At 43.7% G+C, this 57,671-nt stretch carries 40 protein-coding genes (2 of these 40 cut by a window edge); 16 read left to right on the top strand and 24 right to left on the bottom strand.

The features are described from left to right. The 3 genes in view from VK179_06945 to VK179_06955 are tightly spaced (at most 11 nt apart) and all read right to left on the bottom strand, a layout consistent with a single transcriptional unit that may run on beyond the window. Window positions 1–181: the 5' end (the start) of a multidrug efflux RND transporter permease subunit gene (locus VK179_06945; protein ID HLO58460.1), read on the bottom strand. It extends 3,005 nt beyond the left edge of the window; only the first 181 of its 3,186 coding nucleotides appear in the window; its start codon is at window positions 179–181; its stop codon lies beyond the left edge, outside the window. Between the two features lie 11 nt (window positions 182–192). Further along, a complete protein-coding gene (locus VK179_06950) occupies window positions 193–1,317 on the bottom strand; it encodes an efflux RND transporter periplasmic adaptor subunit (GenBank protein ID HLO58461.1) in 1,125 nt (374 codons plus the stop codon). Window positions 1,318–1,321: 4 nt separating this feature from the next. Then, entirely contained in the window at window positions 1,322–2,692 is a 1,371-nt protein-coding gene (locus VK179_06955) for a TolC family protein (protein HLO58462.1), read from the bottom strand. Between the two features lie 133 nt (window positions 2,693–2,825). On the opposite strand from VK179_06955, the gene VK179_06960 reads away from it, so the two are divergent. The 5 genes from VK179_06960 (at window position 2,826) to VK179_06980 (ending at window position 13,199) form a co-directional block, all read left to right on the top strand. Further along, the gene (locus VK179_06960) at window positions 2,826–3,728 is read left to right on the top strand and encodes an SRPBCC family protein (protein ID HLO58463.1); all 903 of its coding nucleotides are present in this window, start codon (window positions 2,826–2,828) and stop codon (window positions 3,726–3,728) included. A gap of 3 nt (window positions 3,729–3,731) precedes the next feature. Continuing rightward, the gene (locus VK179_06965; protein HLO58464.1) at window positions 3,732–4,169 is read left to right on the top strand and encodes a VOC family protein; all 438 of its coding nucleotides are present in this window, start codon (window positions 3,732–3,734) and stop codon (window positions 4,167–4,169) included. Between the two features lie 171 nt (window positions 4,170–4,340). After that, window positions 4,341–7,292, top strand: coding sequence for a T9SS type A sorting domain-containing protein (locus tag VK179_06970; protein ID HLO58465.1), 2,952 nt, complete (start codon window positions 4,341–4,343; stop codon window positions 7,290–7,292). Window positions 7,293–7,377: 85 nt separating this feature from the next. Then, the gene (locus VK179_06975; protein HLO58466.1) at window positions 7,378–10,626 is read left to right on the top strand and encodes a T9SS type A sorting domain-containing protein; all 3,249 of its coding nucleotides are present in this window, start codon (window positions 7,378–7,380) and stop codon (window positions 10,624–10,626) included. 146 nt (window positions 10,627–10,772) lie between these two features. Continuing rightward, a complete protein-coding gene (locus tag VK179_06980) occupies window positions 10,773–13,199 on the top strand; it encodes a glycoside hydrolase family 2 TIM barrel-domain containing protein (GenBank protein ID HLO58467.1) in 2,427 nt (808 codons plus the stop codon). A 52-nt stretch (window positions 13,200–13,251) separates the two neighbouring features. Here the strand turns inward: VK179_06980 and VK179_06985 are convergent, their stop codons facing one another. Both VK179_06985 and VK179_06990 read right to left on the bottom strand, forming a co-directional pair. Continuing rightward, the gene (locus VK179_06985) at window positions 13,252–14,166 is read right to left on the bottom strand and encodes a TIM barrel protein (GenBank protein ID HLO58468.1); all 915 of its coding nucleotides are present in this window, start codon (window positions 14,164–14,166) and stop codon (window positions 13,252–13,254) included. Between the two features lie 325 nt (window positions 14,167–14,491). Beyond that, window positions 14,492–15,691 (bottom strand): hypothetical protein, encoded by a 1,200-nt coding sequence (locus VK179_06990; GenBank protein HLO58469.1) that lies wholly within the window; start codon window positions 15,689–15,691, stop codon window positions 14,492–14,494. A 120-nt stretch (window positions 15,692–15,811) separates the two neighbouring features. Here VK179_06990 and VK179_06995 point away from each other — a divergent pair, with 120 nt between their 5' ends. Next, window positions 15,812–17,140, top strand: a complete 1,329-nt coding sequence (locus VK179_06995) for an MFS transporter (GenBank protein ID HLO58470.1) — start codon at window positions 15,812–15,814, stop codon at window positions 17,138–17,140. A gap of 129 nt (window positions 17,141–17,269) precedes the next feature. Here VK179_06995 and VK179_07000 read toward each other — a convergent pair whose 3' ends face one another. After that, window positions 17,270–18,367 (bottom strand): glycoside hydrolase family 130 protein, encoded by a 1,098-nt coding sequence (locus VK179_07000; protein ID HLO58471.1) that lies wholly within the window; start codon window positions 18,365–18,367, stop codon window positions 17,270–17,272. Window positions 18,368–18,441: 74 nt separating this feature from the next. Here VK179_07000 and VK179_07005 point away from each other — a divergent pair, with 74 nt between their 5' ends. Beyond that, entirely contained in the window at window positions 18,442–19,620 is a 1,179-nt protein-coding gene (locus tag VK179_07005; protein ID HLO58472.1) for a helix-turn-helix domain-containing protein, read from the top strand. Here the strand turns inward: VK179_07005 and VK179_07010 are convergent. Beyond that, the gene (locus VK179_07010) at window positions 19,609–19,920 is read right to left on the bottom strand and encodes a hypothetical protein (GenBank protein ID HLO58473.1); all 312 of its coding nucleotides are present in this window, start codon (window positions 19,918–19,920) and stop codon (window positions 19,609–19,611) included. The two genes, VK179_07005 and VK179_07010, sit on opposite strands and share 12 nt — an antisense overlap. A gap of 197 nt (window positions 19,921–20,117) precedes the next feature. Between VK179_07010 and VK179_07015 the strand changes: the two genes are divergently transcribed. The 7 genes from VK179_07015 to VK179_07045 all read left to right on the top strand — a co-directional run bounded on the left by VK179_07015 (window position 20,118) and on the right by VK179_07045 (window position 28,962). Further along, window positions 20,118–20,933: a hypothetical protein gene (locus VK179_07015; GenBank protein ID HLO58474.1), complete on the top strand. Its 816-nt coding sequence runs from the start codon at window positions 20,118–20,120 to the stop codon at window positions 20,931–20,933. A 2-nt stretch (window positions 20,934–20,935) separates the two neighbouring features. Beyond that, a complete protein-coding gene (locus VK179_07020; GenBank protein HLO58475.1) occupies window positions 20,936–21,955 on the top strand; it encodes a S41 family peptidase in 1,020 nt (339 codons plus the stop codon). Between the two features lie 3 nt (window positions 21,956–21,958). Continuing rightward, window positions 21,959–22,495: a hypothetical protein gene (locus VK179_07025; protein HLO58476.1), complete on the top strand. Its 537-nt coding sequence runs from the start codon at window positions 21,959–21,961 to the stop codon at window positions 22,493–22,495. Between the two features lie 17 nt (window positions 22,496–22,512). Then, entirely contained in the window at window positions 22,513–23,943 is a 1,431-nt protein-coding gene (locus VK179_07030; protein ID HLO58477.1) for a S41 family peptidase, read from the top strand. Between the two features lie 78 nt (window positions 23,944–24,021). Next, a complete protein-coding gene (locus tag VK179_07035; protein HLO58478.1) occupies window positions 24,022–25,677 on the top strand; it encodes a putative transporter in 1,656 nt (551 codons plus the stop codon). Window positions 25,678–25,701: 24 nt separating this feature from the next. After that, window positions 25,702–27,912, top strand: a complete 2,211-nt coding sequence (locus VK179_07040) for a DUF4954 family protein (GenBank protein HLO58479.1) — start codon at window positions 25,702–25,704, stop codon at window positions 27,910–27,912. A gap of 30 nt (window positions 27,913–27,942) precedes the next feature. Next, window positions 27,943–28,962, top strand: a complete 1,020-nt coding sequence (locus VK179_07045; GenBank protein ID HLO58480.1) for a hypothetical protein — start codon at window positions 27,943–27,945, stop codon at window positions 28,960–28,962. A 400-nt stretch (window positions 28,963–29,362) separates the two neighbouring features. On the opposite strand, the gene VK179_07050 is transcribed toward VK179_07045, so the two are convergent. The 4 genes from VK179_07050 to VK179_07065 form a co-directional block, all read right to left on the bottom strand. Beyond that, window positions 29,363–29,929 carry a transposase gene (locus VK179_07050; GenBank protein ID HLO58481.1) on the bottom strand — a complete coding sequence of 189 codons (567 nt, stop codon included), beginning with the start codon at window positions 29,927–29,929 and terminating at the stop codon, window positions 29,363–29,365. A 481-nt stretch (window positions 29,930–30,410) separates the two neighbouring features. Next, on the bottom strand, window positions 30,411–32,750 hold the full coding sequence (locus VK179_07055; protein HLO58482.1) for an ABC transporter permease: 2,340 nt from the start codon (window positions 32,748–32,750) through the stop codon (window positions 30,411–30,413). A gap of 151 nt (window positions 32,751–32,901) precedes the next feature. Next, entirely contained in the window at window positions 32,902–34,149 is a 1,248-nt protein-coding gene (locus tag VK179_07060; protein HLO58483.1) for a hypothetical protein, read from the bottom strand. Window positions 34,150–34,227: 78 nt separating this feature from the next. After that, a complete protein-coding gene (locus tag VK179_07065; GenBank protein ID HLO58484.1) occupies window positions 34,228–35,388 on the bottom strand; it encodes a glycoside hydrolase family 172 protein in 1,161 nt (386 codons plus the stop codon). A 90-nt stretch (window positions 35,389–35,478) separates the two neighbouring features. Here VK179_07065 and VK179_07070 point away from each other — a divergent pair, with 90 nt between their 5' ends. Further along, a complete protein-coding gene (locus VK179_07070; GenBank protein HLO58485.1) occupies window positions 35,479–38,052 on the top strand; it encodes a GH116 family glycosyl hydrolase in 2,574 nt (857 codons plus the stop codon). Between the two features lie 95 nt (window positions 38,053–38,147). On the opposite strand, the gene VK179_07075 is transcribed toward VK179_07070, so the two are convergent. The 4 genes from VK179_07075 to VK179_07090 are packed head-to-tail and all read right to left on the bottom strand — an operon-like array spanning window position 38,148 to window position 44,063. Next, window positions 38,148–41,186, bottom strand: a complete 3,039-nt coding sequence (locus VK179_07075) for an efflux RND transporter permease subunit (GenBank protein HLO58486.1) — start codon at window positions 41,184–41,186, stop codon at window positions 38,148–38,150. Window positions 41,187–41,192: 6 nt separating this feature from the next. Next, complete coding sequence (locus tag VK179_07080; GenBank protein HLO58487.1) at window positions 41,193–42,221, bottom strand: efflux RND transporter periplasmic adaptor subunit; 1,029 nt, start codon at window positions 42,219–42,221, stop codon at window positions 41,193–41,195. A 1-nt stretch (window position 42,222) separates the two neighbouring features. After that, window positions 42,223–43,581: a TolC family protein gene (locus VK179_07085; GenBank protein ID HLO58488.1), complete on the bottom strand. Its 1,359-nt coding sequence runs from the start codon at window positions 43,579–43,581 to the stop codon at window positions 42,223–42,225. Window positions 43,582–43,610: 29 nt separating this feature from the next. After that, window positions 43,611–44,063, bottom strand: a complete 453-nt coding sequence (locus VK179_07090) for a MarR family transcriptional regulator (GenBank protein HLO58489.1) — start codon at window positions 44,061–44,063, stop codon at window positions 43,611–43,613. A 136-nt stretch (window positions 44,064–44,199) separates the two neighbouring features. Between VK179_07090 and VK179_07095 the strand changes: the two genes are divergently transcribed. Next, window positions 44,200–45,546 (top strand): AGE family epimerase/isomerase, encoded by a 1,347-nt coding sequence (locus VK179_07095; protein ID HLO58490.1) that lies wholly within the window; start codon window positions 44,200–44,202, stop codon window positions 45,544–45,546. Window positions 45,547–45,757: 211 nt separating this feature from the next. On the opposite strand, the gene VK179_07100 is transcribed toward VK179_07095, so the two are convergent. The 9 genes from VK179_07100 to VK179_07140 all read right to left on the bottom strand — a co-directional run. After that, window positions 45,758–47,092 carry a saccharopine dehydrogenase family protein gene (locus VK179_07100; GenBank protein HLO58491.1) on the bottom strand — a complete coding sequence of 445 codons (1,335 nt, stop codon included), beginning with the start codon at window positions 47,090–47,092 and terminating at the stop codon, window positions 45,758–45,760. A 10-nt stretch (window positions 47,093–47,102) separates the two neighbouring features. Continuing rightward, on the bottom strand, window positions 47,103–48,311 hold the full coding sequence (locus VK179_07105) for an NAD(P)-dependent oxidoreductase (GenBank protein HLO58492.1): 1,209 nt from the start codon (window positions 48,309–48,311) through the stop codon (window positions 47,103–47,105). Between the two features lie 20 nt (window positions 48,312–48,331). Further along, window positions 48,332–49,870 carry an aldehyde dehydrogenase family protein gene (locus VK179_07110; GenBank protein HLO58493.1) on the bottom strand — a complete coding sequence of 513 codons (1,539 nt, stop codon included), beginning with the start codon at window positions 49,868–49,870 and terminating at the stop codon, window positions 48,332–48,334. 21 nt (window positions 49,871–49,891) lie between these two features. Further along, complete coding sequence (locus VK179_07115) at window positions 49,892–51,694, bottom strand: aconitase/3-isopropylmalate dehydratase large subunit family protein (GenBank protein HLO58494.1); 1,803 nt, start codon at window positions 51,692–51,694, stop codon at window positions 49,892–49,894. Between the two features lie 12 nt (window positions 51,695–51,706). After that, entirely contained in the window at window positions 51,707–53,521 is a 1,815-nt protein-coding gene (locus tag VK179_07120; GenBank protein ID HLO58495.1) for an aconitase/3-isopropylmalate dehydratase large subunit family protein, read from the bottom strand. Continuing rightward, entirely contained in the window at window positions 53,518–54,063 is a 546-nt protein-coding gene (locus VK179_07125; protein ID HLO58496.1) for an HDIG domain-containing protein, read from the bottom strand. The genes VK179_07120 and VK179_07125 overlap by 4 nt, the downstream gene beginning before the upstream one ends. Window positions 54,064–54,279: 216 nt before the next feature. Then, window positions 54,280–55,482, bottom strand: coding sequence for an isocitrate/isopropylmalate family dehydrogenase (locus tag VK179_07130; GenBank protein HLO58497.1), 1,203 nt, complete (start codon window positions 55,480–55,482; stop codon window positions 54,280–54,282). A gap of 123 nt (window positions 55,483–55,605) precedes the next feature. Further along, entirely contained in the window at window positions 55,606–57,162 is a 1,557-nt protein-coding gene (gene citF / locus VK179_07135; GenBank protein HLO58498.1) for a citrate lyase subunit alpha, read from the bottom strand. Then, on the bottom strand, window positions 57,155–57,671 hold the 3' end of the coding sequence (locus VK179_07140) for an aldolase/citrate lyase family protein (protein ID HLO58499.1). The gene runs 686 nt beyond the window's last position; 517 of the gene's 1,203 nt are visible here — the last part of the coding sequence; its start codon lies beyond the right edge, outside the window; the stop codon is at window positions 57,155–57,157. The genes citF and VK179_07140 overlap by 8 nt, the downstream gene beginning before the upstream one ends.

A 57,671-nucleotide genomic window follows, 5' to 3' on the forward strand; every position in this document is an offset into this window, starting at 1 on the left:
TTTGCTCAACAGTTCCCGCATCGGCGCCGATATAGATACCTGATACCTGCACAACGGGTGGCGTAATGCGCGGATATTGACTGACAGGAAGGTTAATTAAAGATATAAGTCCTACAAGTGTGATGACTATTGCTATAACAATGGCTGTAACCGGTCGTCTTATAAATGTATTGGCTATCATCAATCTATTTCTTAATCGGTAATTGTCTTATCGCTGATAACAATGGCTGAACCATTCTGCAACTTTTGCAGGCCATCGGTGACAATCTGCTCTCCCTCCTGCAAACCGTCCTTTATTACAGCCTTACCGGCCAGAAAGGTGCCCAGCGTAACTTTTGTTTGTCTAACCTTCTGGCTGTCGACAACAAATACAAAATATTCAGACATCTGTTCCATAAGGGATTTGGAAGGTATGACAAGTTGTTCGTCATAGCTGTTGTTCAGCACATTGACACGGCAGCTCATTCCCGCTGTAAGATTCCGGTTGGCATTCGGGAATTCAAGCCTTACTTTGATCGTACCGGTTTGCGGATCCACTGCCCTGTCGATTGTCTGAATTTGTCCGTTGGCCGGGTAAAAAATATTATCCGCCAGCATAATGCGGAAAATAGAATCCCCGGCACCCGGTTTAAGTGCAGCCAGTTTACGGAAGCGGTTAAGTTCTTTTTCATTAATAACAATTTCCACAGCCATCGGGTTATCGGATGATATGGTATTCAGCAGGGTCTGGCCGGGCGTGATCAATGCTCCCATTTTTACCTGCGAAATGCCTATGATTCCATCAAAAGGCGCCGTAATAACGGAGTAATTCAGTTCGGTTTGTGCTTTTGTCAGTTCGGCTTTAGCGGAAACAAGCTGAAGGTTAGCATTTTGTAAATCCGTTTGAGCATCATCATATCGTTGGCGTGCTATGGCTTCCTGCTGAAGAAGGTTCGAATATCTTTCCACATACCGTTTAGCCCTTTCAACATTTGCCATGGCAATATCGGTATTTGCTTTTGCCTGTTCATAAGAAGCCTGGTATCGGCTTCTGTCAATTTCGTATAGTTTTTTGCCTTTCTTTACAAAATCTCCCTCCTTGAAAAATATACCTGTGATAAACCCCGATACCTCACTGCGGAGTTGAACTTCATTGAGAGGTACAACAATACCGGGATAAATGTCATAAAACATCACCCTTTCTTTTTCAACCGTGGTAACATTCACAGGCACGGGAGGAGTTGAACCGGAATCCGTACTTTTTTTACAGCCTGTAATTAATACAAACAGCATTAAAACCAGAATTGCTGAAGTATGGAGTTTTGTTGACTTAATCATGATTTTAATAATTGGTTGAAATATTTCCAACTGCTGCATCCACATCAATCCGGCTTGTGATAAGCCTGTAAAGGGCGTTTAATTCATTGATCCTGGCCGATCTGAGGTCGGCCTCCGATACAATGACTTCCAAAAAACTTTTTATTCCCTGGTTGTATTGAAGTCTAACCGTATTATAAATTCCGTCAGCCAGTATCACATTCTGCCGGGCTGCCTCCAGCGTTTTCATATTGCTCTTGTAAGAAGCCATGGCGGTTTCAAACTCAGTGCGGATGCGGTTCCCCAGGTTAACACTGTCGAGTTTCATATCTTCAAGATGGAGCTTCGCTGCCTTTATCCGGAACATTCTTTGTCCACCGCTGAACAGGGGCAGACTTAACCGCAAACCGGCGGATGAATTCGGGAAATCACGGTCATACAAGGCATTCAGGTTGTCATTCTGGTAAACAAGATTATAATTCGCATAAGCTGATAACGAAGGAAGGAACTGCATCCTTTGTCTTGTTACTTCAGCCTGTTGAAGCCTGATGGAAGTTTCCTGCAACTGGTATTCAACCCGGTTCCGGTGACTGGTTGTAAGCGACGTATCCAGGAACGTGGTTTGCTGTAATTTTGAACTATCCATGGTAATGGTAAGTGGCATGGAAAGCGGGTATCCCATCAGTTGTTTAAGAACAGTATTTTTAACCCGTATTTCTTCACGGGTTCCTGCAATTTCGGCATCCACATTATTCAACGCAATTTGTGCCCGCTGGAAATCTATTTTATCATTTAAGCCGTTTTCGAACAGGCTTCTTGCATCCTGCAGGCTTTTTTCAAGACGTGTCCTGTCTTCAAGGTAAAAATCAAGCCTCGCCTTTGCCAGTAAGACATCATAGAAAGCCTTGCTTACATTTACAACTAGTTCAATCAGGTTCTGCTTTGTGCTTTGTTTAGCCTGGCGATTATATAAACCGGATGCCCGACCGGCTATTACAAGGTCCGGATCAAAAATGTTCTGGCTTGCATTCAGTTGAATGGCTGAAGTATTTACCACACCGGTAGTGACTTCCCTTTTAGGACCTTCGGGATTGCTGAAATCAGGAAAAATAGATACAGGCTGCAACAGGTAATGCTGGTAATTGGCACTTACATCTACCTGTGGGAGCCATCCTGATAAGGCTGCGCCAGTATTGTTCTTTGCCACCTTTTCACGAATCGCCGACTGGGCTACCACTGGCTGATGCTTCAGTGCATAACCCAGGCATTGGTCAAGGCTGGCATTATCGTTAAAAGTATCACCGGTTTGGCCGGCTGCACCAGCCGCTAAAAGAAATATCCACCACAATAAAAAAAAGAGAAAACGGATGTTCAGGAGGCATTTATATACAACCATGAGGGTCAGGCAAAGGATCCATATATTGAGATTTATGGATATAACAAAGCCGGATGTTTTTGGTTTGTGACCCGTTGATTAAAAACTTTCAGTTTGCCGGATTGTTATGAAAGAAACCTTAAATGTAATGATCATGATAACTGCCGAAAAGACGACTATAACTGTGAAAACCGAGATAAATGCCCCGGTTGAAAAAGTCTGGAGTTACTGGACTGACCCGAAACATATTATGAACTGGAATAATGCCTCGGAGGACTGGTATACCCCAAGGGCTGAAAACGATTTCAGAATTGGCGGAAGATTCAATTACCGCATGGAAGCCAGGGATGGCAGCGACGGATTTGATTTTGCCGGTGAATATACAAGCATCGCGTTGCTTCACCAGATAAAATATACAATGAATGACGGGAGGACTGCACAGGTAAATTTTACATCTGATGGTAATAAAACCGTTGTAACTGAAGTTGTGGAAACCGAACAGCTGAATTCGATTGAATTACAGATGAAGGGATGGCAGGCTATACTTACCAATTTCAGGAAATACATGGAGAAGTCAGCAAAAACGGAAATGCTGCATTTTGAAATCTTCATTGAAGCACCCCCTGAAAAGGTGTATACCACGATGATTGATGAAAAGGGTTATTCCGAATGGACTTCCGAGTTTAATCCCACTTCAAGGTTTAAGGGCTCCTGGGAAAAAGGTTCAAAGATCCTTTTTCTAGGAGAAGCCCAGGACGGAAGTCTTGGAGGGATGGTGAGTATCATTAAGGAAAATATCCGCAACCGCTTTATAAGCATTGAACACATGGGTATTGTTGAAAACGGGCGTGAAATACTCTGTGGTCCCGATGTGGATCGCTGGGCAGGGGCTCTTGAAAATTACACGTTTACAGAAAAAGAAGGAAAGACACTGCTTTCGATCGATGCCGACTCAGATGACAAATACAGGTCCTATTTTATTACTACCTGGCCACGAGCACTCCGGAAGCTTAAATCGATTTGTGAAGAACAGGATGATATTAACCAAAACCTATAAAAAATGGCACGAGTAAGCACCTACCTGAATTTCCCGCGGAACACCGAGGAAGTGTTTAATTTTTACAAATCCATTTTTGGCGGAGAATTTGAAGGCGGAATTTCGCGGTTCGGAGATATTCCGCCATCCGATGAAATACCGCCGCTGGCAGAAGCCGACAAAAATCTTGTGATGCATATTTCGCTCCCTTTACTGGGCGGCCACAGACTGATGGGAACTGATGCACCGGAATCCATGGGTTTTAAGGTGAATTTCGGGAACAATGTTTACATCACACTTGAACCGGACAGCCGTGAGGAAACGAAACGCCTTTTCGACAGGCTGTCCGACGGTGGCCAGGTGGAAATGGAACTCCAGGATATGTTCTGGGGGGATTATTATGGCAGCTGCACAGACAAGTATGGTGTGAGGTGGATGTTTAATTGTGCGGCGAAGCAGTAATAAGCAGTTTAAGCAATAAGGGGTTAAGAAATTTTAGTAATAAGGTTAAATATTACAAGGAGTTAAGGTCTGGGAAATTTCTCAGGCCTTAATTGCTTAATAGCTTAATAGCTTTCATTAGTCAACTCTTTCCGGCTGAAAATCAAAAAAATTGCCCCAATGGTCATGTAAATGGGTATATTTAAGGTCACACCCTTACTGACATGGCAACAAGAATTTTATTCCTTTTGTTGGCTTTATTTCCTTTTACGGCAAGGCCAGACAATCACCCAGGTAGCGGATCTGAACAATACTCCTTACACTTATTGCCCTGAATTTACCCTTATAAATTTTAAGGGTAAATTATATACTTATCATCCACATTTCTATCAAAATAATTTCAGTTTCGATGGCACTAAAAAAGGCCCCGGTTTTGAGTTTCCGATTAATCATTACCTGAATATTAATGACAGTATTCTAATTCTCGAAAAAAGTATATCACATGAACTGTTTCAATACGATGGAATAACCAATAAGAAACTGGTTTCGTGCCCCTCTGATATCGAAAAACTGGTATGGTTCAATAATGGATTATATTATACTTCTTCAACAGGTTTATGGAAAATTGAGGATACCACTGCCATAAATATATCCGGCCTTCCCAATATTCAGCGGTTAATAGTTTGTGAAAAACATTTGCTGATTATAACTGTTGATCAGGTCCTTTGGATATACAACGGTATTGACCCCCCCTATCACGATCCCAAATTATCAAATGCAATTGTAAGTACTTTAAAACCGTTTCATGGCAAACTAGCCTATGCAGCCAATAATGACACATTTGGTGTCGAATTGTGGATATACGACTTTATCAATCCACCGGAACTTATAGCAGATATAAATAAAGGCGCTAGTGGATCTAATCCCCGCTGCTTGCAGGTAATCAACGATCAGCTATTTTTTTATGCAGATACCGCTCTTACTCCAGGCTTACTCTGGGAATATGATGGTACCGGGGTACCTGTTGTTTCACATCTTCTTGACGGTACACCGGTTGAACTTCCGGATGTTGATGATTTTGGAGTATTGATAAACGGGAAATTATATACCAATCCTGATGGCCTGTGGGTTTTTGACGGAGTAAATCCTCCCCGTATCCTGGATTCTGAAGTAGGCAGGTGGTACTCCCGGTTAACTTGGTTCCAGGACAAATTATACTTTTTTATTTATATGAGTCATGTCGGGGGATGCTGGAAAATGACAGACGAAATCAACCCGGCTGAACATGCCTGGTTTGGCGATACATATGGTTCCAATCCTTCTTGTAAAACAGTATTCAAAGATACCTTGTATTTTTTGGCGGACGATGGTGGGGGTATTGACTTATGGGCGTATAATGGAAAAGGTAACCCTTATATTGCCAAAGAAATTAGCCGTCCGTCAAACCCTAATTTTCCGACAAAAATTCTGAAAACTAATGAAGAACTTATCATACAGGGGGACCGCTTTATTATAACGTTTGACGGGAGTAACTCTTATACCTTTTTATCTGACAGCAATGTTTATATAGAATATGTATGGCCTGCTTCAGATGGTTTTTATTATAAACTTCATTTAAGCAGTTCAGAACAGGCAAGTCTGTGGTACATGAATAAGAATCATTATTCTAAACGTATCACCGAAATGGATTACTTTTTTTCGGGTATAGTTTGCGATAACCGGTTCCTCACTACAACACCAGATGAGACATATGGACGGGAGCTGTATTTTGCTGATACTGCAGGGCATTATTCCATTCTGGCAGATCTTGTACCCGGGAGCGGTGATTCAAATCCTCAATTGCCTGTAATGTTAAAAAACAACTATTATTTTACTGCTAAAGATGAAAGCCAGGCAATTTGGCTATGGAAGTACAATTTCAATATGGAATTCCCGGAGAAAGTTATAAACATAGAAGATTCAACGGGTTCTCGATATTTTGGGAGGTTTACTTTTCAGGAACAACTGTTCTTTATGACTGAAAACGGAGTGTATTTTCTCGACATGAATAATTCGGTTAATGAAATAATAAAAGGTGATTTCGAAGAATTTTACATTTCGGGAAACTGTTTATATTTAAGGGATGGATCAACATTTTATGAATATACGGGAAAAGGTACTCCCGTATTGATGGACTTGCCATACAATGCACATAATTTCATCAGCTACAGGGATAAAACTTTTTTTGATGGGTGGGATGGTACGAGTTATTTTTATCAATATGATCATGAAAATAAACCGGTGCCAATTTTTAAACCAGCTGCAGATCTTGTGCTGTATAAGAAAAAAATATATTTTACTGCCCCGGATAAGGACAACCAGAAAGAACTTTTCGTAATGACCTTTCCGGATTCAGTTTTGCACATCACTGCCTGTGATCCGTTCAGGTTAAACAGTCATGTAATACACGAGTCAGGCGTATACTTTGATACAATTTCTGATATCGCCGGACTTGACAGCATAATAGAATTGCATTTATTTATCCTTCCGAAAAGTACTTCATTTCAGGGAATTTCATCCTGTAATTCATTTCTATCACCCAGCGGCCGATATAACTGGACTACCAGCGGTGTTTACACCGATACCATACCGAACTCTGCCGGATGTGACAGTATTATTCAGATTGACCTTGCAATTACCCATGTGGATGTAACAGTCATACAAAACGGCAATGCACTGATATCTGCCAACTATGAAGCCGGCCATCAGTGGATAAATGTGGATAACGGAAACCAGCCCCTGCCTAATGATACATCATACACATTCTTACCGGATCACAGTGGCCGTTATGCAGTGATTATAACACAGGGAACCTGTGTGGATACTTCATCAGTTTATACAGTTAATATTACAGGAAATGAACAGTTCAGTAACGGAAATATTCAATTGTACCCTAATCCCACTGATGGTAAAGTAACTATTGATCTCGGAAAGATTTGTGATGAAGCAACTGTAACCATTATGAATTCAACCGGGATGGTGGTTCAGGAATTGAAAATCAGAAATTCACAAAAGGGAGAAATTAGGTTGAATGAACCGGGGATGTACCTGGTGAAAGTGAGAACCGGGGATGAGGAAACAATACATAGAGTAATTAAGCAGTAAGGAATTTAAGGCCTAAGAGATTTTGCTTAATACCTTATTACTAAACACCTTATTACTAAACACCTTATTACTAAACACCTCTCATATGAACACCAAAAAGCTACTCTCACTCTTTTTACTTGTGATTCTTGCTCTAACGAAACTGATCGCTGATGATGTATTAAAGATATATCACATGCAAAGCAGCACTGAAAGCTCTAACCCTTATAACAGGGTAATCTTTCAAAACAAAATGTTTTTTACAGCATCGGGTAAACTGTGGCAAATTGATAGTACAAACACCCTTAAAATGATTGATGGTTCATTTGAAGACCGCTATTCATTTAGAGACGGCTATTCGTTTTTTGTTCTGAATAATGAATTGTACTATTTCTCCGATGAAAATAATTTATGGCACTATAACGGCCAGGATGCTCCTGCTGTATTATACAATGATGTCCGTACCCCTTATGTGCGTACTTATTATAAAGTAGTAAATAATAAATTATATTACTATAGCACTGCATATAATGACACGACCGGATTGTATGAATTTGATGGGACAAACCATCCGAAAAAAATAGCCAGCGGATTTGGAAGTTATGAGGATATAATAAGCTATAATAACAGCATTTATTTTGCTTTCAACGATTTACAGCATGGAAATGAAGTATGGTGTTATGGCAATAATCAATCCCGGATATTATCTGATCTCAATTCCGGACCTGGTTCTTCTTACCCCGAAAATTTCAGCGTATATCTCGGCAGATTGTTCTTTAACGCAAAAGACAGCAGCAATACTTCATTTTTATGGGAATACAATGGCAATGGAACTCCCGCAAAATTTGCTCAATCCGGTTCAGGAGTGACAATATGTAATAACATTCTTTATTTTACTGCACAGGATAGCATCCATGGAATTTCGTTGTGGTCTTATGACGGTTCAAATCCTCCAATGATTGTAAACGGAACAGAAAATACTTCACCAACGGGTTTATTTGAATTTAATGAGAAACTCTATTTCGCAAAAAATTCAACAATCTTTGAATATGATGGGGTCAACCCCATAAAAGTCTTTTTAGGTCCATTTAAATATCATATATCACAACAGGTTATTAACGGATGCTTATACATTTGGTATCAAACCGAAATCAGCGATAGCAATACACGTTTGGATCTTTATAAATATGACGGGGTGAATCCGGCAGTCAATTTAACTTCGTCTAAAATTGTTGATTTTTATTCCAGCAATATAATCATAAAGCTTAAAAATCAAATTTTTGTTGTTTTGAAGGATCATGTTTTTATTGACGAGGGAGATAGCTTGCGGATAATATCCGATTTTCCCACAAGTTTTACTGAGATGGGAATATTCGGCAACAGGTATTATTTCACGTGCGACAATCCCCTTTATGGTCGAGAATTGTGGTATTTTGACGGAACTAAGGCGCCGGTTCTTGTAAAGGACTTTAACAATAAAATGGTTGTATCAGGTAGTCATTCACTCAAAGTGGCCAATGATAAACTCTTTTTTAAAGATAACGCCAACCAAAATATACAATTTAATGGCCGGCGATTTTCAGTTTTACCAAAGGAATTTAATCCGGTGACAGTATACAACATGCTGGCTTATAAAGATAATTATTATTATAATCGGGAGACAGGCAGATTTTCATCATCTCTTTTTAAATCAGACGGATTGACTGAATATAAAATATCAAATTCATCCACCTGCGATTTGTTAGTTTTTCATGATACCATTTATTATGGTTCACATGATAATTCCGGTAATTCACGCTATATGCTTATGAAGTATGATGGGGTTAGTGCTCCGGTTGATGTGGCCGATATGGGCGATCATAGAATTTGTTATATGAAAATTGTAAATGACAAAATCCGGTTATTTGCTTTTGATCATGATTCACTTTCTGTTGGATCATATGATGGAAATGCTTTAATATGGCAATATAAAAACATGCCGATTCCTTACAATTCAACTTTTATAGGAATTCAGTTTAATGATAAAACCGTGTTTTCATATGATTATGATCTTTGGATATATGATGAAACTCAAAAGCCTGTTAAACTGGGTGATATTAATGCAAAGAATTTTACAATTTATAAAGACCATCTATATTTTTCACAACTGAATGACAGTCAACAACTATGGGTCTATGATGGCACTAACCCTCCTTCTGTGGTTTCCGGTATGGAACCCGGAGTAAAACCAAAATATCCATCCCAACTTACTGTAGCTAACAACAAATTGTTTTTTTCCGCATATGCTGAAAACAATGTAAATGTTTTATGGGTATATGACGGGGTGCAGAAACCAACGATGGTTAAGGATGCAAAAGGGGATACTCTTCCTGGTCCCAATGATCTGACACAATATAGAGACAATTTGTACTTCACGGCAATTACGGAGCAGGAAGGGCGCCAGTTATACACAATATGCCCCAACGCTTCCGTCATTCATGAGACAGGCTGTGATAGTTTAATTATTGACGACATAGTCTATAAAGACAACAAATGGATTTGTGATACCACTGCTGCTGACAGCATAGTATGGTTTGATTTATCGATTGCAAAACCGACATACAGCCATATCAATAATACATCATGTAATGAATATATTTCACCAGGCGGTAAAAATAAATGGATAACCAGCGGGGTATATTCCGATACTATTCCTAATGCAGCGGGGTGTGACAGTATCATTACAGTAAACTTAACTGTAAATCATACTTCAGAAAGCAGTTTCACGGTTCAATCCTGTGATTTTTATATATCACCCGGCGGTAAAAATTGGACCACTACCGGAATTTATAAAGATACGATTCCTTCATCCTGTGGCTGCGACAGCATTATAACCGTCAATCTGCAAATCGATCGTGTGGATACAGCTGTAATTCGCGACGGATCTGTACTGGCTTCAACTGATCTCAACGCTGCGCATCAATGGATTGATGCGGAAAACAATACATTCATCGAAGGTGAAACTTTCTTAACCTATACACCTGATCAAACTGGCATATACGCCGTGATTGTAACCCAGGGAACTTGTGTGGATACTTCTTCGGCTTATACGGTATTTGTAACCGGAAATGAGAATGTTGACTTTGGAGATATTCAGCTGTATCCGAATCCTTCCAATGGAAAGGTAACCATCGAACTAGGAAAGGTTTACGATGAGGCAACAGTAACCATAATGAATTCAACCGGGATGGTGGTTCAGAAATTACAAATAAGGAATTCTCAAAAGGGTGAGATTGTGTTGAATGAACCCGGGATGTATCTGGTGAAAATCAGAACCGGGAATGGGGAAACGATTCAAAGAGTTATTAAGCAGTAAGGGATTAAGGCCTAAGAGATTTTACTTAATACCTTATTACTTAATACCTTATTACTAAAAAGGCTGTTCTGAAGTATGAATTGCCGTAGACTTTAGTCAACGGACAGAGATTCTTTTAGTATCTTTCCTTCCAAATTAACCTTACCATGAAACAACTGCTGAAAGCTTCTTTGTTTTTCATTGCCTGCTTTATTTCCCTGAACTCCTTTTCCAGTGAAGTCATCACCCTGCAGACCGGCTGGAAATTTTCGAAAGGAAACCCGCAAAATGCCGCCCAGGTTAAGTTTGATGACTCAAAATGGCAGGATGTGAGAATTCCTCATGATTGGGCTATATACGGTCCTGTGGAACCCAAAGGCGAAGGAAACACCGGGAAACTTCCCTGGCGGGGTGAGGCCTGGTACCGTAATGCTCTTGACATTAAACCGGAATGGAACGGTAAGACGATTTACCTTGTGTTTGATGGCGTCATGTCGAATCCTGAAATTTTCATCAATGGCAAACTGGCCGGTAAATGGGACTATGGCTATAATTCCTTTTATTTTGATATTACACCCTTCCTGAATTTTAAAGGAAAGAATGAACTGGCTGTTCATGTGGATAACCGATACCACGACAGCCGCTGGTACCCGGGTGCCGGCATCTACCGTAAGGTGCAGATGATTGTTGCCGATCCGGTTCACGTTGCGGTTTGGGGTACACAGGTAACCACACCCGTTGTAAAACCTCAATTCGCTGAAGTCCGGGTTGCCGCCACGGTTAAAAATCAGTCTTCTACCGATGCGCGCATTAAAATTGAAAACACGATAATTAATGCCGAAGGCAAAGAAATTACCAAAAAACAAGCCCTTTCCGAAATAATAAGAGGCAGAGAACAAATGGTCGAAACGACACTCGAATTATCCGATCCTCAGCATTGGGATATCAATAACCCGGTCCTCTACCAGGTGAAAACAGTTGTGAGCAGCGGCGATAAAATATTGGATACCTATCTTACCCCTTTTGGTGTGCGAACCATGCGGTTTACCGCTGATAACGGATTTTACCTGAACGACAAAAGGGTTCAGTTCAATGGTGTTTGCCTGCACCACGACCAGGGTCCGCTCGGGGGAGCATTCTATCCGAGAGCAATGGAACGCCAGCTCGAAATTATGAAATCGATGGGCTGTAATGCCATCCGCACAAGCCATAATGTGCCCGCCCCGGAATTGCTTGAATTATGTGATAAAATGGGCTTACTTGTTTTTGATGAGGCGTTCGACAAATATGACGGAAAAGCGGATATTAATAAGGATACGGATTTTGAAGAATTCGCACAACGAAACATTAAGAATTTTGTGGAACGCGACAGGAACCATCCCTGCATTTTCATATGGAGTGTGGGCAATGAAATGGCCGACGTGCAGACTAATAAAAACAACGGCCTGTACAAGCTGCAAACCATGGTCAATTATGTAAGAAAGTTTGACCCTACCCGACCTGTAACCATGGCCTGTGATATGGCCGGAGAAGCGGTTTACAGGCATTTCGATTATTATGACGTGCACAGCTGGAATTACCAGCACCGGTATGACCTTGCCCGTAAGATGGAGCCGAATAAACCGGTGATTATAAGTGAATCCGCATCCACGGTGAGCACGCGCGGTTATTATGACCTGACCCTGCCTTCAAAAAAAGATACGTTCACCCGCGATATGCAGGTAAGTTCATACGACCTGAATGCACCGTGGTGGGCAGAAATTCCCGATGATGATTTCATGTGGCAGCAGGATGAACCTTATGTGGCAGGCGAATTTGTGTGGACAGGTTTTGATTACCTGGGTGAACCGACACCTTATGTGAGCTTTATGATGGGGGGATTGGGAATGGCGGATGCTTTCGAATCGAGAAGCTCCTATTTTGGCATCGTTGATTTATGCGGAATTCCGAAAGACAGGTATTACCTGTATAAAAGCTACTGGGATCAGAAGTCTAACACGGTCCACATTCTGCCCCACTGGAACTGGCAGGGAAAGGCAACAAATGTTCCTGTGTTTGTATACACGAACGGCGATTGCGCCGAGCTGTTCCTTAATGGTAAATCGCTCGGAATGCAATATAAAAATTATAATTCCCGTAAATCAACGGAACGATTCAGGCTGATGTGGAATAACGTAGCCTATGAACCCGGTGAGCTCAAAGCCGTGGCTTATAAGGAGGGAAAAATTATCGGAGAAGAAGTTTTAAAAACAGCTGGTGAACCTTACCAGGTACGGCTTACGCCCGACAGGAATACAATTCATGCCAATGGGATGGATTTAAGTTATATTCTTGCTGAAGCGGTAGATAAGGATGGGAATGTCTGTCCATTGGCCGGTCAGAATCTCAATATTACCATAACAGGCCCGGCTCACATCGCCGGTGTAGGAAATGGTAACCCGCAATCAGTGGAGGAATTTCAGTCAAACCAGGTAAAGCTTTTAAATGGAAAAGCCATGATTATTATTGGCTCTGACTTTGAGAAAGGCAATGTGATTGTAACGGTTACCGGGGAGGGATTGGAGAAACAGACGGTTGCGATTGTTGTTGAATAACGTAGAGACGCACGGCTGTGCGTCTCTACAAAGTCCTGTTCAGGAAGATTAATTATACGTATCCCCACTTCTTCATCACTGCCAAATCCTCTTTCACACAATCCATCGGCTTTTTGCCCTGGTAGGATTCCTGCTCGATGATATAGACATTGGCACCTCCGATCTTGGTAGCCAGGTCGACAACGTTCCGGCAATCGACAATACCTTCTCCCAAAATACAGCTTACATATTTTTCTTCACCCTCGGTCGCTTTGATTTCATCCTTTACATGGAGGAGTTCAAAACGGCCCGGGAATTTTTTAACCACATCAAGGGCTACGGCGCCGCCATTATATAAATTGCCGATATCAAGCTGGATCACCACCCTTTTCGGGTCAATTTTCTCCATCATGATATCGAAAACCGACTTGTCATTAAATTTCTGACTGAATTCAAAGTCATGGTTATGATAACCGAATTTCATACCACGTTCCATGCATAATTTGCCGTTCTGATTGAAAATATCGAGGTACTTGCTCAGATTATCATAGGAATCCCTCATTTTTTCATCCATCCAGGGACTTACCACATATTGCTGTCTGAGAGTGGCAGCATCATCGAGAGTATTCATCCATTCAGCCGTAAAGCTTTTTTTACTGTCATCCCAATGGTTTAAACCGAATGTCGTATGACCGCTCACCATTTTAAGTCCAAGGTCATCCAGTATCTTCTTGAATTCCTTTGCTTCGTAACCGTAGAATTTGCGGTCAACATAATTTGCGTGCTCCACCCAAACATAGCCCATAGCGGCAAGTTGTTTCAGGGTTTCGAGCGGATCTTTTTCCATCTCGTCCCTCACCGAATACAATTGCAGACCCACGATTCTTTTTGCAGGAGCTGAAGATGCCAGTGCCTTTTCGCGTAGTATTGCCGCCGCAGCCATGGCCATGGCACCGGTCTTAAGAAATGTTCTTCTGGATGATTTCATGTTGAATGACGTTTAGATTTTGTATTACTAAGATAGGAATAAATTATCGGATATTGGATGCTAAAAGCGCGTCATTGCGAGGAGCTTGATTAATTATTAATTATAAAAATTAGTGATGCGACGAAGCAATCTGCCCGAACAGGCAAGACATTACAATAGGAAATACTTTCGCTTAATATTGTCTGTCTTGGTCAAGTCTTTCCTGTGCAGGCAGATTGCTTCACCTTCGCAGAAATCGAAGGCTCGCAATGACGGCTCCTTTCCACCATTATAAAACAAAAGCCGGATAATCATCCGGCTTTTGAAATTCTTATAAACAAAAAGTTTATGACAATACCGCCATGGCAGCGCCAATCAGGTTGGCGTTCTCCATCTGGGCAATCTTAACGGTTACATCCGACATTCCAAGATCCTTAACGAGCTTGTTCACCACCTCGTCAACCATTTCAGCATACGATTTCTTTCCTGTGCGGATCTTGCTCCAGAACAGGCTGCCTTCTGCAAGTACCTGTACTTTCTTAACCTTTGCATCTGCAGTTTTGAGGTTTTTAACCAATCCTGCAATTGAAGCGGCAACCAATCTGGCTGATCTTTCATAGATCTGCCATGCAACCTCAACAAATTCTTTCTTATACTGATCAGGATTGTTGATCATGCGGGAAAGATCCACAGCGCTTAATTCCTGTTTGAATGTTTCATTCGGGAATGCTTCCATGAATACCCGTCCAAGATACATTCCGGAAATTGCTTTTTCAAAACGCTGGAAACCTTTGTTATCCGATTTGGCATCCACCTGGTCATCGAATTTCGTAAGATGCGGCGGGAAAAAGTTACCTGATTCAAGGTTCACCGGTGTTTCACCCGACCAGCCTTTTACATTCTTAAGCTTGGGGATATACTCCGAAGGGAAAAATGTAGCCATATTCGTTCCGGTTCCGACAATAAGACCAATATAGGAATCAAATCCCGGGGTCAACAATCCGGCGAAAAGACTTGTGATGGTATCGTTCACCACTTTAATGTCAGTAAAACGTGATGTACTGTTTTCATTCAAAAATTTCAGCAGGGGTTTTCCTACAGGTTGGCCTTCCATTTGGGGAATTCCTACTCCCTTTGTCCATTTAATAAGTTCTGCATCACCATCGGGAAGTGATTTGGCAGGATACGAAAAACAATAACCAATAGGTGCATCTGCAGGAACATCCACCTGGCTAAGGGTTTTAGCCTGTGCATTGAACAGATCTTCACGGGTAAATCCCTTATTTTTCATTTCAGTTATGTCCCTTTCTGTAGTACCGGTAACTTTTGATTCCTTACCCACTGAAACAGTTGCTACCCTGAAATTGGTTCCACCCAGGTCAAACACGGTGGCATCCCCTTTGATCCCGTCTTTCTTCGGATGAATATATGTCGGGAGACATTTGATCTCCGTTCCGTCTTCCTGCAGACCGGCAACAACCTTCTTTGTAAGGCTGTTTGCAATATCGATCAACTGTTCATTGGTCAATTCAAATTGGTTTTTCATATTATCGAAGGAATTAAATGGATTTTTGAAATTAAAACGTTAAAGTAAATAAAAGCATTTCATTTTTAAAAAGAAAAGTGTTTCCTATTTTTACCGGTAACTTAATTGGCTTAATTCTGTATGAACTTATTCCGGATTTTGCCCAGGGAATTTTCAACGTTAAGTAGCATTTTTGTTTCATTGCGATCACGAAATTACCGCCTTTATTTTTTCGGACAGGGTATCTCCCTCATTGGGACGTGGATGCAGAATATTGCGCTGAGCTGGCTTGTGTACAGGCTTACCGGTTCCGTATTCCTGTTGGGATTAATAGGTTTCACCAGCCAGATACCCACTTTCATCCTCTCTCCGTTTACCGGTGTACTCACTGACCGCTATAACAGGCTGCGGATCATGACAACGGCACAGGTCTTTTTCATGTTGCAATCTCTCACCATGACAATCCTTGTTCTTACTAACGCGGTGGATGTATGGCATATTATCACTCTCAGTGTTGTTTTTGGTATCATCAGTGCGTTCGATGCCCCGGCAAGGCAATCATTGGTAATCGACCTTATTGATGATCCAAAAAATCTTGGTAACGCCATCGCATTGAATTCTGCCCTGTTTAACGGGGCCAGGCTGGTTGGACCGGCCATCGCGGGACTTACTATAGCAGCTGTTGGAGAAGGAATTTGCTTTTTACTGAATACAATCAGCTTTGTGGCTGTCATCGTGGCATTGCTCATGGTTAAGCTTCCGGCTAATGTGCATACACAGGCATCCGGTGATTTCAGGAAAGTATTTGCTGAAGGATTTCATTATACATTCCGCACAGTGCCTATCCGGGTACTCATACTTATCCTGGCTATTCTGAGCCTTTTCGGCTTTCCTTTTATCGTGCTGCTTCCGGCCTATGCCCGGGAAATTATGCACGGAGGGAGTGATACTCTCGGGTTTCTCATGTCGGCTCTCGGTGCAGGAGCATTAACTGGTGCATTGATTATGGCTGGTCGAAAAACAGTGATGGGATTGGGAAAAATCATAACCGTGAATGTGATTATCCTTGGCATGGCCATAATCCTGGCAGGTATCTCCGAAAAAATGTTGTATTCCCTTCTTGTTCTTTATATGGGCGGACTTTCTATGATCCTGTCGCTGGCGGCAGTGAATACGATGATCCAGACAATTGCCGAAGAGGACAAACGTGGCCGGGTAATGAGCTTTTATGCCATGGCCCTTATGGGTACGATGCCAATTGGTAATTTGCTTGCCGGTTCTGTTGCGGCAGGTATCGGTATTCAGCAAACCATGATTATCGGAGGAATCGTTACCGTTCTTTCTGCATTCTGGTTTGAATCAAACCGCCGATCCATGCGCAGCGTGGTTCGGAGCATTTACCGTGATAAGGGGATTATTTCCGCCCTGCCGGATGAGAGTATACCGGTTAGTAATATCGGTAATCAGTAATCAGGGATCAGTGATCAGTATTCGGTTTTCCGTAATCGGTATTCCGTATTCAGGGACCTTAGGGACTATAGAGACATTAGGGACGGACCAGTCACCAGTCACCAGCCACCAGCCACCAGTCACCAGCCACTAATCACTAATTACTTCCTTCGCGCAGCCCACAAACGAATCCGCCGTTCCATAGTACATATACCAGGCGTTTTTAAAAAACACAAGTCCTTCAGAAAATACAGTTCCTGATTTATATTGTCCTGTCATCTCATGTGGCAGCGTTGGCTTGAGCAAACAGGTATCGAGCCTTGAAACAACCGTTGTACGGTCTTTTTTACTGAAGATTACCCGGCCAACCGAGTAGGTTCCTTTTGGTAACGAAGGATCGGCATGATCATCCTCTGCGTTTTTGCCATTATAATATAACACAATGCCTTCTTTTGATACGATGGCAGGCGGGCCGCACTCGGTGAGTCGACTGTCGAATTTGCCTTCACGGGGACTTATCAGTGAAAGTAGGTTTCCTTTATCATCAAGCAACGGATTCCAGTCGGATAGATTCTCCGACCATGCCAGGTTAACAAACTGTTCGCCCCAATACATCCAGTATTTTCCATCCATTTTGGCTGCAACGAGTTTCCCGTCTTTCATTTCGGTAACAATTGATCCTGATTTGGACCAGAAATCGGCAAATTTACCGTCATATGCCCTTAGGAAGGCAGGCCCTTTTTTTTCCCAGTTTATAAGGTCTTTTGAAAAAGCAATGCTCAGCCGGGCCACTTTATAATCCCACGACGTATAAGCCATCACATAGAGACTGTCTTCAGTCTGCACAATCCGGGGATCTTCGCAACCACCTGGCCTGTCGAATTTCATCACGGAATCGTTATCCGGGTATAATACCGGAACCGGGTGACGGGTAAAGTGGATCCCATCCTCGCTCCATGCCAATCCTATGCGTGATGTCCGGCCGCCCAGTATGGCAGCGGGATTATCCTCTGCCCGGTAAAGGAGGAATATTTTGTTATCCTTTACGATGGCTGCCGGGTTGAATACATCGGCCTTCTGCCAATGCACCGAATCTTTTTTTACCGGATCAAAGAATACAAATGTTGAATCCGGACCGAGTACGGGGTTTGTATCGGTCTTTTTGAAAACAAGGTTAGCAGGGTTGTCTAAATTTCCGGCAGTGCAACCGGCTGCCAGGAGGAGAAGGAGGTAAACTACTTTATTCATTGTTGGAGGAGTTATAATAGTATAAATTTAACATTTTATCACTTTAATTGTCTTTTGTAAACGATCTCAACCTGATGAATTTACTTAAGGCCTTCCAGTATTTTGCCATTGCGGGCTTCCTGAATGCCTTGTTATTAAGCGCATTGCTCATTGCCAATAAAAGAAATCATGTGGCGAAAGTTTATATGATCCTGTTGGTCATTCTTACCACTTTTCAAACTTTACTTAACGCATTTGACACTAAAGAATTCTTTTTAGCCTATCCTCACCTGAGTAAAATTTCATGGCTCATCCCCAGTCTTTTTGGTCCGCTTACCTATCTTTTCACATTAAAATTATGCAGCGCGAATCCCCTTTTCAAGAAATCCGACCTGCTTCACTTTATGCCTTTCCTGGTTTACCTTGTCGTTTTATTACCGTGGTATATCCGGCCGGCTTCCTATAAAAGAGAATACCTTGCCGATTTTGAACTGGCGCGTGAAGATGATTTCGGTTTTCTCAACCAGTTCAGTATTCTGATTATTCTCGTTTATCTTGTAATTACCCTTCTTTATCTGAAAAATTTCAGGATCAGGATAAGCAATACGTTTTCCGAAATATCAAAGAAAAGGGTTGAATGGATGAGCGTTTTTTCCTGGGGCGTACTAATAGTGCTCTTTGTCTCTGCACTTGGATTCTACGGTCACAAATGGAGTATTCCCGTCCTTGACGCTATATATCATTACAACTATATTTTGATCGTATTGCTGGTTTACTGGATTGGTTATAAATCCCTTCTTCAACCTGTAATATTTGATGTTACCGCACCTGAGGCAGTAGAGATCATAGAGGGAAACCAGGGGGACCAGGGTGATGATACCCCGGTTAAACGGTACTACAAATCAGGCCTTGGAGATGAACAGGCTGAGGCATTGTATTTACAGCTGATAGCCTATATGAAAAAGAATAAACCTTACCTCGAACCGGAAATCAATATATTCCAACTGGCAAACCGGATGAATATAAAAAAACATCACCTGTCACTTGTTATTAATGAAAAAGCAGGAATGAACTTTTTTGATTTCATCAATTCATTCCGTGTGGAGGAGATTAAACAAAGAATGATCAACGGTTCCGGGAAAAACCTTACCCTGCTTGGCATTGCATTTGAGTCAGGTTTTAATTCGAAAGCAACTTTTAACAATGCCTTTAAAAAGTTCACCGGAACAACGCCCACAGGTTTTCAGAAAAGCCTGAAAACCTCATTTTCTTAATGAATCAAGAAATCCCTGCAAATCCTCAAGACCTGCCTGGAATACTCTTTCTCGTTTTGCCAGGTTAATTGTCATCTGCAGCACCGATATGGCATTTTTCCTGTCGTTAAGCATTGCATAGGCAATTGCCAGGCTGCGGCCGGTAGAAACTAATGTGGCGGATTCACTTCTTGTATGGATAAAAGCTCTTTCTGAATATTCCTTCCCTTCTGATACATTTCGGAATCTGCGATCAGGACACGATACAAGCAATATTCCATGGCGTTCAAGCAAAAAGGGCTCGTTTGGGTGATATCTCAATGATTCTCTTATCAAATGGATGCCTTTATCCCATTTCTTTTCCTCCAGCAACACATTGATCAGGGATCTCTCATTACTCTCAGATTCTGATCTCGATTATAAATTTGAATCTGCAGAATATAGTCTGACTTTAGCGGCTGAGACGACCCGCGTTTTCATGGTCTGTACCTTTGGTCAGAAATTTAAAAACCATACCCATGAGAATAATTTTTAATGTCGTTTTACTGCTGATTATATCCATTACAATATCCGCACAGTCAGAAATCCCGGTTACAAAAAGAATCGGTTTTTCAGCGGGATTTCAGAACCGGATCCTGTTGGATGAACAGAAATCAGCTTTAGTCTACCGATCCGGTGAATACCTTGCCGGCTTAAGCTTTGACCGGTGCAGTGACCGGTCATTTTTTAGTGTCTCACTCGAAGGATCCACAGGGACAATGATGCCAAAATACCTTGGCGAAAGATGGTTATATATCACTTCATATGACATCAACGGGTCTCCCGAAATCGATTCTTTTCCCCTGATGGCACAATTGTACAACGGAATATTTCAATTCACCTATATGAGGGTGCTCAACAATAGTGAAAATCTTTCCTGGCTCGCCGGCTTTTCTGTAAAGGACTACCTTGTTTATCCTGATAATTATACGGGGCTCTTCAATTCACTGGGGATTCATATTAAAGCAGGGTTCAGATTGAAAACAACCGCCAGGAGTGTATTCCGGACTGATGTGTCATTCCCTTTGATTGCACTGAATTCAAGACTGCCCTGGCACAATACAGCAACAGATCCTTTGGATTCCGAAATAAAAACCTTTTTCAAAAAGGGAACAAGGCTTACAGGACCGGATAAACTAAGGTTGTTAGAATTCAGTGCAGCCTGGGATATGCAGGTTTCAAAGCACTGGGCATTAGGTGCATCCTATGGCTTCAACTGGCTGAATGTCACGTACCATCAACCGATGAGATCCTATGTAAACAGTTTCAGAATACAAACCCATTATACTTTTTAATTATGAAATCACTTATTAATACCATAATAGCCCTGCTTATACTTACAAGTTGTGAGAAAGCGCTTATCCATCCTGAGTATTCAAATACAGCAGCTGATAATTTCGAATGCCTGTGGAACAATTATGACCGGAATTACGGACAGTTTATCATAAGAAACATCAACTGGGATTCCCTTTACGACGCTTACAGACCGCAGGTTGATGAGATCTCTTCAGAAGAGGAACTTCATACTCTTTTCAGGAATCTCCTGTCTAATTTTCATGATGACCATGTTTTCCTCGATCCCGCCGGAAGCAAACTCCCTAGAATTGAATCCGGAAGATCGGATACGATGATAATTCAGACTGATTTCCTGCCTGAAACGGTTTCGAAATATCTTGACACCGAGAAACAATATTCCGAACATCTCTGGTACGGTATGCTATCAGGTAACATCGGGTATATCCGGATGGATGTTTTTGCCGATTCAAAATCCTTTATCAGTAAGGCATTTGATGAAGTCTTAAAAGAACTTGAAAATACAAAAGCCCTGGTATTTGATATCCGGAAACTGGAAGGAGGCGACGACAGGCTTGCGAAATATATTGCCGGCCGTTTTACAAGGGAATCCAGGCTTTACATGACAACCAGAAAAAGAAACGGTCCTGCACATGATGATTTTGAGACACCGCTGAAATGGACTGTTGACCGTGAAGGGTCATCCCAGTATATAAAACCGGTGGTGCTTCTGACCGGAAGATTTACGGCGAGCGCAGGAGAAACTTTTACCTGGGCAATGAATGAAAACGAAAACGTCATACAGGTAGGTGATACAACGCTGGGAGCCTTTTCAGATATCATTGTAATGGAATTGCCGAACGGTTGGTTACACACGGTTTCAGTGGGTGACTACAGGGATGCCGGCGGCACAAACCTCGAAGGCACAGGTATTGCCCCCCTTTATATTGCCAGGAGCTCAAAGTCGGAAACGTTAGCCGGAATTGACCGGGGTCTTGAAAAAGCACTTGAACTTCTGAATTGAACCATGATGTTGAAAGGCGATTACTATTCTAAATGGTTAAGAACCCTGGAGAAAAACCGGGAGATTATACGCTGTGAATTTTCATCGCTGTCAGCTGTTCAGCTCAATTATCATGTTCATATCCACAACTGTTCAATAGTGGAGATACTGAATAACCTTGTGAGAATTCAGAATAAAGTAATCCCAAAAATTGACGGCCATATGGATAAACTTGAAAAAACGACGTTCCGGGTAGCTTATCAGCCGGGGTATTTTTCCGGTTTTTTAATCCGGCTGTCACCCGGTTTGACCTGTAAAACAGGAAATAATGTACTGATTTCTTCTATTGGTGAACTTACAGGAGAACTTTCCGGACAGAATATGAAACTGGAAAACCTTGTTCACCAGTCGGTACAGTATAACATTAATAATCGCATCATCAGGTTCGGATACATGAACATATGGAGGGTAAGTATGGGAGACCTGTTTGACATGGTTACCAAATGCCAGCAAAAACATATAGTACTTGCCCGACGAATCCTGATGCTGCAAAATCTTTAATACACTAACTTTATAAAATGACACGGATAATAAAAACATGTATTCTGCTAATAATGGCGCTATGCGGGATTTCGGTACATGCACAACAGCCAATGTCGGCAGAACAGGCAAAGGACGACCTGAAATATGCTGAACATGCGCTCAAAGAAGCACATCCCGGACTTTACCGGTATAATTCAAAGCAGGAAATCGACAGCCTGTTTGAAGCGGCGGAATCAAAGATCACCGATTCAATGACTCAGCAGGATTTGTACCGGGTTATGGTTCCTGTAATGAGCCGTATCGGGTGCGGACATACAAAGTTCCATCCTGATAACAACTGGAATGATAATTACTTTTTCAACAGGGATAAATTGTTACCATTAAGACTTTATATACAGGGCGATAACGCATATGTTCTCGGCGGATACAGTGATGAAACAATCAAACCCGGTTCAGAAATTCTAAGCATCAACAACCAGCCTGTTTCAGACGTAATCCGCACGATCCTTCCCTGCTCTTTTTCAGACGGGAAAAACACCACATTTAAATTTATTGAATTAAGCAGGTTCTTTAGCGGGTATTATGCCAATATGATCGGAGGTTCCGATTCATTTAAAATTCAGTATTCCGATGGCAATATCAAAACGGTCACGCTTGTAGCCATTCCGTTTGCAGAAATTGAGGCCTTTCAAAAGTCAAAAGAAACCTCCGACTCTCGGCTTAAACCTTATGAGCTGAACTTTTCCGGCAGTGATATTGCCATTCTTACAATACGATCGTTCTGGATGGGCAGTGATAAGAATTTCAGGAAATTCCTTAAAGAGAGTTTTTCATCTCTCAGCGAAAAAGGGGCTCAGAACCTTATCATCGACCTGAGAGATAATGAAGGGGGGAATGATGCGCGCGGAGCCTGGCTTTTATCGTATTTGATGGACAAAGATTTCAGGTATTATGATCGCCTTGAAATGACTACTGATAAAAAGTATTCATTTACCAAAAATGCGCATCTCCCCAGGTTTTATGGTATCCTGAGAAGACTGATTTCAAAAACCGATTCCGGCACTTATTTATGGAAGCACAGTAAAAATCTGAAGGTACAAAAACCCGCTAAGGAACATTTTGATGGCAGGGTGATAGTTTTGATTAACGGCGCTAGTTTTTCGGTTACATCTGAATTTGCCGCTGCAGCGCATTATAACAAAAGAGCCACTTTTATCGGCGAAGAAACCGGTGGCGGATATTACGGGGATAACAGCGGCACATTTGCAATCGTAACTCTTCCGAACAGCAGGCTGAATATAGGAATCCCGCTTGTCGGTTATTATATGGCAGTTAAGGATTATCCCTGGCCTGCACACGGTGTAATTCCGGAAGTGCGGGTAAATCCGACCGTGGAAGATATCATTACCGGGAATGATGTGGTTATGAAAGCGGCACTCAGCTATATTTCAGCTACACGCCATTGACCGTTAAGCCCTGTTACTAATTTCTGTTGAAAATATCCATGATTGATATTATCTTAGAGCAGGATATATCTTCTCATCATGGATGTGTTAAAGAACCTTTTTACTGGTGCCGAAACGGCCAATGCCATATTATACATCAGCCTTACCGCAGTTCTGGGTGTGCTGATAGGCAAAATAAAAATTAAGAGTATTAAACTGGGTATTGCCGGTGTGCTTTTCTCAGGGTTGCTCATCGGGCACCTGGGAGCCAAGGCCGATCCCGAAGTTCTTCACTTTGTGAGGGAGTTCGGGCTTATTTTATTTGTTTATGCGATTGGCATTGACGTAGGACCCAGGTTTTTCAACTCATTCAGAAGTGACGGGTTAAAACTGAATCTTTTTGCCGTGACCATTGTCTTCCTTGGTTTCCTGATTGCGTGGTCGTTTTACAGGTTTGCCGGTGTGCCCTCTGAGGTAGTTACCGGGATAATGAGCGGTGCAGTTACAAACACGCCGGGACTGGGAGCCGCCCAGCAGGTACTTACCGATTCAGGAAACACAGATGCTGCAGCCGTTGCCGGTATGGGATATGCAATTGCCTATCCTTTCGGTGTTTTAGGGATTATTTTATCCATGGTTCTTATCCGGTTGTTTTTCGGTATTAAAGTAGATAAAGAAGTAACTGATTATAAAAACCAGTTTCATTCCCTGCGTCAAAAACTTGAAACGGTTGAAATTTCAATTACCAATCCGAACCTGTTTGGCCAAAAAATCAGCTACATCAAGGAGTTTATTGATAAAGAACTGGTGATTTCACGTATCCGCAGGGACGGAAACGACCTTGTGGCAACTGAAGATCTTGAATTACGAGAGGGAGATACCATTGTAGGAGTGTCGGCACTGCAATACATCCGGAACCTGAAGATAAAAATCGGAGAAGTAAAAATACAGAGCAAACGCGAAATCTCAGGTGACCTTGCCATGTTTCATGTATTGGTTACAAACCGTAAATATGCTGGTAAAACGATCCAGCAGATTGGCATATACCGCCGGTATGAAGCCAATATTACACGAATTTTCAGGGCAGGCACCGAAATCATGCCAACCCGTGATTCGGTTGTTGAATTTGGTGACACGGTGCGGATTGTCGGTAAACGTGAGTTATTGCCGGAAGTAAGGAATGAACTGGGCAATTCGGTTGAAGAGCTGGCACATCCCAACACCATTCCAATTTTTGTAGGCATTGCCCTTGGTGTTATTCTCGGAAGCATTCCCATTTTCATTCCCGGTCTGCCCGCCCCTGCTAAGCTTGGACTGGCAGGCGGTCCGCTTTTGATTGCCATTCTGTTGGGTAACCAGCGCAGATTTAAGAGTTTTGATTTTTATATGACCCCCGGGGCAAATATGATGATCCGTGAATTGGGGATCATTCTTTTCCTTTCGTGTGTGGGCATTTCATCCGGCAAGAATTTCGTAAGCACTATTGTCAACGGTGGTTACATGTGGATGCTCTACGGAGCAGCAATAACCCTTATACCAATCATGATTGTTGCTTCTATAGCAAGGCTTATGAAGTATAATTACCTCAAGATCTGCGGCATTATTTCCGGTGCGATGACGGATCCGCCGGCACTTGAATTTGCAAACAGCCTGGCGCCCGTGCATGCTCAATCCACTGCCTATGCAACCGTTTATCCCCTTACTATGTTTCTGAGAATATTGGCTGCACAGGCATTAATCTTGATAACTTTGTAGTTAACATTAAGTAACCCGCTACCTATGGACCAGGTTCTGATCGTGTACCCCGAAAATATGGGAAGGAATTTCATTCCTCCCGAATATCTTCCTGAAGGAAAAGACGAATATTATCTGCGAAACCTGCAGGCCCGAAAACCCAAATCAGGATGGAGAAATCTGCGTTCGGACGAGGTAGAAAGGCTTGTAAAAAATGTAAACACCTGCGACGACTGGGATAATCTCCTGGTTACTGATGAATTTGACCCGAACCAAATCAAAAACACACGGTTTTTCGGATTGGTAAGAATAGGCCGGTTAAAAAATGTATTCCTGCAGCATCATGACCTGAAAGTGCCGACAGGTATAACCAACAGCCTTATCATTTCAAGTGATATCGGCGACGACTGCGCCATTCATGAGGTGCATTACCTGTCGCACTGTATCATCGGCGACAGGAACATCCTGTTCAATATACAGGAAATGAATACAACCGATCATGCCAAATTCGGTAATGGAATAATAAAAGAAGGTGAACCGGAACAGGTAAGGACATGGCTTGACGTGATGAATGAAACCGGCGCCCGTAAAGTGCTGCCTTTCGACGGGATGATCACGGCCGATGCGTATCTGTGGGCAAAATACAGGGATGACAGCAATCTGCAGGCAAAGCTTTTTGAGATCACACAGAATACTTTTGATCATCGCCGGGGATATTACGGAACCACAGGTGATCAGTGTGTCATCAAGAATTCTTTAATCCTGAAGGACGTTAAAATCGGATCGCATTGTTATATTAAGGGAGCCAATAAGATTAAAAATATAACGATCAATTCCTCGCCCGAAGAACCTACTCAGATTGGGGAAGGCGTAGAGCTCGTGAATGGCATTGTAGGATTTGGCTGCCATATTTTCTATGGCTGCAAAGCGGTTAAATTTATCCTGGGCAGTAATTCAAGTCTCAAGTACGGTGCCAGGCTGATCAACTCGTTTCTTGGCGACAATTCTACCATTTCGTGCTGTGAAGTGCTGAATAACCTGATCTTTCCGGCTCATGAACAGCATCACAACAATTCATTTCTCATAGCCTCAGTAGTGATGGGGCAAAGTAATATGGCAGCCGGTGCTACAATTGGCTCAAACCATAACAGCAGGGCAAATGACAATGAAATTCAGGCCGGAAGAGGTTTCTGGCCCGGGTTATGTACAAGCGTGAAGCATTCATGCCGGTTTGCTTCGTTCACGTTGCTTTCAAAGGCTGATTACCCTGCGGAACTGAATATACCGCTCCCCTTTTCGCTGCTCAACAATAATGCCTCCAAAAACCAGCTTGAAATAATGCCGGCCTACTGGTGGATGTACAATATGTTCGCCCTGGCAAGAAACACCTGGAAATTCCAGAATCGCGACAAACGGATCCATAAAGATCAGCACATCGAATTTGATGCCCTGGCGCCAGACACCATTGAAGAGATTCTTGAAGCCATGCATTTGCTTGAAATCTGGACTGCAAAGGCCTGGCTGCGTCAAAACGGCAAACCGGAAACGTCGCTGAATGAAAAGCAATTGTCGGATAAAGGCCACGAGCTGCTGACAGGGGACGAAAAAACGGCTGATTCACTTGAAATACTCGGTGAAAATCTCGAAAACACCAACCGGAAGGCTGTAATTATAAAAGCTTCCAAAGCCTATAAAGCCTATAAGGATATGCTTTTATATTATGCTGTGAACAACCTGATGGCCTACCTTAATGAAAATAAGAGGGCAGGATTGGAAACCATGAATGCCGATCTGAAGGGTAAGCGAAAAAAGAACTGGGTTAACCTGGGCGGACAGATAATGACAGATGATGACCTTGACAGGCTGAGAAAAGATATAGGATCAGGAAAACTCGCTTCATGGAAGAACATACATAAACGTTATGATACACTATGGAATAAATACCAGGTTGATAAGCAAAAGCATGCCTATTCCATACTTCTTGAACTCACAGGAAAAGACCATGTAACGCCGGGTGAATGGAAGAATGTTCTTGAAGATGCCATAAGAGTTCAGCAGTTTGTCTGTGACCAGGTTTATATTTCAAGAAAGAAAGATTTTGACAATCCTTTCAGAAAGGCCACTTTCCGGAATCCTGATGAAATGAAAGCTGCCATAGGCACTGTGGATGACAATTCATTTATTATCCAGGTAAAAAAGGAAACCGAAGAATATAAAAAGAAAGTGCTGCAGGTAAAAAAACTGGAAGTTCATTAATAAACGGAATTAACCAAAAAGATTAAAACGATGAATATAAAAGATCCCGGGTATTCACGGTACGCTTTGTGCCAGGAGATGATGCAAACACCGGACGTTGTCCGTAATTTCGATCCCGACAGGACTAAAGCTGTGGCCTCCCGAATTAAATCGGTGGGCAGGCTCATGCTTACAGGTGAAGGTTCAAGCCGCATCATGCCTGCAAAAAACACGATCAGGAAAGCGCTTCGGTGGGGACTCGATACAGCGATTTACACAGATGGCTCCAGGCAGGTCAGCCAATATGATCTTTCGAAATTTGCTGTATTCTGTGCCTCAAACTCAGGCAAAACAAAGGAAATCATAACTCTGGCTTTGCAGCTCGCCGGTAAGGGCAATGAAAACCGATATGGACTCACCGCCAATGAAGACACTCCGCTTGAAAAAGCCTGCAATGAAACATGGGTGCTTAAATGCGGCTGGGAAAAGGCGTTAGCAGCAACCAAAAGCGTGGTGGAACAAACGCTCTTTTATGAATCCATTATCTGGAACATAGCAGGCAGGAATATGCGTCCTGAACTCTCAAAACTGGCGGATGCCATGGATCAGGCGCTGAAGGTTTCTATCGATCCGAAAATTATTGATTTTGTAAGGCAGGCGGAAACCATCTATTTTGCAGGGTATAATGATGGTGTAGCTGAAGAGCTTACACTAAAAACAAATGAGATTACGCACAGAAAATCTGATTTTCTCGAAGGAACTTACGCGGCACATGGAATAGAAGAAGTACTTAAAAAGAACGATGTGGTTTTCATCATTGACCCGATAGAAGAAGAAAATGCGAAGTTTGAGGAAGTACTGATAAAAGGCGTTGGCCTCAATGTAGTTGCCATTGCCGATCATGACACTCCTTTCAAAACAATAAAAGTTCCGTCAGCCGGCGAAATGAATCCCTATGTTTTCCTTGCCGCAGGCTGGAACCTTCTTGTTGAAATCGGCCTCGGCACCGGAATCGACTTGGATAAGGCCGAGAGGGCCCGCAAAGTGGGGAATGAGTTTAAACCAGTTTAGTCGGATGTGCTAGGCGAAGTCTAGGCGAAGCCTGTGACTCAAAGTGCTAGGCGAAGTCTCTGACTTCGTCTATACATAACTGATAGTTAATTAACATATTAATGAAGTACCGTTCAGACGAAGTTGAAAACTTCGCCTAGCTTTTCCGTCTGTGCTAGGCGAAGTCTCTGACTTCGTCTATACATAACTGATAGTTAATTAACATATTAATGAGGTACCGTTCAAACGAAGTTGAAAACTTCGCCTAGCTTTTCCGTTTGTGCTAAGCGAAGTCTCTGACTTCGTCTATACATAACTGACACTTAATTAACATATTAATGAGGTACCGTTCAAACGAAGTTGAAAACTTCGCCTAGCTTTCCCGTCTGTGCTAGGCGAAGTCTCTGACTTCGTCTGATCATTATTTTATCGTCCGCCATGGCAATCCCAAATGCGAAATATTCAACAGGCAATCCAATCCTGCATAATACCGCGCACTTGAATAAATATAATCCTCTGGTTTATCAACCCATCCTGCCCGTACCGGATTATTATGCAAATAATCCAGTTTTTCCCGGATAAAATCCGGCGAATACAACTGTATAGCATGATTATTCTGTATCCATACCTGGTATTCCTTATTCCTGGAATGTTGATCGGCTTTAAGTTTAAATCGTTCCAGTATCCATACTCCTCTACTTTCAGGAGTATCGTTAATTGTTTGAATAATATTGTTACTGGTGAATTTTTTGAAATCCCTTAATGTTCCGCTGAGATCACCTTTGATACTTTGCACAATTATATGAAGATGATTTGACATGATAACAAATGCAAAAATATCAAGGCCTTTATTTAATTGACAATAACGTAAACTATCAATTATAAGATCACGGTATATTTTGCGGGTAAAAATATCAATCCAATCTACTATTGTCAGGGTCAGATAGAATATACCTTCCTGATCTTCTATTTGATATCCGGTTGACATATAATGAATTTAGAAATTTTGCACCTAATCTTGAAGTAAACGCCAAACTAAGTCTATAACAGAAGTGCCAGGCGAAGTCTGTGACTTCGTCTGACCGATCTGGCAAACTTAATTTGTAAATGCACTAATAACTAATTAAATATACAATTTTATATAATCCGTTCAGACGAAGTTGCAAACTTCGCCGGGCTTATCCGATAACTTATTATACATCATGTTACTGTTCAGGCGAAGTCTCCGACTTCGTCTGGCATCGCACATCATGATACTGTTCAGACGAAGTCGGAGACTTCGCCTAGCATGACATTATGTTACCGTTCAGACGAAGTCGGAGACTTCGCCTGGCAAGGCACATCATGTTACTGTTCAGACGAAGTCAGAGACTTCGCCTAGCATGACATTATGATACCGTTCAGACGAAGTCGGAGACTTCGCCTAGCATGGGACTTCGCCTAGCATAGGGCGTGAAACAGCGCAACGTTTACTCATACCGCAACGCTTCAACCGGGTTGCGATTGGCGATCCGGTTGATTTGTATGTAGACTGTTACAAGGGCTATTAAAAGGGCGATGATACAGGCGCCGGCAATTATCAATGCATCCATTGACACATGATAGGCAAATGTATTCAGCCAGGCCTTCATCCCAAAAAAAGCAACAGGTGCAGATATGAAACCTGCTATCAAAACAAGGGCCCCGAATTCGGCCGAAAGTCGCATTACAATGCCCTGCGTTGTATCGCCAAGGGTCTTGCGGATTCCGATTTCCTTGATCCTTCTTTCCGTCATAAATGAGGATAAACCCAGCAGACCTATGCATGCTATGAAAATGGCCAGGATGGCAAGGTAAACAAAAGTCCTGGCCAGCCTCTTTTCGTTGTTATACAGGTTTTCATAATTCTGATCGAGGAACCGGTATTCAAACTGATATTCGGGACTCAGCTTATTCCAGGCAGATTCAATGATACGGATTGTTTTTTCAGGATCAGCCTGATCAATCCGGATGTTGACCGTTGAAAGCCAATCCTTTCTTAATCCGATTACTAAAGGACTGATCGGACTGTGCATGGAACGGAAATGAAAGTCTCGTGCTACGCCCAGCACTTCCAGCCGCCGTTCCCCGGTTCCTATGATCGATCCAATAACCGGTTCTTTGAGCCCGAAATAAGCAACTGCCTGTTCATTGATAATGACCTTACCTGAATCGGATGGCGAATCCGGTCTGAAAGTCCTTCCCTCTGCCATAGTTAACCCCATCAGCGTCATGAATTCAGTGTCAGTTCCCAGGTATGTGTAAGGTTTTCTTTCCGTATTGATATCAAGACTCTCTTGCCAGCCTACATTTTCGAGCGATTGAGTGCTGCGAGCCATACCTTTAACTGAAGGATTCTGAAGCAGCATCGACCTGAAAGCTTCATAATGACTATCCAGTGAGCGGTTCATGGGTAAGAGGATAACATTTTCCCTGTTATATCCCGGGTCGCTGCTTCTCATAAACCGCAGTTGTTTATATACTGTGAATGTAGAAATGATCAGGGCTATTGAAATGGTGAACTGAATTATTATCAGAGTGCGCCTGAATAAAAGGGATTCCTTTACTCTCGTCTTCAAACCCTTCAATGTTGTAAGAACATTGAAGCCGGTAAGATACATAGCGGGATAAAATCCGGCCACAACACCAATTGTAAGTGGCAGAAAAAAGACAAGGATTAAAATTCCTGCCCATCCTGATGAAAACAATTCAAGATCGCGCTGCACGAGGCTGTTGAAAACAGGCCTGATCAAGTCCATAATTATGATGCCGATAATCATGGATATGAATGCATATATAACCGATTCACCCATAAACTGAATGATCAGATTTTTCTTTCCGGCGCCGGTTACTTTTCTTACCCCGATTTCCCTTATCCTGGTTCCCGCCTTGGCAATTGCCAGGTTTATGAAATTCACACAGGCAATGATCAGTATGAATACAGCCACAAGCATATAGATGCGCAGCATCGGTTTACTGGCCTTTGTCATGGGAAAATCATTTTTTACCTGGGTAAAATATAATTCTTTCAGCGGCCGGAGTGAGAATTCCGGTTCTCTGTCTTCCCAGAAAATACGACCTTTATAAAAGGCATTGATTTTCTTTTCAAGCAATGTCTTGTCTGCATTTTCTTTTAGCCTGAAATACGTATAATAGTTCCATGTTCCATACTGGTTCAGGAAATCCGGCTGATCATAAAAAGCTGTCAGTGTTTTGAAAGGCGTAACCGCATGTATTTTCAGATGAAAATCTGCTACATCTTCGATAATCCCCGTTACAGTAAGAATAACCTTATTATTTATTTTAAAGCTCCGGCCGACAGGATCATCATTCCCAAAAAGCTTTCGGGCGGTTTCTGTTGTAAGAACAACTGAGTTTGGGGTATTCATACATGTCTGAGGATTCCCGCTAAGAAACCTGAAGGAAAATACATCGAAAAATCCCGAATCTGCGTAGATTAGATTATCAAGCGACAACATTCTGTCCTCTATTCTTACCGTTACATTTCCACCTTCCCAGCAGGAAACCCGTATACCGTTTACAATTTCGGGGAAAGCCGCTGATATTTCAGGAGCGTAGGCGGTTCCGGTCAATGCCCATTCCGGCGTTTCAAGCCTGTATACCGAATGGTAATGTTCATTGAATTTGTCGAATGACAATTCATGGCTCACATAATTGTATACTAGGCCGAATGCAGCTATGCCCAGGGCGAGGCCGGCAATGATGATGACAGAGAAATAGCGGGTGCGGAGAATGTTCCGGATGGCAGTGAGAAAGTAATTCTGAAACATAATATTACCGGTGAAAAGTGAATTTCTTACGATGCGGCACGATTGATGCCAAAACCGTTATTTAATTGTTTTATTGGATTTTACACGGAATCTGATAAAATTAAAATTGTACCGTTTTGAAACAGAGGATGTCCGCAAGTGAACAGGTACTTTACTTCCATGGACTCCATTCCAGCGTCATCCGGTCGCGTGTGCGGATTTTTCCTGTTGTATTGTTCTTCTGGTAGTAACTGATCCCGTCCATTTCGAATGTCGTGGTAATGGTTTCCAATGAGTTCACGACATCCGGAGAATTTTCACTCCCGTTCGCCTTATATACCATGCAAAGCGACTGAAGAATCTGCCCGTTTGCTTTGTCGTAATAACAGGATACGTTTCCATTTTTATTCAGCTCGATGGTTCGTTGCCAGTTTTCAGTTTTGGCAGCGTTGATGAACGAAATTTCATTCAGGTCCTCATTACCGTCATACTTTAATGTGTAGGTTCCGTCGGAAAAATTATTTACCGGTTCATTTTTTCTGACCAGTGTATAAGTGTTGCCTTCCCTGCTGATTGTGTAATGAATGGTGCTGCATACCTTGTTTGGTTCATAGGCTTTCCAGCGTTCACAGTACCTGGCAACCGTGTAATATTTTAAATCCTGTTTTCCGGCGTACTCATAATTCCTGGTTTCGGTATGATTGGTAAAAAGCAGGTTACCCCGTTGGTTGCCCGCAAGCAATGCATAGAACTGGACATAACTTCTTACAGTGATTATCTGTCCCTGATTATTGTAAAAAACTGAATCGACAGGGTTTTTATAGAACATGCCCCTGCTGTTATTCTGGATGATCACCGGCCGGAAAATAACAAGAAGATTTCTGCCCGACCGGTTAAATGTGGCTTTTAGTCTGGGTGTCTGGAAAGAAATAAGCTGGCCTGACCGTTCATCAACTTTGTATTTAAAAATCTTATTGTCAGCGCTGAACCTCGTTTTCCATGGTGTAAAAGGGTCCCTCACACTGAAAGGCATTGTTATGCAGACAAAATCACTTACTGCCGTATCACCGATAACTGACATATCACGAAACCGAAGAATGATTTCATCGGCAGTAGCGGTATAATAAGCGGGGAGCAACCGGTTCAGCTCATTTTTAAGAAACACAACAGAATCATGGATCCGTTGATGCCTGGCCAGGGAATCCTGCACAAATCTTTCCCTGGCAAGTACTGAATCCAATACAAACTGTTCCCTTGCGGCAGAATCGCCTGTAATTGAATCGGTTTGCTGTGAGAGAGCGGTTTGGGTAGGGATCAACATCAGAATGAAAATGAAATAGCGCATGTATAATGGTTTGATATGGTTTGAAATCATAGCAAAGTCCTTCCTGTGCCGGCAGATTGCTTCGTCGCTTCTCATTTTGCTATAATCAAAAATATCACAAGCGACTCGCAATGACGATCCAGCATCCAGTATCCAGCATCCAGTATCAGATATTTAAATTACCTCCAATCCCCTCCAATCCGGTAACTTGGGGAAGGCGGCATGCGGATGCGCCTGGTACCAGAAGCAAACCGATGAAATATCCGACTGTTGCTGCAGGTAACGGCCACCCTGGTGCCATCCCAGGTCCTGAATGGTTATTTTAAGATCTTTCTCAAACCGGATCGGATCGTTTATATGCCACCTGTACAAACCAAAGCGTTGTTGCGATTTGTAGGTTCCATCAGGTCTGATAACCTGTACAAGTCCCGAATACGGTGTACAGAACTCCGTGTATTTACCGTTCCTGTCGAAATTATACGATCCGCAGAAGTAATCCTCAGTTCCTGTTCCGCAGATTGTTGGAAATTTTGAATCGCCGTCAATATAAAATTTGATTTCACCTTCGCCCCACCAGCCGTTGTTGTTAACTCCCCAGGCCAGGTATACGCCCACAAACTGTCCTTTCCCTTTAATACCATCGGCAATAGTATAAACCGATGTTTCATTGGGGTTCGACCTCCTGTATTGTGCGTGAAAATAGGCGGCATCGTCGGGAACATTCGTAAGTGTATAGTCTATCTGGTAATAAAGCGTCATCGGCTCTTCTTCATTGATGTTCTGCATCGTTATTTTACACTTTTTCCTGAACGGCATGGTCCAGTAACAGTTAAATGCACTGCCCGGGTTTACACAAACAGGAAGGGACACTAATGGAGCGTATTCATTCCATCCCATACAGAAGAAATCAGCAATCGGGCATTCTACCGAAGGTTCGGTTTCATCATCCCAGTAAATGCGGATGATGGTAAAACGCCAGGTTCCCGTGGGTGTCATCCATATATGTTCAATGGCGCCGGAACCGTTAATCTCGGCTATTGTGACCGTTTCACCTGATTTAATGCGTATGTAGGGATTTACCTTCCATCCCTGTCCCAGGTCGCGTGCCGCCCATGAGGCATTCGCTTCATTGGGTTTATCTTTATTCACGGGATCTGCCATTCCGCCTTTCCCTTTTTCACCTGTGAAATTCTCGGGACTTATGGAACGCGACTGGGCATTGGACAGGCGAAACAGGTTGCCCATATTGTTTTCAAGTCCGTTGTATGTAACCTGGGAATTTGCCAGGAACGGAATAAGGCACAACGCAAGGAAATAAAAAACTTTTTTGTTCATGGTTCGAATTTTAATGGTTAAAACAGTATTCCGGAATACTATCCTGTAATAAAATTAACTAATATTATTAGAGAATTAACACCCGGAATCATGAAATCAAAACTCCTGTATTGCATTGCCTGTATAATATTGACTTCAGCCTGTTCGAGCCCAAAGCCCGAAGGGCATGAATTTAACGGAACTTACACCGGTGAATACCTTAATCGTATTGCCTTTCCTCTTGGCGGCATTGGCGCTGGTATGATATGCCTCGACGGTAATGGTGCTTTTTCAAGTGTTTCTGTCCGCAATAAACCCGACGTTAATAAAACACCATTTATGTTCGCTGCGCTTACAGTAAAAAATGCTGAAAACGCATCACGGATCCTTGAGGGTCCTGTTCAATCATGGAAGATATTCGGTACTCTCGGAACAGCAAACGGTTCATCACTTTATGGTTGTCCCCGTTATGAATCAGCAAGCTTTGTTTCACGGTTTCCTTTTGCCACCGTTGATCTTTCTGACTCAAGGATGCCTGTTCATGTCGGGATAACCGGGTGGAGTCCGTTTATCCCGGGTGACGCTGACAATTCGGGACTCCCTGTCGGCGCTTTAGAATACACACTCACGAACACATCAGCCAATTCCATTGAGACTGTGTTTTCATTCCATGCCGAGAATTTTATGAGGATTGAAAATGCGAGTGATTTCGGTGGTAACTATGTGGGCAGGGACTCCATAATGCAGATGGAAAGGGGCTTTGTCCTTGAACAGTCGTGTTTCCCCGATAAACCCCAGTATAAGGGGGAGTTTGCCATCATGACCGATGAAAAAGAGGCCACAGTGGATTACTGCTGGTTCCGCGGAGGTTGGTATGATGGCCGGACAAAGCTCTGGAATGATATTTCAGCGGGCAATATGCCATCAAACCCTGTTTCAAAAGGTGCAACGGGTGCTTCCATTTATGTGCCCGTTAATCTGAAAGCAAAAGAATCTAAAACGGTCAGGATATTATTATCATGGTATGTTCCTCATTCGGATATCCGTGTAGGAAGCGGACCTGATGACGAAGCGGTTAAAAAACTGCTTGCCGGCGTTAAATGCAGCGGGAAATCATGTTGTCCCCCGGAAATTACAGCATTGTTTTATGAACCGTGGTATTCAGGAAAATTCAAAGACATTACCGAGGTAGCATCGTTCTGGCAATCAAATTTCGCTGATTTGAGACAGAAATCATCTCTTTTTTCGGAGACTTTTTTCAGCTCCGACCTCCCTGCAGAAGTGCTGGAGGCCGTATCAGCCAACCTGGGCATTCTCAAATCGCCAACAGTTCTGCGGCAGAAAGACGGTAAACTGTGGGCATGGGAAGGGTGCTTTGATAAAAGCGGCTGCTGCAACGGGTCATGCACCCACGTATGGAATTACGCACAGGCCATATCTCATCTTTTCCCTTCGCTGGAACGGACACTCAGGGAGACGGAATTTAAAGAAAATCAAAGTCCCGAAGGCCATCAGACATTCAGGGCCACATTGCCGATCCGTATGAATAATCACGACTGGTACGCCGCAGCTGACGGACAATTGGGCGGTATTATCAAAATGTACAGGGAATGGAGGATCTCCGGAAATACTGAATGGATGAAGAAAATGTGGCCTTCAGTGAAGCAAAGTATGGATTTTTGTATCGAACACTGGGATCCAATGCATACAGGCACTATCGAAGAGCCACATCATAATACCTATGACATCGAATTCTGGGGACCTGAGCCGCTTTGTACCGGCTATTACCTTGCAGCCCTCTCAGCCGCTATGAAACTCTGTGAAGCTACAGGTTCGGATCCTGCCCTTTACAATGAACTTTTCTCGAAAGGCAAAAAATTCATGGAAACGCAGTTGTATAACGGGGAATACTTCTTCCAGCAGGTAAAATACAAGGGATTGAAAGCACCCAATCCTGTTGACTTTTCATCAACCAGTATTGGTGGCATATATTCCCCCGAGGCACTTGCCATACTTGAAAAAGAAGGGCCCAAATACCAGTATGGGACAGGATGCCTGAGTGACGGGATGCTCGGCCTTTGGATTGCCCGTATGAGTGGCATCGAAGACACCATACTCAATCCTGAAAAAGTATCGAATCATTTAGTTGCAGTCCATAAATACAATTTAAAGAAAGATCTTTCCCTGCACGTAAATCCGCAACGTGCATCGTATGCTTACGGTAAAGAGGGCGGATTGCTTTTGTGCAGCTGGCCGAAAGGCGGTCAGCCCACGTTGCCATTTGTATACAGCAATGAAGTCTGGACAGGCATCGAATACCAGGTGGCTTCGCACCTCATGCTGACCGGTCATGTAAACGAGGGCCTCGAAATTGTGAGAGCCTGCAGGGAAAGGTATGACGGCCGTATCCGCAATCCTTTTGATGAATATGAATGCGGTCACTGGTATGCCCGTGCCATGTCGAGTTACGGTCTGATCCAGGGCTTAACAGGGTTGTGGTATGATGCCCTTGACAAAACCCTTTATATCGATTCAAAAATAGGCATCGATTTCAAATGCTTCATTTCAACCGAATCTGGTTTCGGTCTCGCAGGGCTGAAACGGGGAAAACCTTTTCTCGACGTCAGGTATGGAAAGATTGACGTAGAAAGGGTTGTGGTTTCGGGGAAAACCATGTCAATGTAATTTGGTTTCATATGGTTCCAAATTGTTCCAAATTGTTCCATTTGAAACAACCTTGAAACAACCTTGAAACAACCTTGAAACAACCTTGAAACAACCTAAAACTCCACCTCCGGCGGAATCAGTTTATACATCACCGGTGTCACAAGCCTTGCCAGCAGGGTTGAGGTGATCAGACCTCCTATAATTACCCAGGCCAGGGGAGAATAGATACCTGACTTGCTCAGGGCAATAGGCAGCAATCCGCCTATAGCCGTCAAAGTGGTTAGCAGAACCGGGAGAAAGCGGATCTCCCCTGCCTTAATGATGGCTTCATCCAGCGGTGTCCCCTTCTGGCGGAGCTGGTTGGTGAAATCGACAAGCAATATGGAATTCTTGATTTCAATGCCGATCAGTGCAACAAACCCGATGGCTGCTGAAAATGAAAGGGTATAACCGGTAAGGAACAGCATCAGGATACCTCCCACTACACCTAGAGGAATGACGGATAAAACAATCAGAGTCCCTTTGAATGTGCGGAATTCAAGGATGAGAATGGCAAAGATCCCGAAAATAGCAACCAGAATGGCTGAACCGATCCCCGCAAAGCTTTCCTGCCGGCTTTTTATTTCACCTGTGGGTATTATCTTATATCCGGCCGGCAACCTGAGCTTGCTGATCTTACCCAGAATCTCACGGGTTACTTTATCGGTATTATAACCGGTTTGCACAAAGGATGAAAGGGTGGCACAACGCTCCTTGTCGTAATGCTGAATGAGTGTGGGTGATTTTTCAAAATCAATGACTGAAAGCTGAGACAACGGGATTTGTGCACCGGATAAGGAAGAAACATAAATGTAGTCGAGTGATTCCAGTGTATTGGCGTCCCCTTTCGGCAATCTGACATTGATCGGATGTTCGGTTCCATCAGGTTCCCTGTAATAACCGGCCCTGATACCGGCCAGTGCAAGGCGTATGGTTCTGTCTATTTCAACTGAAGGAACACCGAAAATCCCGGCTTTCCCCTCGTTTACATTGATTTGCAAATCGGTGAGCGACTGGCTGAGTGGATTCTTTGTATAAATAGTTCCATTTGTTGTTTTCATGATCTTCTCAATCCGGTTTGTCAGGGATTGCAAGGTATCAAGATCATCACCGACAATCCGCATGGCTATTGGAGCTTCAACCGGTGCGCCGTTCTCAAATTCATATACATAGATCCTGGCATTTACATAAGTATTCAACGTATCTCTCAGATGATCAAGAAAAGCTGTGATTTCGGGCTGTGATTTCGGTTTCATTTCACACAGCAGCTCTCCCAGGTTGTTCTGCTCGCTTTTTTGAAAGGTGTTATAATAAATTGTGGGATTCCCTTTCCCGATATTCGACATATACCACGTTATATCCGGTTTGTTGCGAACGACTGATTCAACAAAACGAACAGCCTTGTCTGTCTCCCGGATCGTACTCCCCTTTGGCGTTTCAACAGTGATAAGGAACTGTTTCATTCCTGCTTTGGGAAACAGGCTGAATCCGATCACCGGGATCAGGTACAGGGAGCCGATAAATATAATAGCTGCCATGATCACTGTTTTTACCGGATTCTGAAGTGACCATTGCAATGCCCTGGCATAGGTAAAGTCGATTCCTTTATTGAGCGCCTGCAATACCCTGTTTCCGTGGGGATCCACATCACCTTTAAGCACTTTGCTTGAAATGAAGGGAATAACGGTTAAGGCGACAAGCAGGGAACCGATGATCACATATACAACCGAAACAGGCAGCACCATCATATACTGTCCGGCCATACCCGGCAGAAACATAAGCGGAAGAAAAGCAAAAATCAGGGTTGCGGTGCACCCCAGAACGGCCGGACCAATTTGTCGCGTTGCCATGATAGCCGCATCAAAGGGTTTATGTCCTTCCCTGATCCATCTTGAAATATTCTCTACTACTACAATGGAATCGTCAACAAGCAGGCCCAGTGCAATAACTCCACCCACAATGCTGAGCTGGTTGATGCTGTATCCTGTAAAATACAATCCGGTAAGTCCGATGAGAATTGAAAGAGGAATAGATATCATTACAATGCCGGAAGCTCTTAGCCCGAGCGGCAAAAGTGTGAGAAGAACAAGCAATATCGCAAACATAAAGTCAAACTGGAGACGGCCCAGTTTTGCGGAAACATTTTTCGCCTGGTCAAAACCCCTTTCAAGTTTCACACCTGCAGGGAGTGTCTTTTCAAATTCGTCGAATTTCTGATAAATCAAATCCCTTGTAGCATGAATGTTCTGCATTTGCTTCATGCTGGCTATAAGAAAGACGGCCTTTTTTCCGTTGTACCGGCCAAAATACCGCAGGTCTTCATAGTTCCATTCCACACGAGCAATATCTTTCAGATACACAACCTGACCCTGGCTTGAACCCACTATTGTGTTTTCTACCTCGGAAATGTTTTCATAGTTCCCGCTTGTTTTAATATTGAATTTGCGGGGGCCCATTTCAATGCTGCCGCCCGGTATATTCGCATTTTCGCTCTGTATTGCACCAATAACCTGGCTGATGGAAAGCTTTAATTGTGACAGTCTGGGAAGGTCCAAAGCAATGCGGAGTTCCTGTTCGGGACATGCCACTACATCCGCCTTGTTGATGCCCGGAATGGATGCAATCTGATCTCTTATTTTTTCGCCATATTTCTTTAAATCCGCATACGACATGGCTTCTGAAACAAGTGCACTCTGAATGATATTGGTATTGCCGGCAGAAACCTTAACCACATCCAGGCTGTACAAGCCTTCAGGCATAGATGGCCTTACCGTATTTATCTGCCTTGAAACTTCATCAAACTTCTTATCAGGATCCGTTCGTGAGGCAAATTCAATTACAGTGGCTGAAACCCCGTCCTTGATAGTACTTTCAAGCCGAATTACATCATCCAGCTCACTAAGGCTTTTTTCAATTTTATCAACCACCAGTTTTTCCATATCGGCCGGTGAAGCACCGGGATATATAGCATAAACAGGGACAAGCGGAACATCAAATTCGGGATCTTCCGATTGCGGAATGGTTAGTAAAGAATATAGGCCCAATGCAATCAGCAGGAGAAATACAACCAGGGTGAACTGGTAATTTTTAACGGCAATTTCGGTAATTTTCATGGCGCATTATTTAACAACGGTTACTTTATCGCCATCCGATAAATAAGCTGAGCCTTCAGTGACAAGGGTCTCGTTTCCGTTTATCCCGCCGTCAACCGCTATCCAGGTGTCATAAATACCGGAAATTTCAACCTTTTTCTTATGAACTTTTGAAGAATCGTCCACTGTAAAAACAAAACCGGTTTTGCCTTCAGCCTCGACTAGCGATTCAACAGGAATTTTATAATATGATTCGGCCCCAGAAGGTGTTATTTCAACATTGGCTATGAACCCTGTCGCCAGTTTTTGAGGAATATCATCCAGGTCCATTTCAAGTTCATAGGTTCCGGTTGTCAGGTTGGCCGCTTCCGTAATTTGGCTTACCCTGGCACTGTATTCTTTACCGGGGTAAGCATCAAATGTGACTTTTGCCCTGTCGCCTGTTGAAATCCTTACATAATCACGATCGGCCAAACCTGCCTTTATTTTCCAATGACCGCCCGTTGTTCCCAATACAAAAACCGGGTAACCGGCGGCGATCATTTCATGAGCCTCTGCAAGTCTTTTCAGAATGACACCGTCATCCGGTGCCAGGATACTTGAATGTTGCCGGTTAAACCGGGCTGCCTCAAGCACAGCACCGGCCACATTATATGCAGTCTGTGCATTCTGATACAGTTCAAGGGTTATCACACTGTCGGCATAAAGGTTCTTTGCCCTTGCCAGGTCGCGGGATGCTTTTTCAAACCCGTTCTCTGCCTGCAAAACCTGGGCATCAATTTCAGACATATTTAATGTAGCCAACAATGTTCCCTTTTTCACGCGGGCTCCTTCTTCAAACAACACACGGTCAATGATACCGCCGGTTTTAAATGACAATTTGATCTCACTCGCAGGCACCACAATGCCACTTGCCCTTACCGGGAAGGCAAATTTCTGGCTGTCAACAACGGATGTTTTCACAAGCAACCTGGTTTCAGGTTTCTGCTGGCTTTCCGGTTGTCTGCATGATATGAAAAAGGAGGCAATGAGGATAAAGGTTAATAAAGTTTTCATTTCAGTTATTGTTTTCGGGTATATCGACGGCAATTATATTATCAAAATCGGCTTTCTTTGAAAGGCATGTATATTTTGATATGATCAGGTTTTCCTCTGCCTGTGTCAATGTATTCCGGGCATCCATGTATTCAATGAGACTGGCCTGTCCTTCACTGTATTTTTTATTTACTATGCGGAAGCCCTCGCTTGCAGTGGCCAGTTGCTCTTTCGCGGCTTCGAAGCCGGTTTCGGATGTACGCATGTCCTCAAAAGCACTTATAACCTGCAGGCTTATGCGGCTCCTCACCTCTTCAAGCTGCTTATCAACCTGGTCGCTTGCGATGAGAGACTGTTTGATCTTTGACTTGTTCTGTAGCCCGGCAAAAAGGTCCCAGGTCAATACAGCTGAAGCCTGGAGATAATCCTGGTTTTTGTTGAATCGGTATTTTTCTCCCTGGAAACCGTAATCAGCCACAACGAGAATATCCGGAAGCCTTGCTGCCCTGTTCATATTCACCGCCATATCGGAAATCTTCCGGTATTGTTCGAGGTTTTTAATTTCTTCCCGGTTTTTACCGGCCATATCAATAAAATCAGAAACCATACCTGAAGGAGCAACCCATTCACCGGGATCTTCCACGGTTATCGAATCTTTTAACGGCCGGTTCAGAAGAAAATTGAAATAGGCACCTGCCAGTTCTGCATTCTTATGAGCATTGTTCAATTGCTGATCAAATTTATGAAGCTCGGTTTCAGAGCGCAACAATACATCGCGGGTCACCTTATTATTTTCAAACAGGCTTTTATTGATCCTGATGTTCTCAAGAAGCAGGCTCCGTGTGCTGTTCAACATGGTCAGCACATTTTGTGACATGCACAAGTTGTAATATGCTTTTTTGATCTCAGCCACAAGCTCGCGCTTGTATTGTTCAATATTGATTTGTTCGGTAACCGTTTGCTCTCGCTTAATTCGGGCGTTATAATAAATATCCGTATTAAAGAGAGGCTGTACCAGCCTGAGTTTGGTTTCATGCTCAGTGGGCCTCAGAAAAGCAATCTCCTGGTTTTCAAGAACCGGAAACTGGTTTGAAGAAGTAAGCTGGTTGAGTGTCATATAAACCGGGTTCAGCAGATCACCTACCGGGAATTCAATAACACGGCCGCCTTCTGAAACCGTATACCGGGCATTTACCGAAACGGAAGGATAGAAAAGACCTCTTGCCTGTTTCAATTGCTGCAGGCTCATTTCATAATTGTTTTGCTTTTGCTGTAAAGCCAGGTTGTTTTGAAGACCGGTTTTAATATAATCCTGCAGTACAGGCTGAGCCGACAACTGAGTTAACCAGAAAAGTAATCCTATAACCAAATGAGATTTCATGGATAAATAGTTTAGATACTTAATTATTTTCAATACTCCGACATTTGCTTCATGTTTTCGTAAATCGTAGAGAAAAGATTTTTGATGAGAATAATATCTTCTTTTGAAGCATTTTCATATAATTTTTCGGCGAACACAAATCGTTCCTTCTCAAATTCTTCATACTTCTGGTTAATAATGTACCCTTTATCCGAAAGTCTCAGATTCACCTCTTTCTTATTTTTGGCCTTATAGCGGGCTATATATCGCTTACTGACAAGCCGTTTAATTGTTTGTGAAATAGCACCCTTGGTGACACCGGAAATTTCGGCGAGTTGCGTTACATTAATTTCAGGATTGGCAGCAATGTAATGCATGGCATGAATTTCAGTCACATAAAGCAGGTCACCGGTTCCAAAATCCCTGGGTTTTTTGTCAATTACCGAATATAAATGAAGGATCCGGGTAAAGAGGTCAATCATCGAATGCAATTCCTCATTCATAATAAATATTGTTTAGATACTTAACAAAAGTATATATTATTTAGATACTAAACTATTTTTCTGTTATTTTTTGATTCTGTTTGTAGGATACGCTAACCATTAATTTTATAACTTCCCTCCCTTTAAAAGAAAATCCATGAAAATATTCCGGTTCTTGGCTTATTCAGGTATGGTTTGCCTGCTGTTCTTTACATCCTGTAAGAAAAATACTGAAAAACTTTATCTTGGAGTTCCGGTATCGCAAATTGACAGCCAGCTGACCAGTCTGTTGGAAAACTTCTATCCGCGGATTATTGACACTCTTCACGGCGGTTACTGGACCAATCTTGAAAACGACTGGACCCTGTCAGAGGACCAGGATAAGATGCTTGTAACCCAGGCCCGGGGTTTATGGACTGCAGCAAAAGCCGCTCAGATGTTTCCGGATAACCTGGTTTACAGGAAAGCCGCGGATCACGGGTTTACATTTCTGACAAAACAGATGTGGGACAGCATTCATGGTGGTTTCTATGAGAATTACTTTCCGGATTCAATTCAAAAGGCAGATCCTTCGTTTAAGCTAACCTATGGCAATGCTTTTGCACTTTATGCGTTGTCGGAATATGCCCTGGTTAACAAGGAAAAGGATGTCACTGACTGGGTGAGAAAATCATTTAACTGGCTTGAAACGGAAATGCATGATCCGGAATTAAAAGGTTATTATAATCTCTGGATACCTTCTGATAATTACAAGGAAGAAGCGCTGAAAAAAGCCGGGTGGGGAAATGCCGACTGGAAAGACCAGAACACAAGCATTCACTTGATGGAAGCGCTAACTGCTGCATACAGGGTACTTCCGGAACAGGCTGTAAAGGACAGGTTAACAGAAATGCTTGAACTGGTGCGTGACACCATGACAACTTCAGAAGGTTATCTCCGGCTGTTCTTCACTAAAAACTGGCAACCCATAAGCCTGAGCGATTCTTCAAGAGATTATATTATTAAAAAACCCTACTTCGACCATATCTCATTCGGGCACAATATTGAAACCGCGTATTTGCTGGTGGATGCCTCAGAAGCCCTGTATGGGTCGCCCGATTCAGTCACGCTTAACGTGGCAACCAAACTGATTGACCATACAATAAAGAATGGATTTGATAAAGATTTTTATGGATTGTTTGATAAGGGTTACCGGTTTAAGCCCTCAGAAAATATTGAAGTGATCGACAGCGCAAAAGTATGGTGGGCACAGGCTGAAGCCTGGCATGCTCTGGCATTGTTCTCCGGAATTTATCCTGAAAACACCGTTTACCCGGACGCATTCAAAAAAATGTGGTATTATATCAATCACCATGTAATTGATCACCAATATGGCGGATGGTATAACAGCGGTACAGACAGCGATCCTCAGACTATAGGGCAAAGAAAAGCCCACGCCTGGAAAAGTTGTTACCATGACGGAAGGGCGTTGATGATGGTGATGAAATATGCTTCGGAGAAGTAGTTCAAGTTAAGCAATCTTTGAACGGAAATGCTAGGCGAAGTTTTCAACTTCGTCTGAACGGAATTTCATTAAATGTTAATTACCTATTAGTTACGTATAGACGAAGTCACAGACTTCGCCTAGCCCAGTTTGAAAATAGTTTGAAAATGGTTTGAAAGAAGTTTGAAAGAAGTTTGAAAGAAAGAGTTTTAATTATATCATTCAAACGGTTTCATTCAAACGATTTCAACCCTTCCCTGAAACTAACCCCGTACTTTTCCAACTCACAAAGTACAGGCTCATAAATTTCCTTTACTGTCGGAATCAGCACGCCGGTTAGTTTGATCTGTCCGGTTAAAATCATTTTGGCCGCAATGGCAAGCGGAAGGCCTACAGTTTTGGCCATTGCCGTATTTTCCTGGTCCTCGCCAAGCACCACAAGTGAGGATGTAAGCAGTTGCTTTTCGCCTGACTCCCTGCTTTTGTAAATGAACTTGTGCCACATCACCAGCATATCCTTATCGCCCGGTTCCAGCGCCCATTTTTCGCAAATGAGCTTTTCGAGTATCTGTGCAGGTGTGGCATCTTTCAAACCGATTTTTACATTATCAAAAATACCCAGCCATTCCAGTTTTTCACGCACATCTGAATCCTGGTCGATGTGCATGTATTGATAAAGTTTGGTTTTTACCGGATCTTCAAGACTGTAATAAAGAAATGAATTGATGAATTCCTTATAAGTCATTTCTTCGGTATTAAAGAGGGTGAACGAATCATCGGTGGCACCAAGCTGAACAAACACATCCCAGGCCCTGCAAAAACCGGGACGCCTCAGCGTACCCCTGTAAACCGTGGGTACATCCTGAAGGCTATATTTTTCAATATACTTAATGGAGTCCCTGTTGGCATATCCTTCGAATTTGCCGTATCCTTCAATGTCGATCACCTCTGTCCTGCGGAACAACCTGTGATAGGGAATGTATTTGTACCGGCCTTCCTGTATAAAACGTGCCGGTCCGCCCTGGCCGGCCAGAACAACATTCCGCGGGTTCCAGGTGATCTTGTAATGCCACGGGTTGTTATCCGATTCAGGTGCGATCAGTCCCCCCGTGAATGTTTCAAAACAAAGCAGTTCATGCCCTTCTTCCCTTATGCGATTGATCACTCTCATGGCAGACATATGGTCGATTCCCGGATCCACGCCCATTTCATTCAGGAAAAGCAGCTGGTGCGACTTTACCTGCGTATCCATTTCACCCATTTCATGGGAAACATACGAAGCGGTAAGCATATTTCGCCCGTATTTAAGGCAGGCTCTTGCCACCACGGGGTGAAACATGGCCGGTAGCATAGAGATAACAAGGTCCGCATCCTGTATTGCCTGGTGAAGGGACTGTTCATCAAAGACATCCATCTTTACCCTGACGGTAACCTCGTTATCGGGAATTTCCGGTTCTGTTCGGTCGGCTATGGTTAGTTTCCAGTTGTATTCACCGGCGTGTTGTTCCAGGTAAGTGATCAGGGCGGAAGTTGACCGGCCGGAGCCAAAAATGAAAATGTTTTTCATAAGAAGGATGTCAGATTTGATTTACCCATGGATCCAGGTAGTTAAATAACTGTGTCAGGTTACCATTCCGGGTTATTGTGGCTCTCTCGAGGATTTTCTCAGGATCATTGCCTGACAAAAGGGGCAAAACACTCTTCATTATGTTGTGCCCGAAATCGGTTGATGCCTCCCTGGGCAGACCATTGGGAAGGTTATCAATTGCCATCACCGTAATGTTATCTTTTGATAAGAAAGGCAATTCAGCACTACCCGTAACCGGGTTATAATCGTAATACGGATCTTCAAAACGGGTTGTCTGAATAGTACTAGGCACCGAACCGTTCAGGTCACATGTAATATCGGCAATAACCCGGATCCTGAAATCGTCGTTCAACATCAGTTCTTTCTCAAACAACAAGGGAGCCCGTGGATCCCAATAAGCAGCCATAATCAGGATGTCAGTCAGGCTGCAAAACCGCTGAAAATCGGATTTGTATTCATGGGGATTCTGAAAGAAGTGTTTCAGATCGAATTCCGGATTATTCCTGTGCTTATTATACTTTTCCGGATCAAGTTGTACATAAACAGGTTGTTCGTAGATCCTGTGCTCAAGGAACTCATCTACAGAAATTTTTCTGACGGCGAATGCGTTGAGCATTTCTTCAGCACCACCGGCGACCCGACCATCACCGGTGAGGGCAATTTTACCATGAGGCAAAGAATATCCTGCTGCTAACTGCATCATCGTTTGCAGCGACCCGATCTCGTGTGGCAAGGGAAGCGGATTCATTCCCAACCTGATTCCATATGCCCGGATACCGTGATAAGCGCCGACAAGTCCGGCCCACCTGCCAAACCCGATGATTCGTATCCCCTTTACATCTGTAAGTAATTCATAATCGATAAGCGAAATCTTTTTCTCAATGATGGCTTTGAGCAGCTTGCGGTTATGCTCCTGCTTTTTAGCTGTATGCGAAAAAATACAATACGTCTTACCGGCCAGTAATTCATCGGTTTTTACTTCTTTTACGCCGAATAAAATATCGCAGTCGCTGAGATCTTCATTGACGGAAATTCCGGCCTGCCTGTACAATTCATCAGGGAAGCAGCGTTGCAAAGAGGGCTGAACGATTACTGCAATTCCGGGAAATTCCTCCTGCACCATTTTACATTGTTGGGGCGTAAGCGGAACCCGGGTATCTACGGGTGTTTTCGTTTCACGAAGTATACCGATTTTCATAGGATAAGGTTAGCCGGGGTCTAGACATCAAACTGAATACCTTGTGCCAGGGGTAACTGGCTTCCGTAATTGATTGTATTCGTTTGCCGTCGCATATAAGCCTTCCAGGCATCGGAACCGGATTCCCTTCCTCCTCCGGTGTCTTTTTCTCCGCCAAATGCACCGCCGATTTCTGCACCTGAAGTCCCGATGTTCACATTGGCAATCCCGCAATCTGATCCACTGTGTGCTAAAAAATGTTCGGCTTCAAGCAGGTTGGTTGTAAATATGGCTGATGACAGTCCCTGTGGAACGGAATTATGAAATTCTATAGCCTGATCAATCGTTTTATACCGGATGAGATACAGCAACGGGGCAAACGTTTCTTCCTGCACTATCGGGAAATGATTCTCGGCTTCGGCAATACAGGGCACCACATAGCAGCCTGATTTGCAATCACTGCTTTCGTATGGAGTACCTCCGTACACAATAGTACCACCTGATTTTTTTACTGTCTCAACAGCATTGAAAAACGTTTCTGCCGCCTGCCTATCGATCAATGGTCCCACATGAACGCCCGGATCAAGAGGATTTCCGATTTTCAGGCTCTTGTAGATAGCCACAAGACGATCACGGAAAGTATCATAAACAGATTCATGCAGAATAATCCTTCGGGTGGAAGTGCAACGTTGTCCGGCAGTTCCTACAGCACCAAATGCAACTGCCCTTAAAGCCAGCTCCATGTTCGCATGTCCAGTTACAATGATTGCGTTGTTTCCGCCCAGTTCAAGAATCGTTTTTCCCAGCCTTTCACCAACTATGCGTCCTGCCTGTTTACCGATCCTCGTAGAACCCGTGAACGATATCAAGGGAAGATCGGGATCCCTGAACACTTCATCACCAAGATATTTTGAACTGGTGGCTACGAGGTTGAGAACTCCCTCCGGTACCTGGTTATCCCTGAGTACCTTTTCCACAATCTTATGTACGGCAATGGCACATAGCAAAACTTTAGAAGAGGGTTTCCAAAGTACTGTATCACCGCAGGCCATGGCAATAAAGGCATTCCATGACCAAACGGCTACCGGGAAATTGAAAGCGGAAATTACCCCTACAACACCGAGAGGATGGTATTGCTCGTACATGCGATGGTCGGGCCGTTCGGAATGCATGGTCAGGCCATAAAGCTGCCGTGAAAGACCCACGGCAAAATCGGCGATATCAATCATCTCCTGGACTTCTCCGAGCCCTTCCTGGTAAATCTTTCCCATCTCCCAGCTCACCAGCATGCCAAGAGGTTCTTTATATTTACGAAGTTCAAGGCCGATCTGCCGGACGATCTCTCCTCTTTTCGGTGCCGGTACCTCACGCCAGGTGAGGAACGCCTTTTTGGCTCTTCTCATCACAGCTTCGTAATCCTGCTTTGTTGCCTGCACGACATCGGCAATGGATTTACCATCCGCGGGTGAATACGAAGTCAGACGATCACCTGAAGTTTTAAACCAGTCGGTTCCTGTACATGCGCCATAATTTACTTCTTCAATACCTAGTTTCTGAAGGGCTTGCCTGATATTTTCCATATAGGTTCTTTTTGATATCGATCACATTTTACTATTTCTGATACTGTTCAACAATCCGCCTGCTCTGAGTATTTCAAGAAGCTTCTCAGGCAAAGGCGTGAAACCGAATTCCTGTTGTCCGATCTGTATTTTCCCTTTGTCCCAGTAAATGGTCACCTTGTCACCCTTTTTGAAAGCATCAACAGCCTCAGGAATCACCAGGATAGGTAATCCCTGGTTAATGGCCGACCTGAAAAATATCCTGGAGACCGATTTAACGATAATTGCCTGAACACCGGCATGGGCAAATCCAACAGCAGGATGCTCGCGTGAACTCCCGCATCCGAAGTTTTCCCCGCAGACCAGGATATCACCTGCGCTCACCTTTGAAGCAAAAGAAGCATCAAAACCTTTAAGGAGATGTGGTGAAATTTTTTCGGGTGATGAACTGTTGATCTCATAGGTTAGATTGCCGGCAAACATCTGATCGGTATTCAGGTTATCCGCATCTTTATAATCCCAGACTCCGTTCGAATAACGGTTTTCACCTTCAGGAACAGTTACAGTGGATGACTGTTCAATATGAAAAGGATACTTTTTGCCGGAAACCGGGACGGCCGGGGATGTGATTTTTCCATTTATCGCAGAAGCCGCCACTGTAGCGGGCGAAGCCAGGTATATCGAAGCTTTGGGATTGCCCATTCGCCCTATGAAATTACGGTTTGCCGTTGAAATCACATTTATCCCGTCGGCTGGTATACCCTGACCCGTTCCCAGGCATGGTCCGCATGAAGGGGTCAGAATATTGGCTCCGGATGAAAGGAATATTTCAATGAATCCTTCTTTAACTGCCTGTAGGTAGATTTCACGGGAAGCGGGAACAATGAGAAGTTGCACATCCCGGGCAATATTTTTGTCTTTCAAAATGGAAGCAGCCACCCTGAGATCCTCTATTCTCCCGTTTGTGCAGGTACCGATGAGGGCCATTTCTACCGGTGTGCCTTCAACCTCTTCCACGCATTTAATGTTGTCCACATGGTGCGGGCATGCAACAACGGGTGAAAGAGAAGATAAATCAACTGATATTTCTTTGATATAGTTGGCATCAGGGTCAGCCCATATTCCCTCAATATGTTGGTTAAGAAAAGCCGCAAGGATTTCATCAGGCGGGAAAACGGCATTTTTCGCACCCATTTCCGAAGCCAGGTTAGCAATTGTCATCCTGTCGGAAACTGTAAGTGTTTTAACTCCTTCACCGTGATACTCAACCGACAGATAATCGGCACCGCTCGATCCGATCATGCCCATTAAAAACAACGCAAGGTCTTTGGCATATACATGATCCGGGAGCTTTCCATTAAGTGAAATTTTCAAAGAATCCGGAACCCTGAACCAGGTTTCTTCCTGCTTCCATAAGCCGGCGGTCTCAGTTCTGTCAATTCCTGCTGCAAAGGCGTTAAATGCCCCGGCAGTGCAGGTGTGGCTGTCGCTTCCCACGATCAACATTCCGGGCCTCGCATAATGTGCCATCATCTGGTGACAGATTCCTTCACCGGCATCATGAAACCGGCTGATTCCCTGATTATGCGCAAACTGCCTTATCTGCCTGTAATCGTTTGACAATTTGCTGTTGGTAGGAGGAGCATTATGGTCAAGCACAACCATTAACTGCTGCGGATCCCCTACCCTGGCTCCGGCGGATTCAGCCGTATCAGTGAACATCTTTCTGAAAGTGCTTTCAATACTGGCTGTATTATCATGGGTAAGGACAATATCCGGTTTTTTAAAGACAATGGTCCCGGCACCCGCCCCCAGAATTTTTTCTGCAAAAGTTTTTCCCTTCATATTCAGAACCCATTAGATGAGGAGTAAATCCCCTTTTTCATAAATTTCTTTTTGAATGGATGAAAATTCAGAGATCTTCACTGTCTTATCATTCCGAAGGTTTTTCAGTATGCTTTTCTGCATATCGATCTCGATTTCATCGCCATCCCTTACCTGTATTTTTTCAATGGACGTATAGGTAAAAACAGGAAAGCCCGCGTTAATGGCATTACGTTCATAAATAGAACCGAATGATCGTGCGAGGATCGCCTGTACACCAAGGGCCCTGAAACAATCCACCGCATGTTGCCTTGAACTGCCCGATCCGAAATTGTTGCCTGTTATGATGATATCTCCTTCCCTTGCATGGGCGGCAAAATGTTCAAATCCCTTGAGGTTTCCGAAGGCATACTGGCCCATCTCCTCTGTTCTGGTAACAGCAAGATGCCGGTTATGATAAATCATGTCGGTATCTATGTTATCACGCTCAATGATCCATACCCTGCCCTTCAGAATGAACGGTTTTATATTTCTTTCCTGTTTGACAGATTCGGTTTTCGATATGTTTTCATGTTTTGTAACCGGTGTATTGTAACCCACAGGGTGTTCAGGAATTTTATCAGCGGTTGTAATAAAACCTGCAACCGCTGAAGCTGCCGCGGTGGCGACGGATGACAGGTAAACATCGCCTTTGCCCTGTTTCCCTTCGAAATTCCGGTTACCTGTACTGATGGTTCTCTCTCCGGGGCCATTCTGCCCGATCTGACCGGAAGCACACCCTGCACATCCGGCGCTTCCCACCAATGCCCCGGCTGCCTTGAATATGGCAATCAGACCTTGCTGTAAACAGGAATTCCAGATTTCGTCGGTTGCGGGAACAATTTTCAGAACAACACCCGGTGCCACATGGCGGCCTTTAAGAATGGCGGCTGCGGTTTGCATATCTTCCATTCTCCCGTTTGTACAACTTCCGATAAACACAGAATCTATTTTAGTGTTCCTCACTTCGTCCACAAAAACCACATTGTGCGGTTGTCCCGGCAGGGAAACAGCCGGCCTGAATGCCGACAGGTCAAGAGTTATGGAGTTGGCATAGCGGGCGCTGTTATCGGAATAAACCGGGTTAATGGTTTCGTATGAACGTGACTTGCAGTATTCAATCACAGCGTTTGAAGGCGGGAAAAGCAATGCAATGGCTCCCATCTCGGTTGCCATGGATGAAATGGTGATCCGCTCGTCAAGCGTAAGATTTTCGGTATCCATGCCATAGATCTCAACGGCATAACCCAGGAGACCGTCTGCACCGAAATGCCTGAGCATATTAAGGGCAATGTCTTTGGCAGAAACCAATTCAGGTTTATAACCCTGGAGAATGACTTTAATAGTTTCAGGAACCTTGAACCATACAGATCCTCGTGACCAGGCTGCTGCAATGTCGCGGTCTCCCATTCCCTGTCCGAATGCTCCGATGGCACCGAGAATATTGGCATGTGAATCGGTTGACACCAGTGTACAGCCGGGTTCAGCCAGTCCGTCATCAATGGCAAGGTGAGTGCCGATACCCATGTTGATATCATATACCCGGATGCCGTTTTGGCGGGCAAACATTCTGCATTTTTGCTGGTTTGCTGCATATAACTGGTCCGAACCTGTCGGGTTACAGTCGAATGTAAAAAATGTCTTATCGGGATCCGCTATCTTTAACTGGTTTGACTGAAGGTTCTGAACCACTCCCGCACCCCCGAAGTCGCGTGCAAGCCTCACGTCAATCAGCACATCCACAATTTCACCGGGTTTTACCGATTTTTTCCCCGAATGTGCAGCGAGTATTTTTTCAATGATTGTCATTTTGTTTTGTTTTTAAACGGCAAAAACGTCATAAAATCGGCATGATGCACTATATAAGCTTCTGTTGAACGCTTTACAAGATCACCCTCTGCTGCATGGGCAGCAATGATGTGACATACTTCGGGCGGCACCCCGCATTGCTCGGCAAGTGAAACGCCCGAAAAGGGGTGTCTCAGGTATTCGCCGTATTTTCCCTGCCGGCTGTTGCCCTTTTCATCGAGTTCATATTCAAGAAGTTTTCCCACATCGGCGAGAATGGCACCTGCTATCAGTACATCCATGTTCACGGGCATTTCTTTACCGAAAAATTTTGCGAACTGGTTTCCGCAGTCCCTTGCAATATGCACAACCGCTCTTTTATGATCCATAAAGCTTACTTTAAGATCGGGTCCTGCCAGCAATGTAAAAGGAATCCTGTAAAGATCACCGGTGCTGAGAACACTTTTATCAAGCGCCAGTTTCCATGTGGCTGCTGTTTTTTCCCTGAGATCCGTGTCTGTGATCCAGTTGAGTTCCGGCCAGAGGTTATAGATTTCATTCATGTTCGATTTTCTTTATCCTCGTCATTGCGAGGAGCTTGACAAAATATTGATTATAGTCTTTATCCAAGTCGACGAAGCAATCTGCCAGCACAGGCATTAGCTCATTCAAAGCTATGTCAGACTGTCTTTGCTACGTTTTGCCTGTTCGGGCAGATTGCTTCTGACCGTAGGAACCGGTCATCGCAATGACGATCTTTTTCCGGCACCTCTCTCCTTTCACCTCTCACCTCTCCTTACTTTTTTAATAATCTCCTCCGCCATCTGCGCCGTAGAAGCGGCTCCCTGTTTAACCGCATCAGGACTGCCTTTCATTTTCATCATATCGTAGGTTCTGACTTTCCCTTCGAGAATAACATCGGCAATGGCTTTCCTTATGGTAGCGGCAATATCCGTTTCTCCGAGATGATCCAGCATCATGCAGGCTGACTCAATCATGGCTATCGGGTTTACTATTGAGACCGGGTATTCAGCGTATTTTGGCGCTGAGCCATGGGTGGGCTCAAAAACCGCCACATTTTCACCAATGTTAGCGCTGCAGGCAAAACCTAATCCGCCTATCAGTCCGGCAAAACCATCGGATACGATATCGCCGAACATGTTACCGGCCACGATAACCCCGTAATCTTCCGGGTTCTTTGTAAGCCACATCATTTGCGCATCAATATTGGTATTCCACAGTTCAATGCCGGGATAGGACGCCTGCATCTTTTTTGCCATGTTATACATCATACCCGATGTTTCGCGAATGACATTGGGTTTTTCACAGAGCGTGACGGATTTATACCCGTGGGTTTTTGCATGCTCAAAAGCAGCATGCAGGATTCGTTCTGTGGCTTTCCGGGTAAATATCCGTGTTGAAACGGCAATTTCATCTTTGGGGACATTGCCGAAATTTTTGACGAAGTTCTTATGGGTCCGCAACGCTTCATACACAATTCCATCCGGTTTGCTCCATTCAACACCGCAGTACAGGCCTTCTGTGTTCTGCCTGAAAATAACCACATCAACCATCGGCTCTTCGATTTCTCCTTTGCTGCCGCGACGTATAAAATTCAGGGGATTGCCCTTATACGATTTGCAGGGTCTTATGCAGATATCAAGGTCGAAATGCTGACGCATACCCACTATGGGACTGGCATAAATAAGACCTTTATCCCGCAAAGCAGGTGAAAGTTCAGCCGCTGCTTCCTCTTTAGGTTTGGAAGTGATAGCACCAAAAATCCCAATTTTATGCTGTTCGAGCAACCGGATCGTGCGGTCGGGCAAAGCGTTTCCTTCACTGCACCAGAAATCCCACCCTATATCTCCCTGAACATAATTTGCTTTGAATCCGGCTGCATCAAGCACTCTCAGTGCCTCCTGCATGACTACTTTTCCAATCCCGTCGCCGGGCATCACTACGATTGTCGGTTGAAACATAGATATTTACAATTTGATTTACGATTTACGATTTACGATTTACGATTTGCGATTTGCGATTTACGATTTGCGATTTACAATTTGCGATTACTCCCACTCCCCCTGTCTCCCATTCTATCCATCTCACCTCTCACTGACCTTCCTCACTACATCAATCACCGTTCCGTCCACCCATTTAATTACTGCCACAATCTGATCATCAAATTCCGGCTTTTCAGGTATTCCGCAAATGGCTTCAGCCTCATCCTTCAGTTCCTGAATCGTTTTTATGGGGAGTCCCGAGTCCTTTGTCTTTTCAATCAGGTCCTGCCGGAGAGGATTGATGGCAATGCCCCTTTCGGTGACAACCACATCAATAAGTTCACCCGGGCCGCAAAGGGTGGTCACTTCATCCCGGATGACCGGAATACGGTCACGGAACAGGGGCACCGGGATGATTACCGTTTTTCCGAAAAGGCAGTTCTGCCATCCTCCTATGCCATGCAGAAGATAACCGTCAGAATGTGTAACCACATTGGCATTGAAGTTCACATCAATTTCGGTGGCGCCCAGGATCACCACATCGATCATGCTGGCAAAATTTCCCTTTCCATGGTAATTATAGCTCACAAACGGGCTTGTCATAACATGCCTGGGATTATCCCTGATGGAGCGGACACCATCCAGATCGAATGTTTGCCCGTCAAGAATGTATTCAACAAGTCCCTCCTCAAGCATCTGCACAAGGTATTTGTTGCTTCCTCCTCTTGCGAAACGGGCTTTTATACCTTTGCTGCGCATGATGTCGGCAAAATAATTCCCCACCGACAAGGCAGTACCACCGGCACCGGCCTGGAACGAAAAACCGTCATGGATAATTCCTGTGATCTCACAGAATTTTGCAGTGAGTTGTGCCAGGAGCAGGCGATCAGGACTTCTTGTAACCTGTGTGGTACCGGAGACTATTTTTTCAGGTATACCCACCCTGTCGACTTTCACCGTGTAATCGACGTAATTTCCCTGTATCTGCCAGGGAATGCAAGGAAAGGGTACCATATTGTCGGTTACAACGATCACTTTACCGGCAAACTGTGAATCCGCTACTGCAAAGCCAAGAGACCCGCTTGCCGACTGTCCCGTTACGCCGTTTGCATTGCCGAACGGATCGGCGCAGCCTGCACCGATTACGGCTATGTCTATCATTACATCACCGTCCTGTATGGCCTGGTATCTTCCGCCGTGTGACCGGAGAACAGCTGTTTTTTTCATTTTCCCCTGGGAGCAGAATTTGCCGAGAGGCCCGTTCATGCTTCCCTCAATATGGCTGATAGTGCCGTTTTCGAGATATTTCAGCAACGGGGCATGACACGAGAAGGAGGCTGAAGGAAACCAGCACAGGTCTTTCACTCCGAGTTCAAACGCGCAGTCAAAAACCATCTGTGCAACCAAATCACCTTCTCTGAAATGATGATGGGTTGAAATTGTCATTCCGTCCCTTAAGCCGGCTTTTACAAGTGCCTCTTTTAATGTGGGAACTTCTTTATTCCCGTCGGCCGGAAAATCACTGTTCGTTGGAATCTCCGGTGAGTAACGATGCCCCTCCGGACGGTATTTTCCCACACCCAGATAGGGTACTAAGGGTTTCCCATTTACTGTTTTCGGTACCCATCTTCCGGCTGCATTTTGTATATGATCACTCATTGTTTTCCCTCCAGTTTGGCTGCAACTTTCCATATTTTACTGCCTTGGCGATTATACCCAGCGCTCTCTTCACAACCGGGGGATCAATCATTTTCGATTCCAATGCTACAACTGATGAACCTTGTTCCTGTGCCTTATAAAAAGCGAGAGCGATTTTCCTGGCCTTATCAATTTCACTTGCAGCAGGTAAAAAATTTTCACGGATAATACTTACCTGGCGAGGGTGAATACAACCCATACCTGCAAATCCCATGGCTCTTGACTCTGATGCAGCACGGGCAATGGCTTCCACGTTTTCAAAATCGGAAAACACCGAATCAATTGGTTGTTTCCCGGCTGAAACTGCAGCATTTATAAGCATATTGCGGGCAAACAGGCTTTCTTTACCTTCCGGGGTTCTTGAAACACCTATATCTGCCGTGTAATCTTCGAGTCCTATTGCCATTGCCACTACCTGGTCCGATGCACCGGCTATTTCCTGTGCATTCAGAATACCACAAGCCGTTTCA

The sequence above is a fragment of the Bacteroidales bacterium genome, assembly GCA_035299085.1.
GTDB lineage: Bacteria > Bacteroidota > Bacteroidia > Bacteroidales > UBA10428 > UBA5072.

Coding starts and splice junctions, on each gene's coding strand:
- VK179_06955 (HLO58462.1), bottom strand. CDS start 2,692: ATGGTTGTATATAAATGCCTCCTGAACATCCGTTTTCTCTTTTTTTTA.
- VK179_07080 (HLO58487.1), bottom strand. CDS start 42,221: ATGAAAACTTTATTAACCTTTATCCTCATTGCCTCCTTTTTCATATCA.
- VK179_07025 (HLO58476.1), top strand. CDS start 21,959: ATGATGTTGAAAGGCGATTACTATTCTAAATGGTTAAGAACCCTGGAG.
- VK179_07040 (HLO58479.1), top strand. CDS start 25,702: ATGGACCAGGTTCTGATCGTGTACCCCGAAAATATGGGAAGGAATTTC.
- VK179_07020 (HLO58475.1), top strand. CDS start 20,936: ATGAAATCACTTATTAATACCATAATAGCCCTGCTTATACTTACAAGT.
- VK179_07065 (HLO58484.1), bottom strand. CDS start 35,388: ATGAACAAAAAAGTTTTTTATTTCCTTGCGTTGTGCCTTATTCCGTTC.
- VK179_07000 (HLO58471.1), bottom strand. CDS start 18,367: ATGAATAAAGTAGTTTACCTCCTTCTCCTCCTGGCAGCCGGTTGCACT.
- citF (HLO58498.1), bottom strand. CDS start 57,162: ATGAGTGATCATATACAAAATGCAGCCGGAAGATGGGTACCGAAAACA.
- VK179_07125 (HLO58496.1), bottom strand. CDS start 54,063: ATGAATGAAATCTATAACCTCTGGCCGGAACTCAACTGGATCACAGAC.
- VK179_06990 (HLO58469.1), bottom strand. CDS start 15,691: ATGAAAAACCAATTTGAATTGACCAATGAACAGTTGATCGATATTGCA.
- VK179_06970 (HLO58465.1), top strand. CDS start 4,341: ATGGGTATATTTAAGGTCACACCCTTACTGACATGGCAACAAGAATTT.
- VK179_06980 (HLO58467.1), top strand. CDS start 10,773: ATGAAACAACTGCTGAAAGCTTCTTTGTTTTTCATTGCCTGCTTTATT.
- VK179_07110 (HLO58493.1), bottom strand. CDS start 49,870: ATGGAAAATATCAGGCAAGCCCTTCAGAAACTAGGTATTGAAGAAGTA.
- VK179_07060 (HLO58483.1), bottom strand. CDS start 34,149: ATGAGAAGCGACGAAGCAATCTGCCGGCACAGGAAGGACTTTGCTATG.
- VK179_07035 (HLO58478.1), top strand. CDS start 24,022: ATGGATGTGTTAAAGAACCTTTTTACTGGTGCCGAAACGGCCAATGCC.
- VK179_06965 (HLO58464.1), top strand. CDS start 3,732: ATGGCACGAGTAAGCACCTACCTGAATTTCCCGCGGAACACCGAGGAA.
- VK179_07090 (HLO58489.1), bottom strand. CDS start 44,063: ATGAATGAGGAATTGCATTCGATGATTGACCTCTTTACCCGGATCCTT.
- VK179_07105 (HLO58492.1), bottom strand. CDS start 48,311: ATGAAAATCGGTATACTTCGTGAAACGAAAACACCCGTAGATACCCGG.
- VK179_06995 (HLO58470.1), top strand. CDS start 15,812: ATGAACTTATTCCGGATTTTGCCCAGGGAATTTTCAACGTTAAGTAGC.
- VK179_06975 (HLO58466.1), top strand. CDS start 7,378: ATGAACACCAAAAAGCTACTCTCACTCTTTTTACTTGTGATTCTTGCT.
- VK179_07100 (HLO58491.1), bottom strand. CDS start 47,092: ATGAAAAACATTTTCATTTTTGGCTCCGGCCGGTCAACTTCCGCCCTG.
- VK179_07015 (HLO58474.1), top strand. CDS start 20,118: ATGAGAATAATTTTTAATGTCGTTTTACTGCTGATTATATCCATTACA.
- VK179_07085 (HLO58488.1), bottom strand. CDS start 43,581: ATGAAATCTCATTTGGTTATAGGATTACTTTTCTGGTTAACTCAGTTG.
- VK179_06960 (HLO58463.1), top strand. CDS start 2,826: ATGATAACTGCCGAAAAGACGACTATAACTGTGAAAACCGAGATAAAT.
- VK179_07070 (HLO58485.1), top strand. CDS start 35,479: ATGAAATCAAAACTCCTGTATTGCATTGCCTGTATAATATTGACTTCA.
- VK179_07075 (HLO58486.1), bottom strand. CDS start 41,186: ATGAAAATTACCGAAATTGCCGTTAAAAATTACCAGTTCACCCTGGTT.
- VK179_07050 (HLO58481.1), bottom strand. CDS start 29,929: ATGTCAACCGGATATCAAATAGAAGATCAGGAAGGTATATTCTATCTG.
- VK179_07095 (HLO58490.1), top strand. CDS start 44,200: ATGAAAATATTCCGGTTCTTGGCTTATTCAGGTATGGTTTGCCTGCTG.
- VK179_07005 (HLO58472.1), top strand. CDS start 18,442: ATGAATTTACTTAAGGCCTTCCAGTATTTTGCCATTGCGGGCTTCCTG.
- VK179_07055 (HLO58482.1), bottom strand. CDS start 32,750: ATGTTTCAGAATTACTTTCTCACTGCCATCCGGAACATTCTCCGCACC.
- VK179_07130 (HLO58497.1), bottom strand. CDS start 55,482: ATGTTTCAACCGACAATCGTAGTGATGCCCGGCGACGGGATTGGAAAA.
- VK179_07045 (HLO58480.1), top strand. CDS start 27,943: ATGAATATAAAAGATCCCGGGTATTCACGGTACGCTTTGTGCCAGGAG.
- VK179_06950 (HLO58461.1), bottom strand. CDS start 1,317: ATGATTAAGTCAACAAAACTCCATACTTCAGCAATTCTGGTTTTAATG.
- VK179_06985 (HLO58468.1), bottom strand. CDS start 14,166: ATGAAATCATCCAGAAGAACATTTCTTAAGACCGGTGCCATGGCCATG.
- VK179_07120 (HLO58495.1), bottom strand. CDS start 53,521: ATGACAATCATTGAAAAAATACTCGCTGCACATTCGGGGAAAAAATCG.
- VK179_07115 (HLO58494.1), bottom strand. CDS start 51,694: ATGAAGGGAAAAACTTTTGCAGAAAAAATTCTGGGGGCGGGTGCCGGG.
- VK179_07030 (HLO58477.1), top strand. CDS start 22,513: ATGACACGGATAATAAAAACATGTATTCTGCTAATAATGGCGCTATGC.